The following is a 55,093-nucleotide window of genomic DNA, read 5'->3' on the forward strand; positions in this document are numbered from 1 at the left end:
AGCATGATGTCGGCGATGGACAAGCCCTGCGCGCGGCAGTGCTCCAGCAGTTCCGCCGCGGTCCGGAACGGCAGCGGCAGCTCCTTCTTCGACTCCTCAAGCTCCAGCTGCGCCGCGTCCTCCTCGCCCTCGCGGACAATGAACCCGCCACCTACGGAGAAAAAGGTCGCGCTGTGCAGGACGCCGCCGTCGGCGTCCGAGACCGTGAAGGTCATGCCGTTCGTGTGCCGCGGCAGCACGGTCAGCGGCCGCAGCACCATGTCCTCCACGCCGTAGGGCAACGCGACCGATCCGGCCAGCTGCAAGGTGCCAGTCTCCGCGATGGAGGCCAGCCGCTGCTCCACTTCATCGGGCAGGATCAGCTCCGGGTGATACCCCTCCAGGCCCAGCAGGACCGCCGTCATGGTGCCATGCCCGTGCCCGGTAGCCGCGAGCGAGCCGTACAGGTCCACCCGCAGCGACGCCACGTCCGCCAGCGTCCCGGAGGCCTTCAGCTCCTCCGCGAAAACGGCAGCGGCACGCATCGGCCCCACTGTGTGGGAACTCGAGGGGCCGATCCCAATGGAAAAGAGATCAAAGACTCCAACGGCCATAATCAATCCTAACTAGACATGTGGTCCGGCGAGGGTGGAGTTTTTGTCCAGATAATGGCTCCTAACGGGCCTCGAAGTCCCGGTATCTGGACAAAAACTCCACCCCTGAGGGGTGCCGGTCGCCCGGAGGGATTAACCCAGCGGGGCGACTGACGGGTAGAGCGGGTGCGCGGCGGCCAGTGCCTCCACGCGGTTTCGCAGTCCGGACAGGTCCGCGCCGGCGTCAGCGGTCAGTGCCTCGGCGATGATGTCCGCAACCTCGGCGAAGGCTGCTTCGCCGAAGCCGCGGGTGGCCAGGGCCGGGGTGCCGATGCGCAGCCCGGAGGTGACCATCGGCGGGCGCGGGTCGAACGGCACCGCGTTGCGGTTCACAGTGATGTCGATCGCGGCGAGGCGGTCCTCGGCCTGCTGCCCGTCGAGCTCGCAGTTGCGAAGGTCCACCAGCACGAGGTGCACGTCGGTGCCGCCGGACACCACGGAGATGCCCTTGGCCGTGACGTCCGGCTGGACCAGGCGGTCGGCCAGGATCCGGGCGCCGGCCAGAACGCGCTCCTGGCGCTCCTTGAACTCGGCGGAAGCGGCGATCTTGAACGCCACGGCCTTGCCCGCGATGACGTGCTCCAGCGGCCCGCCCTGCTGGCCGGGGAACACCGCCGAGTTGATCTTCTTGGCGATGTCGGCGTCGTTGGAGAGGATGATGCCGCCGCGCGGACCGGCGAGGGTCTTGTGCGTGGTGGACGTGGTGACGTGCGCGTGCGGCACCGGGGAGGGGTGCAGCCCGGCGGCGACGAGCCCGGCGAAGTGCGCCATGTCCACCATGAGGTAAGCCCCCACGGAGTCGGCGATCCGGCGGAACTCGGCGAAGTCCAGCTGGCGGGCGTAGGCGGACCAGCCGGCGACGATCAGCTGCGGCTTGTGCTCCTGGGCCAGGCGCTCCACCTCCGCCATGTCGATCCGGTGGTCCTCTTCACGGACCTGGTACGGGATCACGTTGTAAAGGCGGCCGGAGAAGTTGATTCGCATGCCGTGGGTCAGGTGCCCGCCGTGCGCCAGGTTCAGGCCCATGATGGTGTCGCCCGGCTTGATCAGTGCGTGCATCACGGACGCGTTGGCCTGCGCGCCGGAGTGCGGCTGCACGTTGGCGTACTCGGCGCCGAACAGGGCCTTGACCCGGTCGATGGCCAGCTGTTCGATCACGTCAACGTGCTCGCAGCCGCCGTAGTAGCGCTTGCCCGGGTAGCCTTCGGCGTACTTGTTGGTCAGGACCGAGCCCTGGGCCTGCATCACTGCCGCGGCGGTGTGGTTCTCCGACGCGATCATTTCCAGACCCTCGCGCTGCCGGCCGAGCTCGTCGTCGATCTTCGCCGCGATCTCCGGGTCCAGCTCCGCGAGGTCCGCGTTCAGGCTCGGCGACACAACCTGCTCGAAAGCTACTGTCTCTGCGCCTGCGGCACGGGCGGCGCTCACAGCTCGCCGCCGTTCTTGGCTGCGTACTCTTCGGCCGACAGCAGCGGGCCCTCGGACTCGGCGGCCACCTTGAACAGCCAGCCTGCACCGTACGGGTCGCTGTTGATCAGCGCGGGATCCTCGACGACGACCGGGTTGATCTCCGTAACCTCACCCGTGACCGGGGCATACAGGTCCGAGACCGACTTGGTGGACTCCACCTCGCCGCAGGTCTCCCCCGCGGTCACGGCCGAGCCGACCTCGGGCAGGTCCACGTAGACAATGTCGCCGAGGGCATCAGTGGCCACGGCGGAAATGCCAATGGACACCACATTCCCATCCTCGCGGGAGACCCACTCGTGCTCGTCGGAATACTGCAGTTCAGCGGCAACTTTTGCCATTGTGTTCCTTAATCTCGTTACTTCTGTGGTCGGGTTGGGAGGCAGGTGACTGAATTCCTCCGCGTGCTGCTCGTTCCTCGCTTTGACGCACGCTTCCGGAATCCACTCACCTGCCGTTCCCGGCCGTCAGTTCCGGGAAGGAACCAACGGCAGTGAAAGATAAAGCGGGGGTCCTGGCTACTTCTGGGCTTCGAGGGTTCGGCAAGCTCGACCCCCAATGATCGAGCTTGCGAGGTCAAAGACCCCGGCCTGGGTTTCGACAGGCTCAACCAGCAGTCGGCGGCACTCCCCCAGCACCTTTGGCTTTCGAAGGCGCGAGCCCGGTCCGGCTCTCACTTGCTGTCTTCCAAAGGTGAGCAGACAGCGGCCCCTTCGGGGCTGGCATCCGGAAGCGTGCGTCTAAGGGAGCGTCACGTCCGCTCAGCGGGCGTCTACGCGACCGAGCACGCGGAGGATGTCAGCCCCGACGGGCCGACGGCGACGGCAAGGTTGGGCAGGACAGGACCGCCGGGCTACTTGGAGCGCTTGTAGAAAGGCAGTGCGACGACTTCGAAGGGCTCCGCCTTGCCCCGCAGGTCGATGTCCAGTGCCGTGCCGGGTTCGGCGTAGGCGACGTCGACGTAGGCCATGGCAACCGGGTAGCCGAGGGTGGGGCTGGGCTGGCCGGAGGTGACTTCGCCGACGACGTTGCCGTCCTTGAGTACCGGGTAGTGACCTCGGCCGGCACGGCGGCCCAGTCCTTTGAGGCCAACCAGCTTGCGGCCCGTGGTGGAGCCGGCGCCGGCTTCCTTCTTGGCAGCCAGCGCCGCCTTGCCCACGAAGTCGCCTTCCTTGGACAGCGCGACGACGGGGCCCAGGCCGGCGGCGAACGGGTCGCCCTCGAGGGAGAGCTCGTTGCCGTACAGCGGCATGCCGGCCTCAAGGCGGAGCGAATCGCGGGAGGCGAGGCCGGACGGCGTCAGCTCCCCCTCGTCCGCGATGGCGACGATGGACTGCCAAAGGGCGGCGGCGCCGTCGTTCTCCACGAATATTTCGAAACCGTCCTCGCCGGTGTACCCGGTGCGGGCCAGCAGCAGGTCCCGGCTGGCGCCGCTGACCAGGAAGGAAACCTCGACTGCGGCGTAGTACTTCAGTCCAGTCACCAGCCCGTGCTGGGCTGCCGGGACCAGGCGCAGAAGGATCTCCTCGGCCTTGGGACCCTGCACGGCGATCAGCGACGTCTCCGCGGAGGCGTCCTCGACGGCGACGTCAAAGTTCGCTGCCCGCTGCACCAGCGCGTCGGCCACTACCTTGGCGTTGCCGGCGTTCGGGACCACCAGGAACTTCTCGTCGCCACGGCGGTAGACGATGAGGTCGTCGATGATGCCGCCGTCCTCGTTGCAGATCAGGGAGTACTTGGCCTTGCCGACGGCCATGGCGGAGATCTTTCCGGCCAGTGCGTAGTCCAGGAACGCGGCGGCGTCCGGGCCGGTGACCCAGACTTCGCCCATGTGGGAGAGATCGAAGATGCCGGCCGAGTTGCGGACGGCGTGGTGCTCGGCCAGTTCGGAGCCGTATTTCAGGGGCATCTGCCAGCCGCCGAAGTCGGTGAACGAGGCGCCCAGCTTTTTGTGCTCCTCGTAGAGGGCAGTGTAGTTCTCAGTCATTGAGGAATCCTTTGGGTGGGGCGGTGGCTGAGCCTGTGGAGACCCGGGTTTGCCCAGGCTCAACCGCCGGATGGATCTAGTTCTCGAACGCTTCGATCGGAGGGCAGGAGCAGACCAGGTTGCGGTCACCGGCTGCGCCGTCGATGCGGCCCACCGGCGGGAAGTACTTGTCCTGCTTGTGGGTGTGCCCGGGGAAGACGGCCTGCTCGCGCGGGTATGCGCGGTCCCAATCGGAGCTGATCGCGGCCGCCGCGGTGTGCGGGGCGTTGCGCAGCGGGCTGCCCTCCACCGTGAAGTGGCCGTTTGCCACCTGGTCGATCTCGCCGCGGATGCTGATCATGGCCTTGATAAAGCGGTCGATCTCACCTAGGTCCTCGGACTCGGTGGGCTCCACCATCAGGGTGCCGGCCACCGGGAACGCCAGCGTGGGGGCGTGGAAACCGTAGTCGATCAGGCGCTTGGCCACGTCCTCGGCGGTCACGCCGGTTTTGGCCGTGAGTTCGCGCAGGTCCAGGATGCACTCGTGCGCCACGAGGCCGCCTTCGCCTGTGTAGAGCACGGGGAAGAAGTCGTTGAGGCTGGCCGCCACGTAGTTCGCGGCGAGCAGCGCGGACTTGGTGGCCTCGGTCAGTCCGCTGCCGCCCATGAGCTTCACGTACGCCCAGGAGATGGGCAGCACGCCGGCGGATCCGAAGCGCGAGGCGGAGATCGGAACGTCCTTGCCTTCGGTCCAGGTTGCCGCGTCGCCCGGCATGAACGGAGCCAGGTGCGCCTTCGCCGCGACCGGGCCGACGCCGGGTCCGCCGCCGCCGTGCGGGATGCAGAACGTCTTGTGCAGGTTCAGGTGCGAGACGTCGCCGCCGAACTTGCCCGGCTGCGCCAGGCCGACCAGGGCGTTGAGGTTGGCACCATCGATGTAGACCTGGCCGCCGGCCGCGTGCACGGCGTCGCAGACCTCGCGGACGTCGGCGTCGTAGACACCGTGAGTCGACGGATAGGTGATCATGATGCAGGACAGGGCGTCCTTGTTTGCCTCGATCTTCGCGTACAGGTCGGTATGGTCGATCGTGCCGTCGGCGGCGGTGGCCACCACGACCACCTTCATGCCGGCCAGCACGGCCGAAGCCGCGTTGGTGCCGTGCGCCGAGGCCGGGATCAGGCAGATGTTGCGCTGCTCATCGCCGCGGGACCGGTGGTAGCCGCGGATGGCCAGCAGCCCCGCGAGCTCACCCTGCGAGCCGGCGTTGGGCTGGATGGACACCTGGTCGTAGCCGGTGATCTCGGTCAGCTGCGCCTCAAGGTCGGCGATCAGTTCGCGCCAGCCAGCAGTCTGGGAATCCGGGGCGAACGGGTGGATCGAGGCGAACTCCGGCCAGGAAATGGCTTCCATCTCGGCCGTAGCATTCAGCTTCATGGTGCACGAGCCCAGCGGGATCATGGTCCTGTCCAGCGCCAGGTCGCGGTCGGAGAGCCTGCGGATGTAGCGCAGCAACTGGGTTTCCGAGCGGTGCGTGTTGAACACCGGGTGCTGCAGGTATGCGGAGGAACGCTCGACGGCGGCGTCCAGGGCGAACCCGTCGGTCGCCTCCACTGCCTCGGCACCGAAGGCTGCGAGAAGGTCGGCCACGATGGCCGGCGTCGTGGTTTCATCGGCGGAGATGCCGACGGTGTCCGCGTCGATGCTGCGGAGGTTGATGCCCTTCTGCTCGGCGGCGGCGATGATGCCGGCGGCCTTGCCCGGGACGGAAACCGTCACGGTGTCGAAGAAGCTGGTGTGCAGGACGTCCAGGCCGGCGGCCTTGAGGGAGGCGGCCAGGGTCCTGGCGTGGCCGTGGGCGGTCTCGGCGATCGCTTTCAGGCCCTCCGGTCCGTGGTAGACGGCGTAGAAGGACGACACGATGGCGAGCAGCGCCTGCGCGGTGCAGATGTTGGACGTCGCCTTCTCGCGGCGGATGTGCTGCTCGCGGGTCTGCAGCGCCAGGCGGTAGGCGGGAACACCGGCGGAGTCCTTGGAGACGCCTACGAGACGGCCCGGCAGGGAGCGTTCAAGACCCTTCTGCACGGCCATGTAGGCAGCGTGCGGGCCGCCGAAGAACAGCGGCACGCCCAGGCGCTGGGCGGAGCCGACGGCGATATCCGCGCCCTGTTCGCCCGGCGGCGTGATGAGGGTGAGGGCCAGCAGGTCGGCGGCCACCGTCACCAGGGCGCCGCGTTCCTTGGCGGCGGCGATGACCTCACTGTGGTCGAAGACCCGGCCGGAGACACCGGGCTGCTGGAGGACGACGCCGTTGATGTCGCCGTCGGGCAGTCCCTGGGACAGGTCCGCCACCTCCACCTCGAAACCGAGGGCCTCGGCGCGGCCCTTGACGATGGCAATGGTCTGCGGCAGACAGTCCGCATCCAGGACCGTCTTGCCGTCATGCGCGGCCTTGTTCTTGTTGGCCCGGCGCATCAGCAGCACGGCCTCGGCCACGGCGGTTGCTTCATCCAGCAGCGAGGCATTGGCGATGGGCAGGCCCACGAGGTCCTGGACCATGGTCTGGAAGTTCAGCAGCGCCTCGAGACGGCCCTGGGAGATTTCCGGCTGGTAAGGGGTGTAGGCCGTGTACCAGGCGGGTGCTTCAAGAATGTTTCGGCGGATCACCGGGGGCGTCACGGTGTCGTAGTAGCCCTGGCCGATCATCTGGACGGCGGTCTTGTTCTCGGCAGCCAGTTTCCGGAGTTCTGCGAGTGCTTCAACCTCGCTCAGGGCCGGGGCGAGCTCCAGCGGTGAGTCCTGCCGGATGTCATTGGGCACTGCCGTATCAACCAGCGCGTCGACAGAGTCGTAGCCGACGGCCTTGAGCATGGCTTCGACGTCGGCCTGGCGGCGTGCGCCGATATGCCGGTCGACGAAGGACGAGGAGGCTGAATTAACGGTCAAAAGGAACTCCATAACTAAGGCGACGCAGGGTACGCCACATTGATTCGGGTTCCTCCCCGCTCTGTATTGGACCTGAGAGTTTCCGCGTTTGCTGCGCCTTCGCACAGCACCGCTTGCACCGTCGGTGAGCACAGCACGCCCTGAACCGTCCGCGCGGAGGCGGAAAATTTCAAGCGGGCAGCCTGCTGCTTTCCAGAGTTGCCTTGCCGCGGCGGTACATGGGCCTGAGAGATTCCTGGGGAGGTTTTGCTCCTACGGCGCCTGCTTGTACCTACTTGCAGGACTCTCCCGCCGCAGATCAAAGGCTTATTCAATTGTGCGGTGACAGCTGTCACAGAGGCTATTGTCCTACGCCGGGATCGCGTCTGCAAACTGTGGCGGCGTGGGCTGGCACACCCCCGGAGACGCGCGTGCGAAATCGCCGGAAAGCTGCCAGTTCGCCGGAGTTTCCGGCGACTACGCAGGTTTCCGGCGATTTCGACGGCGCCGGCCTACGCCCTCAGCCGGTCAAGCGCGGCGAGGAGGCTTTCGACGTCTGCCGCGGCCTCGGACGGCGTCGCCGCCGGGCCGACGGACAGCATGGCGTTGAAGTAGAGCCCGTCACCCATGTACAGCACCGCTTTGGCCAGGCCCGGCCCTACGTCGCGGGCGATCTCGCCGAGCCACCGCTGCTGGATGTGGGCGAACCGGCGCCGGGTCTCCTCGTGCGCCACCTCGGCAAGCCGGGTCGCGGCAACGATGGCGCGGTCCAGCGGGGTGTCCGCCCAGACCGACGACTTGATGAAGTATGCGGCCGCACCCTCGGGAGCCGCGGCCATGGCCTGCGCGTCCGCTTCCGCGAACTCATCGAGCCGGTCCAGCAGGACGCCGATCAACGCTTCCTTGTTCGGGAAGTGGTACAGCAACCCGCCCTTGGACACGCCGGCACGGGCAGCAACGGCATCGAGGGTGGCAGCGCGCTCCCCCACCTCAATCAGCAGGGATTCAAACGCATCGAGCACTGCGCCGCGGGCGACCGGTTTTCTGGGCATGGCTTCCATCATGCCCGGTCCCACCCGGGGTTTATAACTGTACCGTCTGGACGGTATAGTTATTTCATGACCATCTACCCAGCCCTTTCCCCGGAGCGCACTCCCGCAACCCAGGCCGGCGGCGGCGTGCGCGACTGGTTCGCCCTGGCCCTGCTCATGTTCCCTGTCCTCCTGGTCGCCGTGGACAACACTGCGCTGACGTTCGCCCTTCCCGCGATCGCCCGCAGCCTCGACCCTTCGGGCGTGCAGCTTTTGTGGGTGGTGGATGCCTATGCCCTGGTCCTCGCCGGGCTCCTGGTGGCGATGGGCAGCCTCGGCGACAGGATCGGCCGCCGCCGGTTGCTGCTGGTCGGCATTTCGGGCTTCGCGGCAGTCTCCGCGGCGTCGGCATTCGCGCCGAGCGCAGAATGGCTCATCGCCGGCCGCGCCGCCCTCGGATTCTTCGGCGCCATGCTCATGCCGTCCACGCTGTCGCTGATCCGCAACATCTTTCGGGAGCCGGGCAGGCGGCGGCTGGCCGTGGCCATCTGGGCGGCGGGCTTTTCCGGCGGCGCAGCACTGGGGCCGATCTTTGGCGGCTGGCTGGTGGAGCATTTCTGGTGGGGCGCTGTCCTGCTCGTGGCCGTCCCCATCATGCTGCCGCCCCTGATCCTGGGCCGCTTCCTCATTCCGGAATCCAGGGATCCGAACCCCGGCCGCGTGGACCTGGCCAGCGTGGCGCTGTCGATGCTGGCCATGGCGCCGGTGGTCTACGGCATCAAGGAACTGGCCACCCACGGACCCGGCGTGACGTCATTCGGAGTTCTGGCGTTTGGCCTGGCCATGGGCCTCGTGTTTGTCCGCCGCCAGCAGGCCCTCGCGTCCCCGCTGCTGAACGCGTCCCCGCTGCTGGATATGTCGCTGTTCAGGAACCGCGTGTTCAGCACGGCGATCACGGCCAACATCCTGGCGCTGTTCTCCTACAACGGCTTCATCCTGTTCCTGGCACAGCACCTGCAGCTGCTCGAAGGCATGTCGCCGTCGGAGTCGGGCACCGCCATGCTGCCGGCCCTGACGGCCACCGTGGTGGCGGGCCTCCTCGTGGTTCCGCTGGTCCGGAAGGTGCGGCCGGGATTTGTGGTGGCCGCGGGGTTGGCGCTGAGCGCCGCCGGCTACGGCGTGGTTGCGTTCGGGAATCACGACGCCGGGCCCACGGCGCTGCTGGCAGCGCTCCTCGTCCTGGCGCTGGGTGTGGGGTCGGCAGAGACCATCTCGAACGACCTGATCCTGGGAGCCGTGCCGGTGGAGAAATCGGGAGCGGCTGCGGCGATTTCGGAGACGGGGTATGAAGTGGGCTCACTCCTCGGCACAGCCATCCTGGGATCCATCCTGACGGCGTCGTACCAGCAGCACCTCGCCCTGCCCGACGGTGTTGGCCAGACGGTCCCGGCAGCGTCGGCGGACCAGGCCCGGGAAACGCTGGCCGGCGCCATGGAGCTCGCCGGCTCACTTCCGGCCCCGCTGGCCGAGGCGCTCACTGGGGCCGCCCGGGCCGCGTTCGATTCGGGCGTCCACATCACCGCGGCGATTGCGCTGGCACTGATGGCAGCAGCGTCGGTGCTGGCCGCCGTCGTGCTTCGCCGCATCCCGCGTGCGAAGTAGCCGGCACAGAAACGGGCAGCCCCGGAGAATCTCTCCGGGGCTGCCCGTTACCGTAGGCGCGAGCGTGTCCCGCTGGCCGGCTACTTGCTGTCGGGATGCGTGACGCTGGCCGACGCCTTCATGTTCTCGGCACCGACCATCCACGCGTACTGTTCGAGCTTTTCGATGAAGGTGTGCAGCAGGTCCGCGGTGGTGGGGTCTTCCTCATCCACCTCGTCATGGACCTTGCGCATGGTGCCTACGGCCGCCTCGAGTGCCGCCACAATGCGGTCGATCGCATCCTTGGTGTTGATGAGCCCGTCGGGGAACTGCGGAAGGTGGGTCGACTTCGCCACGGTGGCGGTGCGGCCGTCCGGCAGGGCGTGCAGGGCGCGCATGCGTTCCGCGACGTCGTCGGCAAAGGCACGGGCGGCATCCACGATCTCGTCGAGCTGAAGGTGCAGATCCCTGAAGTTGGTTCCAACGATGTTCCAGTGCGCCTGCTTGCCCTGGATGTGCAGTTCGATCAGGTCCGTCAGGACGGCCTGCATGTTGTTGGTCAGTGTCGGTGAAGCCTTCATGAATCCTCCTCGATTGGTCCAGTGGTTTTGACGCTACCGCAGCCGCCCCGGCACGGGGAGCCCGGGCGCCCCAATTTCACGATCAGCTTACTTACTACTTCGCGGGTCATAAATGATCGGCATTCAAATACCCCTTGCCACACCCCCGCCGCACATGCATACTAAATGAACGTCATTCATTTAGTGACGGTCGTCTCACTGGAGTAATCATCATCATGATCGAAATAACTTGCCTGAACGCGCCCGCTTCGCTCGCCCGGACAGCGCCGTCCGGCCGTCCCGCCCTGAGGGTCGGCGTCGTGCAGCACCGCTGGCACAGCAGCGCCGCCGCAGTCCGCGCCGAACTCAACGACGGCATTGACCGGGCTGCACGGCTGGGCGCCACCGTGGTGTTCCTGCCCGAGCTCACCCTCTCCCGCTACCCCGCGGACCAGGTTCCGGAGAATGACCTGGCGCGGCAGGGCCAGGACCGGCCGCGCCCCGCCGACGGCGCCGAGGACCTGCTGACCGGCCCCACCTTCCGCTTCGCGGCCGAGGCCGCCCGCAGGAACGGCATCACCGTCCACGCCTCGCTGTATCAGCGCGCAGGCAACCCGGACGGCTCGGATGACGGCCTCGGGCTGAACACCTCCATCCTCGTATCCCCGGCCGGCGAACTCCTGGCCCGCACGCACAAGCTGCACATTCCGGTGACCGCCGGATACTACGAGGACAAGTTCTTCCGCCAGGGTCCCGCCGCGGAGGACGCCTACCAGGTCCACGTCCCGGCCGAACTCGGCGGCGCCCGGCTGGGCATGCCCACCTGCTGGGACGAATGGTTCCCCGAACTGGCCCGCATGTACTCCCTCGGGGGCGCCGAGCTGCTGGTGTACCCGACGGCGATCGGTTCCGAGCCGCTGTTCCCGGACTTTGACACCCAGCCGCTCTGGCAGCAGGTCATCGTGGGCAACGGCATCGCCAACGGCCTGTTCATGGTGGTCCCGAACCGCTGGGGCCAGGAGGGCAGCCTGAACTTCTACGGCTCCTCCTTCATTTCGGACCCCTACGGCCGCATCCTGGTCCAGGCGCCGCGCGACGAGTCGGCTGTGCTCGTGGCCGACCTCGACCTGGACCAGCGCAAGGACTGGCTGACGCTGTTCCCGTTCCTGACCACCCGCCGCCCGGACACCTACGCCCGGCTCACCGAGCCGGTCCGCCCGGAGGAGCCTTTCGGCAGCGACGATTCGCTGGTTTCTACAGGCTCAACCAGCGGGGTACACGCATGAGCACGTGGCGCATGCCGGCCGAGACGGCCCGCCAGGAGCGGCTCTGGATGGCCTTCCCCACGGGCGGGTACACCCTCGGCGACACGGCGGAAGCGGCGCACGCCGCCCGCTCCGTCTGGGCCGCCGTCGCGAACGCCGCCGTCGAATTTGAACCGGTCACCATGGTGGTGGACCCGTCCGAGGTCGGAACCGCCGCCCGCTACCTGTCACCCGCCGTCGACGTGCTGGCGGCGGAACTCAACGACGCCTGGATGCGCGACATCGGCCCGACGTTTGTCCTGGACGGAAACGGCGCCCTGGGCGCCGTCGACTGGGTCTTCAACGGCTGGGGTGCCCAGGACTGGGCCAGCTGGGACAGGGACTCCCTGGTCGCCGCCGAGGTGGCCGGCAGGTCCGGCGCCCGGCACCTCGTGTCAGAGCTGATCAACGAGGGCGGCGGAATCCAGGTGGACGGCGAAGGCACAGTGCTGGTCACCGAAACGGTGCAGCTGGATCCGGGCCGCAATCCCGGACTCAGCAAGGCCGACGTCGAGGCCGAACTGGCCAGGACCATCGGCGCCACGAAGGTGGTCTGGCTGCCGCGCGGGCTCACCCGTGACTCGCAGCGGTTCGGAACGCGCGGGCACGTCGATATTGTTGCCGCCATCCCGTCCCCCGGCACCCTGCTGGTGCATTCCCAGCAGAACCCCGCCCACCCGGACTATGAGGTGAGCCGCGACATCATCAGTTTCCTGTCCTCCACCACGGACGCTGCCGGCAGGGATTGGAACATCATCGAAGTCCCGGCACCCGTGGCCCTGACGGACCCGGAGGGCTTCGTGGACTACAGCTACATCAACCATGTGGTGGTCAACGGCGGGGTCATCGCCTGCACGTTCTCCGACCCCAACGACGAGAAGGCACTCCGCATCCTCGCCGATGCGTATCCCGGGCGCAAGGTGGTGGGCATCGATGCCCGCGAACTCTTCGCCCGCGGCGGGGGCATCCACTGCATTACCCAGCAGCAGCCCGCTGCAATCTAGAAAGGGCCAGTCATGAGCCAAACCACGAGCGTCCAGCCCGGAGGGAAGAGCACTTCCCCGGATGGCGAAGCAACGCACGGCATTACCGGGAAGGGCCTGAAGGGCGGGCAGCTGGGCCTCCTGGCCGTCGTCGTCCTGGGTATTTCGACCATCGCGCCGGCCTACACGCTGACCAGCGCGCTGGGTCCCACCGTGAATGAGGCGGGGCTGCAGCTGCCGGTGATCTTCCTCATCGGCTTCATCCCCATGATCCTGGTGTCGCTGGCCTACCGTGAGCTGAATGCGGACTCCCCGGACAGCGGCACCACGTTTACCTGGGTGACCAAGGCGTTCGGACCGTGGGTTGGCTGGATGGGCGGCTGGGGCCTGCTGGCCGCGAACATCATCGTGCTGTCCAACCTGGCCGGGGTGGCGGTGGACTTCTTCTACCTCTTCCTGGCGCAGCTGACCGGGTCGCCGGAACTGGCGGACCTGGCCGCCAACAAGCCGCTGAACGTGCTGACGTGCTTCGTCTTCGTGGCGCTGGCCGTGTGGGTCAGCTACCGCGGCCTGCACACCACCAAGGTGGTCCAGTACGGGCTGGTGGGATTCCAGCTGGTGGTTCTGGGCCTCTTCGTGGCCATGGCGTTCGCCAACTGGTCCACATCCGGCACCGCCATCCCGTTCAGCTGGGACTGGTTCGACGTGACGAAGATCGAGACGTTCGGCCAGGTCGCCGCGGGAATCTCGCTGTCCATCTTCGTGTACTGGGGCTGGGACGTGTGCCTGACCGTCAACGAGGAAACGGCCAACGGCAAGAAGACCGCCGGCCTCGCCGGCACCCTGACCGCCGTCGTCGTCCTGGGCATCTACCTGCTGGTGACCATCGCCACCATGATGTTCGCCGGCGTCGGAGACACCGGGATCGGCCTTAACAACGCGGAAAACCACGCGAACGTCTTTACCGCACTGGCCTCACCCGTCATGGGCCCGTTCGCCATCCTGATGTCCCTGGCGGTCCTGTCCAGTTCGGCGGCGTCGCTGCAGTCGACGTTCACGTCACCGTCGCGCAGCCTGCTCGCCATGGCGCACTACGGCGCCCTGCCACGGCAGTTCAGCCACATGAGCAAGAAATTTTCGACGCCGGGCTTCGCCACCGTCGCGGCCGGCGTGCTGTCCGCCGGGTTCTACGCCGTGATGCATGTGGTGAGCGAGAACGTCCTGAACGACACCATCCTGGCCCTGGGCCTGATGATCTGCTTCTACTACGGGCTGACGGCGTTTGCGTGCACCTGGTACTTCCGCGGGAGCGTCTTCAGCAGCGCCCGCAACTTCGTGATGCGGCTGCTGTGCCCGCTGCTGGGCGGTATCGGGCTGGCTGTGGTCTTCCTGCAGACCGCCATCGACAGCTGGGCGCCGGAGTTCGGCAGCGGCTCGGAGATCTTCGGTGTGGGGCTGGTGTTCGTGCTCGGCGTGGGGATCCTGGCGCTCGGGATCGTTTTCATGCTGGTGATGGCGCGGCTGCGGCCCGGCTACTTCCGCGGCGACACCATCCGCAAGGACACCCCCGCGCTGGTGGTTCCCGAATAGCACCAGCGGAAGCAGCGATGCCCCGCCTCCCGGCCTGAACTGGCCCGGGAGGCGGGGCATCACTGCTCTTAACTAGCTGTCAGGAAACTGAACGTGCCGGGACCCCTTGTTTCCTGGCTGCGCTGTCCCCTGGCTGCGCTGGTCCGCTGGTGCTGTGCTCCCCTGCGGCGGGCATCTCACCAGTAGTGGGCGACGTCGACGACGAGCCGGGAGCCGGCGCCGGGACCGTCCAGCGTGTACACCTTGAACGGCAACCGGGCACGGACGCCAAGCCCAAGGGTGGTGTAGCCCTCGAAGCTGCCGGCCCACGCCACCTGCCGGAACGTGTGGTAACCGGATACGTTGGTTACCTCGGACCGGTTGGCCGGGGTAAAGGTGGGCTTGCCGGTGGCGTTGTCATAGGCCGGGGAGTTGATGGTGAGCTGCAGGAATGCCCCGCCACGGAGTTTGAGCGGCAGGCCGGAGCCCTCCTGGGCCACCTCGGAAACGTAGCGGACGTTATAGCCCTTGGCTTTGCCCTTGAGGTCGAACACGAGGCGGTCGAAGCAGTAGTGCTGCCCAGTGCGGACATTGGTGATGGCTGCGGTGCTCAGGTTTTTGTCAGCCTTCGCCAGCGAGCCCCACACCTGCCCGCAGTAGGAGGCTGCCGAGGCGGAGCCCGGAGCCAGCAGGCCCAGTCCAACAGCCAGAAGGATGACTGTGAGCCAGGCGGGTATTTTTTTCATTTGGCCACCCCTTTCGAGTGAGTGATTGGATAGCTCCAGAGTAGGAGCGCCAAAAGCCCTAAACGAGGGATGTGGCCGGTTCGGGGCGCAACCGTTAATCTCGCAAAATGCGGGTCACGGGGCCGTAATTCCGGGGGCGCTTTTAAGCGTATCGAGAGGCGTTCGTGGCCCTTTCTCCACGCTTCCGTTACCGCAGATAACGGCGTTGGCGCAGGCCCTTGAAGCTGGGCGCGGGCGCGGCCGAACGCCTGTGGAAATGCTGGCGCAACAAAGCGAGGCGCCGGCCTCCCGTTGGGGAGCCGGCGCCTCGCGTGGCTTTGCTCTGGCGGCTGCCTGGCTATGAAGGCTGCCTGGCTGCAAAGCAGGACTTGCGTGGTGGGCTGTCTCTTAGCCTTCGCAGTCGTGGCAGTACTTCATGCCGTTCTTTTCCTTGGCTACCTGGGACCGGTGACGGACCAGGAAGCAGGAGCCGCAGGTGAACTCGTCGGACTGCTCGGGAACGACGATGACCGTCAGTTCCTCGTTGGAAAGATCGGCGCCCGGAAGGTCGATGCCCTCGGCGGTGTCGTTCTCGTCGACGTCGATAACGGCGGTCTGGGCACCGCCGCCGCGGGACGCCTGGAGTGCCTCCAGCGATTCGGAGGGAGACTCTTCTTCTGTTTTGCGTGGGGCGTCGTAATCGGTAGCCATAGCGTTGTTCACTTTCGTTGCTGCACAGCGCCATTCAGGCACCTCAGTGAAGCAGTTTAGGTCATAAAGCTGCAACGTCAAGAATAGTGTGGCCAACGCGACACTAATTGGTCTTTTCCGCCTGTTCGGCGGCGTTGCCGGCGGCATTTACGTGCGCCGTGAGCGCGTGGTCTCCCGCGACGGCGACGCCGCTGAGGGGAGGCAGCCACGCCCACCGGGTGACCTCCTGGAGGGCGTCATTGGCCTGCTCGGCAGTGGCAGGAACCGGCGGCAGGAGCAGGGCGTCCGCGAGCGCCGCACGCGCCCGGCTGAGTAACTCGGTGATGGTCATGGCGCCAAGGTATGCGGACTGTGTTGTGGACACGTTTCCGCCGCGTCTCCGGGCAGTTAACCCACGTGCCCGGACGGCCCGGCTGGGCCCGCCTGGGCAGGCGGTCTGCCGGGCCCGGCTGGGCCGGACTGTCCGGGCCCAACGGGAACCGGGCCCAACCGCCGGACTGGCGGGCCGCCGTCGTCGGTCTTAGCCTTGAGCTGTTCGTGGATCTGACAACCCGGCAGGCGGAGGTATCTCATGGCTACGAAACTGAACCGCAAGGCTTTGGAGCACGCACGCAGCCTCGTCAAGAAGGGGAAGGTGGAGCGGGACGTCCGTGATGACTGGAGCGAACACGCACCCTCAGCGGATGACGAGAACTCCTTCATCGACAAGCACGGCTTCGAGGAGTTCTCGAAGTGGCATCTCGGCATTGACAGCGAGAAATCCGAGGGCACGAAGGGGAGCGTGAGTTTTCCTTTCGGGGATTTCAAGAAAGTCCACCGCTGCGCCATCATTTCGCTGGAGAGCAGGGCCGCGCAGCACGACCACGATGACATCCGCAAGGCCGCGAAGGATCTGCTGGAGGAGATCGACGCCGACTGACTGCGTCGCTGCCGAACGCCAGGCAACTGCCGGCTGCCTGGCGGAGTACTCGCGGGGTACACGAAGGAAACCCCTCCGTCCCGGCGAAGTGCCGGAACGGAGGGGATTGCGACCCTAAGGCTCAGCAGGCCAGTGCTTCACTGGCCAAGGCTTCACCCGCCCGGCGGTCCGGTCTGAAATAGACGTTGCCGGTGACGGCGAAGTCGTATTCGTCCTGGGAATGGACCAGCCGGCGGGTGCCAACCTCGTCAGTCACCCAAATGATGTGGCCGTCTTCAGTGCGGTCATCGATGACACCGCCCCACAGAGTCCGTCCCTGGCGGCTGAACGTTATGACGTCCCCCTGGGCGAGCGACAACCACTTCGCCGTGCGACTGCTATTCAACCTGCATCTTCCCTTCCGGTTGTGCCCGAGACTGGTCTCAGCCGCGGTTGTACATGACGTGCTTGGTGCGGGAGAAGTCCTCCAGGGCGTAAATGGAGAGGTCGCGGCCGTAGCCGGAGCCCTTGAAGCCGCCCCAGGGCATTTCGTTGGCGATGACCAGGTGGGAGTTGACCCAGACGGTGCCGAAGTCGAGCCGGCGCGGAACGGACAGCGAGCGGGCGGAGTTCGTGGTCCACACGGAGGCGGCCAGTCCGTACACGGTTTCGTTGGACCGCGTGATGGCCTCCTCATCGGTGCTGAAGGTCTCCACCGACACCACCGGGCCGAAAATCTCCGTGCTGGTGATCGGGGCGCCGGCCGGCGCGTTGGTCACGACTGTGGGTTCGATGAAGTAGCCCGGACCGTCCAGGGCGTTGCCGCCGACGGCGATCGTCAGGCCGTCCTTGCGGATGTCCTCCAGTGCCGCCAGGACCCTCTCGTAGTGGGCCTTGGAGATCATGGAACCGATCTCGACGTCGTCGCCCGCGCCCGGGGCGCCGACCGAAATCTCGCTCACCTCACGCACCAGCAGTTCAGTAAACTTCTCGGCGACGGACTCATGGACCAGGACGCGGCAGGCGGAACCGCATTCCTGCCCGCCGTTCCAGAACCCGGCCTCGCGTACTCCCTTGGCGGCAGCTTCCAGGTCGGCGTCCTCGAACACGACGACGGGCGCCTTGCCGCCCAGTTCCAGGTGGACGCGCTTGACGGAGGCGGCTGCGCTTTCGGCGACCTTCTGGCCGCTGCCGACGCTTCCGGTGATGGCGACCAGGTCCACGTCCGGGTGCTCCGAAATCCGGTTGCCCACCACCCGGCCGGAGCCGGTGACGATGTTCAGGACACCGGCGGGAACCTCGTCGGCGACGAGTTCGGCCAGCTTGAGCGTGGTCAAAGGTGTCTGCTCCGATGGCTTGAGCACCAGGGTGTTGCCGGCGGCCAGGATCGGGGCGATCTTCCAGGCAGCCATCAACAGCGGGTAGTTCCACGGAGTGATGACGCCGACGACGCCCACAGGTTCCCGGAAGATCACCGAGGTGTGGTTCTCTGCATAGTCGTCCGCGCCGAGCGTGGTGAACGCCCGGGCGGCGCCAGCCGAGAACCGGAAGGTATCAACCGCGCTCGAGATGTCGTCCTCGGCCACGGCAGCGGGCTTGCCGGTGTTGGCAGCTTCGAGGGTTTCGAGCAGTTCGCGGTTGTCCTCAATGATGGCCGCGATGCGTAGCAGGACCGCGGACCGGTCCTTGGGAGTCTTCGCGGCCCAGCCGGCCTTGGCCGCCACTGCAGCGGCGACGGCGGCGTCGGCGTCCTCAACGGAGCCGGAGGGAACCTGCATGATGGTTTCCTCGGTGGCCGGATTCACCACGTCGGCGGTGGCATCCGAAACCGGGGCGACGAACGCCCCGCCGATGAACTGGCCGAAAGGCGGCAGGGACGGCGTGGGGACGTCTCCCGCCCTGCGGACGGTGAACAATGCTGTTTCTGTGGTGGTCATGGTTTTTCCTTCAGTCCTGTTGTGGCTTACGGGATGTGCCTGCCTGACGTGCCTAATTGACGACGGCGGCGGGCGACTTTTCGGTCTTGTGTTCCCAGAACTCGGCTCCTTCTATGCCCAAGGCCCTGGGATCGAAGGTGGGATCCAGGCCCAGTTTCCGCTGGCGTTCGTAGTCGCGGTAGATCTTGCGGACGAGCGGGAAGAGGAAGGCCAGGCAGATGAGGTTGACCCAGGCGATCAGGCCGAGCCCGATGTCACCCGCGGCCCAGACCAGTTGGGCGTTCACCACGGATCCAAAGAACACGATGGCCATGGTTCCGACCTTGAGCGTGGTCTTCCACCCGTGCCCGTTCTTCCCGTCGAGCAGGTAGAGCAGGTTGGAGTTGGCGACGTAGAAGTAGGCCAGCAGGCAGGTGAAGCCGAAGAGCAGCACGGCGACTGAAACGAAGCCGGCTCCCCAGCCTGGAAGCAGCGTGTCGATGGCTTCCTGGACCCAGTTGGCGCCGACCGGCACGCCAGGCATGTTGTTGACGATGTAGCCGCCGGAACCGTCCGAGACGTTGTACTTGCCGGAAACGACCATCATGAGGCCGGTGGCCATGCAGATCAGCAGCACATCGATGTAGATGCTGAACGTCTGGACCAGCCCCTGCTTGCCCGGGTGTGAGGTGCGGGCCGCAGCGGCCGCGAACGTTGCTTCCCCCAGACCGTTCGACGAGGCGAACACCGCCCGGCGTACGCCCCACGCCACAGCAGCACCGGCGATGCCGCCAAGTACAGGGTGGATACCCAAGGCCGACTGGAAGATCAGGGCCACTGCGGCCGGAACACTGCCGATATTGATGCCGATGACAGCCAGTGCCAGGACCAGGTAGCCGATGGCGAGCACCGGAACCAGGGCCTGGGTGACCTTCACCAGGCGGGTGGTGCCGCCGAAGATGACCAGGGCGATCAGCACTGTGACGAGCAGGGCGGGGACCCAGCTGTCCAGGCCGAAAGCAAGTTTGGCACTGGCGGCAATGGTGTTGACCTGGAGGCCAGGGAAGACGAACCCGTAGCCGATGACGCCAAGCACCGCGACGAGTGCCCCCACCTTGGGGAGCTTCAGGCCGTACCTGATGTAGTACGGCATGCCGCCGATGTCCTCGTTGGCATTGCGGCGGTCCTCGTCCTTGACCTGGCGCTTGAACGTCTGGGACAGGGCTGCCTCCGCGTAGCCGACCGTGCATCCGACCAGTCCGGTGACGGCCATCCAGACGAGGGCCCCCGGGCCGCCGGCGCCGACGGCGGTTGCCACACCGGCGATGCTGCCGACGCCGACCCGGCTGGCCAGGGCCAGCACGAGGGCCTGGAAGGAGGACAGGCCACCTTCGCCGCCTTCACTGTCCCTCAGCTGCCGCAGCATGTCGGGGATCCTCCGGAACTGCACGCCCTTGGTGGCCACCGAGTAGGCGATGCCGAGCCCAAGCACGACGTAGGCCATGGGTGCCCAGATCGCGTCGGAAACAGCGGACAGGAGCTCCGCGAAGTCACCCATCGCTTATCCCACCGTCTGCTTGAGGGCAGAGAGCGCCTGTTCAACCCGTGCGAGGTCCTCGGCGTTGAGGTCGGCAGTGGGCTGCCGGGGGGAACCGGCGGGAAGACCCTGCAGGGCAAGGCCGGCCTTGACGGCCGGGATGAAGGGCACGGAGAGCAGGGCGTCGATGACCGGGTACAGGTCGTTCCACAGTTCACGGGCGCCCGTGAGGTCGCCGTCGGCGATGAGCCGGCTGACGGCCACGATTTCGTTGGGGACGACGTTGGCCGTGCCGGCCATGACGCCCGCTGCGCCCTCGGCCAAGGCGCTGTACAGGTAGACGTCCCAGCCGATGAAGGTGCCGATGACGTCCGAGTGGTGGTGGATCAGCTGCAGTGCCTGTTCCCAGTTGGCGCTGGAGTCCTTGATGTACTTGATGTTCTCCACCTCTTCGGCCAGCGCACGGACTGTTGCCGGGTCGAGGTTGACGCCGGTGACAGCCGGGATGTTGTAGAGCATGACCGGAATGGTGACGGACCGGGCGACGTCCTTGATGTACGTGACCGTTTCCGCCAGGGTGAGCGGCTCGTAGTACGGCGTGATCAGCATGAGTACGTCCGCGCCGGCCTTCTCGGCTGCCTGCGACAGACGGATGGCTTCGGCGGTGGAGGTGGCGCCGGTCTGGGCGATGACCGGGACGCGTCCATTGGCCTGGTCGATGACGGTGTTGATGAGCAGCAGCCGCTCCTCGGAGGACAGGGCACCGACCTCGCCGGTTGAACCGGCCGCGACGACGCCGTCGACGCCGGCGTCGATGGAGCGGTCGACGATGAGCCGCAGGGTATCGACGTCGATGGCGCCATCCTGGCCGAAGGGGGTGGACAGTGCGGTCAGGACACCGCGGAGGTCGTTGGACATTGAATGATTCCTCTTCTTAAGTACGGGGTTTAGGTACGTGGGTGGAAAACGGTGATTGATGCAGGAGACGGTCGCTGTTACGCGACGATCGAGAGGCCGGAATGCGGCGGGGCCTGGCGGTGCGTGGCCAGCAGGCTGGCGGCCTCCTGCGCTGCCGAGAACCCGGTAGTGATGGAGCTTTCGGTGTAGAGGGTTCCGAGGTAGTCACCGGCCAGGAACACGCGGTCGGTCCCGCGCATGAGCGTGGACTGGATCTTGGCCCGGCCGGGGAAGCAGTACGGGGAAGCAACCTTCCAGCGGTCGGTCTTGGCTTCAACGACGCTGTCGGCGAAACCGTGGCCGAGGACCTGGTCGAGGTCGGTGAGGTGGGTCTTGATGACTTCCTCGTCGCTCTTCTCCAACAGGGCCTTACCGAGGCTGGCCGGCGAGAACGTCATGAAGCTGCCGCCCGGCTTCCGCACGGACTCGGTACCGCGAACGATGCTCGCCTGGTTCAGCGCGATCGCGAACGAGCGCTTCGGCGCCGCGATGGCGTAGATGTCGTCCCAGGGCCGTGCCGAGGTCTCGTTGGTCAGGAACGCCGTGCTGACGTGCGGGCCGTACTTGATCTGGCTGAGCGCACCGCGCAGCTCCTCCGGGAGGTCCACGCCGATCCGGTGCGACACGTCAGCGGTGGTCGCGAGGACGACGGTGCGGGCCTCCACCTCATGCTCGACACCGCCCTGGGTGTACCGGACGACGACGGATTCCTTCTTGTGCACGACCTCCTGCACGGCGGCACCGAGCTGGATACGGTCACCCAGCGAGGCCGCGACTGATTCGGTCAGGGTGGACGGGCCACCCACGATGCCCTGGCTCAGTCCCTGGCCGATACCCAGCACCAGGCTGAAGTATCCGATGCCGGCGCCGGCGGAGATCTCGTTCATGTCACCGGCCGAGCGGGTGACAGTGGTCTTGAAGAGTGCGGCTGCGTCCTCTGACAGGTTTCCAATGAAGTCCTGGAACGAGGCGTTGTTCTCGAAGTCGTAGATGCGCTGCTGGCGCATCGCACCGGACTCCCCTGAACGCTTCCGAACAACGCCGGTGTACTTGGCGACGCCGCTGACAACCTTCATGCCGGCCCGCAGCGTGTCGATGCGCGATGTCAGGGACATTGGAATGCGGAAGGGGTACGTGGCGATGTGCCCCTTGCGGATGAACTTCCCGTTCATCGACAGGGCCTGGAGTGAACCCGGGATGCTGACGGCGGTCACGCCGACCTCGTTGAGCAGTGCATCGGTGGAGGATCCTGCGCCGGCGAAGACGTGCCCGCCCCAGTTCAGCCAGTAGGCACCGCGGCGCTCCGAGCGGATCCGGCCGCCGACGCGGTTCTCCGACTCCAGAACAACAGTGTCCCAGTGCCGCAGCCGCCATGCTGCTGACAGGCCGGCGAGTCCAGCGCCGACAATGACTACATCTTTCATGATTTTGAACTTTCTGACTCAGGGATCCAGGTGCCGGGACTGCCGGCCAAGAAGGCAGCTGCCGGTGGGGAAGATTTGTGGTGACAAGTGCGTCCTTGGAGCGGGATGTGCCCCTAGTCACACATTAAAGATACATCATTGTATGATTAATGCAATAGCTTTTTTGCGAATGCGCGGAACTGCTACGGAAGACCAGGAGAGATGACCGCCACCGCGGCATGTCCGGCCGGCCTCACCACAACGACGCCGGCCGGCCACCTCACAAGGTGACCGGCCGGCGTCGTTCTTGATTCACATAGGGGACGGACGCCGCCGCTAGTGTGCGTACCCGGCAGCTGCTTCGGTGAGCGACTTGCCCTTGGTCTCCGGAGCGAGCCACTGGGAAAGCGCAGCGCCGGCCAGGGCGACAAAGGCGGCGATCAGCATGGTTGGGCCGGGCCCGAGGTTCTCCATCGACAGAGGCATGAGGAACGTGCCGATGCCCGCCCCGACCCGGCTGACAGCGGCAGCGAAACCGGTCCCGATCCCGCGGATCTCGGTGGGGAGCACTTCCCCCGGGTAGACATTCGTCAACGTGTTGTACCCGGCATTGAAGAAGGAGAAGACCAGGAAGAGGACGAGCACGGCGGGTGCCGGCGCTCCGGCCCACAGGCCGATGACCGCGAGGACGACGGCGCACAGCCACTGCGTGGGAACGGTCAATACCCGGCGCCCGGCCTTGTCGATCAGCAGGAACGTGATGACCACCCCGGCCAGGGCGACGGCGGAGAGCCCGACGCCGCCGGCCAGGCCGCCGGCGAGGCCATACTGGTCCAGGACACTGTCGGCGAAAGTGGCGATCGCAAAGTACGGTGTCACAGCGCAGAACCAGAAGCCCGAGATGAACAGCGTGGAGCGCCAGTACTCCCTGGAGAACAGCATCCCGAAACTGCCCTTGCGGACGTCCTCATGCTGGACGTCGTCGAGAGCGTCCTCCGGCATGTACCTGTAGGCGAGGGCACGGGCTTCGTCCTTGCGGCCCACACTCCAGAGCCAGCGTGGTGACTCCGGCATGCCGAGCCGGGCCAGGAACAGGGCCACTGCAATGAACGTGCTCGTTCCGAGGATGAAGTGCCAGCTGAGGTCGGTGAATTCAGTGAGCAGATGGCCGATCAGGAACGCGATCATGAACCCGGCATACCAGGCGATGCCCATGGCACCCATCAGCCGGCCGCGCAAATGCGTAGGCGAGAACTCGGCCATCAGCGGCCAGCCGACGGCGTACTCGGTACCGATCGCAATGCCCATCAGCAGCCGCACCACGAGCAGCCATGCCGGCGAGTCGATGAAGAATTGCATGCCTGACGCCACCGCGAACAGTGCGATATCGAACATGAAGATTGGCTTTCGGCCCCACTTATCGGATATCCAGCCGCCCACGGGTGAACCGACCAGGATACCGATCAGGGCGGCTGCGGCGATGAGGCCCTGCCACAGCGCCGTGAGCTGCAGGTCCTTGGCCATCGTCCCGCTTACCGGGCCGATGATGCCAAGGACGTACCCGTCCAGAAACATCCCCCCGATCAGGACCGTGACCATCCTGATGAGGAAGCGTCGCTTGCTGGCTGATGAGGCCAGGCCCTGTTGGGCTGTTGGATTCTTCATGGATGACATCGTCGTCACTCCTGCGGGTTGGGGATGAAAGTGTGGTTTTGGTCTTATTCTCAGGCGGGTTTGCCGGTTGGTGAAGCTGTGGGGCGGTGCACCAGGGGAGCCGTGTGTGGCTCAAGTCACACACTAAAGATACATCATTGTATGATTAATGCAATAACTTTATTCGCGCCGGGCTGACCACAACGACGCCGGCCGGCCACCCCGCAAGGTGACCGGCCGACGTCGTGCTTCTCTTAGCTCCTGGAGCCCCCGAGTTTTTGTCCAGATATGGGGCCCTATGGCCCTCGAAAGTCGCGACAAATGGACAAAAACTCCGCGCGAGTTGCATGGGTGCGGGCACCCGCGCCGACCCCCGCACCGACACCTGCGCGACTCAGCCGCCGTCCGGACGCCAATACCGCAGCCCGCCGCTGGTGGCCCCGTCGCGGGCGACGTCGACCATGACGTACGGGAACGCCCGACGGTCCGACTGGTCAGGTCCGCGACCGCGGACATCCGAAGACCATGTGCCGGTGTTGGCGTACCGGGTGGGGCACGCCTCAAGTGCCGCCTCGAGGGCACGATGGGTGTGGCCCGAGACGTACCAGGCCACCCCGGAATCGTGCGCCTCCAGGGTGCGCGCGACCCGGCCCGCTGCAGCAGGAGGCTCCTCGCGGGCGATTCTCCGCCCGGCTGCCGCGAGCAGCATGCGGGTTGCGGCGACCGGGAGCGCCGACACCGTCCGGAACCGGGAGAGGTGCGCCAGGTCGCGAACGGCCACCTCGTCGAGCGCGAGCCGCAGTGACTCGGCCTGCAACAGCTGGAAGTACGCGAGCTTCCGGACGCGGCGTTCCGCCCGTTCGGACGCCAGACAGGCCCGGGCAAGGTCCCCGACACGGCTCAGGCGCGACCTGGACGGATCGGCGTTCCAGGCGGCGAGCGGTGGCAGGTCCAACCCGTCGGTGCCGTTGACGGCCACCCGGAGCACCTCGGGTATCCGATGCAGCGCGTGGTGCTGGTGCCCGTGCTCGGCCACGAGCACGTGGGGCACGTGGAGGAACCACGGATACACCCGGACCCGCGCCGGCTCGACGGGTGACAACAGCGCCGACAGGCGGGCGGCAACCGACGGCCGGGCCAGCTCCGCGTCGTGGTTGCCGCACACGAAGTGCAGCTGCACGCCACGCGCCGCACACGCCTGGAGCGCCCAGAACGTGTCAGGGTGGCGGGTCAGGATGGACTCGAGCCGGGCCAGGCTTTCGTCCTCGGCGAACCCGACCAGCTCAAACGTGTCACCGACGAAGGCGACGTGCTGCTGCGGACCGGAGGCGGCGAGCACCTCGCGGCACAGGAACTGGGGCAGCACGCTGCCGGGGCACCTGGGGTCGTCGTCCGACATGCCCAGGTGGAGGTCGCTGACGAGCCACCACTGCCCTGCGCGTTCCACGCCAGCAGTCCCGGAACGCGTGGAAGGAAGAGTCGCAGCTACACCGTCCACGAGCCAGGGAGCCTCTGTAATGTGGGCTATCCGGTGACTGGTGCGGCTCATCGGACCTCGGAGGGCGAGGAAACCTGGCCAGCTAAAGTGCCCCTCGATGTCGGGGCCGATCCCCTGGGTGCGCGAGAGCGCGTCGATGCCCAGATCACGGAACGCGAGCTGATCCCGCGGTACGTCCGTCGCGAAGGCTCCGGCCCCGAAGAGCACGAGCACAAGTACGACGGCGAGCCACATCGCGACCGGCCACACGTAACGGGGGTTCCAGCGCCCCTCGCTGCGGCCGGTTCCATCAAGCGTGCTGGTCATCGCGTGTCCTAGGTGAGGCGCCGGAGGACGGCGACCAGCCGGAGCCCGACTATCGCGGCCCCGATGGAGAGCACCACCAACCACGCAAGGGCCATGGCGCTTGCGCCCCTGTCGGTGGCGGACAGAGCTGAGGCGCAGAGGGCGGTACCGAGCGTCACGCCGAACACGATCGCCTCCGTGTAGCGGCCGCGGGCACGGCAGACGGCGTTGTAGGCCTGCAGCACCGCGTACGGCACCAGTCCGGCCGCCAACCAACGCAGGGCGCCGGCGGATGAGTCGGCGTACCGTTCCCCCAGCAGACTGAGCAGCGGGTGAGCGAAGATGACGAGTACGGCGGCAGCCAGGCCTCCTACGGTGAGGGACCAACGGAGACTCGACCAGGTGGTCGACACCAGGCGGTCCGCGTCGCGGACACCCTCGGAGAACTGGACGATGCCCATCAGCACCGGAGCCGTGTAGGCTGCCCAAGCCATCATCCATGCGGGATACCAGTAGGCAGCGGCCTCCGGCGCCACCGTGTGCGCGAGCAGGAGCGGCAGCACCAACCCGGGGGCGCGCTCGGTGAGGGTGAGGAGTTGGTGCGGAATGCCCAGCGCCAGCAGTGGACGGCCACGCATCGAGCGCAAGGATGGTCGCGGCCGGTAGCCGACCAGTCTTCGCAGCTGGACCGCGCCGACGACGCATGCCACGGCGGTCCCGAGGGTCCAGCAGGCCATCAGAATGTCGGCGGAGGCGCCGTGCGCCTGCCAGGCCACGAGCGCTGCCGCTGCGAGAGAGACCCCGCCGCCCAGCGCGTACCTCAAGGTTGCGCTGGAACCGCGTCCCAGCGCCACGAGGGCCTGGTCCAGCACAATCACCAGGGTGCCGGCCACGGCAGCCACCAGGAACGTGAGCCAGAAGAGAACCGATGCCGAGGCCGTGTCCGGCGCCACGGCAGACTGCAGCACGAGGTAGCCGAGGGCCAGCCCTGTTGCTGCTACCCCCACGATGGCGAACGCCGCGTCCAGCACCCGCGCGGGCGGCTCCCCCCGCCCCACCGACACGATCACGGCAGACCCGGCGCCCAGCACCGCGAGCTGCGTGCAGATCATTACCGCCGAGACCGCAGCCGTGGTGAGCCCGACCTCACGGTCGGACGTCGCGCGCGCGGCCACGATCCAGAAGGCGAAACCAGCGCCCGTCTGAGCAGCCTTGGCCACAACCAGGCCGAGCGAGCTGCGCAGGGCGGAGTGCCGGACAATCGAGGCGTCCGTGACAGCGGTCCCCCGCCTAACCCTCACGCCCCTGGCCATCACGACGCGAGGCCCCTTGTCAGGCCCACGTAGTTGTACCAGCAGAAGGCGACGTAGTAGCGCAGCCACCGGGGCTGGCCCGCGGCGAGGCTCAAGGCGCTGCCCCGGACCGCCGCAGCGGCGGGCAGCAGCGCCAACCTCGCACCGCGCCAGCCGTGCTTGCGGACCATCCGCCCCAGTCCCGTTCCGTCCATGAGAAACTGGTCCAGCGCGAAGTCGAAGCCGTCTGCGGCGAAACGATGTTCGACGACGACACGGCGTGACACTCCTGTTCGCAGCCCGGACTCCCGCATCCGCCAACGCAACTCGATGTCCTCCCCCGATTTGAACGAGTCGTCGAAACCCACGCCCAGCATCAGGTCCCGGTCGACGACAGTCGCCACGAGCCCGAACCAGTTGCGGCTGCGGCCGGTCCGATGGTGATGTGCCAGCGCCTGCCCCCAGTATCCCGGTCCACCGACACTTTCCAGCCCGGCCTGCAGGGCGTCATAGCCGCCTTCGACCAGCTCCGTGAGCAAATCGGCGACCCCCGTGGGCCCGAACACGACGTCGGTGTCGACGAGCAGGACCCAGCGGGTACTGCTGTTCCGCACACCGAGCGTTCGGGCCCATGGCAGGCCGCGGCCCTCGTCACTTACGACCCGGGCACCGGCCGCGAGGGCGAGGTCGACGGTGCGGTCGGTGGAGCACCCGTCCACCAGGATGATCTCGGCGACACCCGACTGACGCAGGGCCTCCAGACAGCGCGGGAGCATGCGCTCCGCGTTGCGTGCCGGAACGACGGCGGTGACATCGGCAGTGCTGTGACCCACTGTGTCCTCCTCACGCCTGCTCGTCGAGGAAGGACGGCAACAGCTGCTCGAGATGTTGGACAATGTCGTCCGACGCCTCGTCCGCCGAGTATGCAGAAGGCACCTGCAGCAGGTGGCAGGGCCGTCCGTCGAGCGCCTTGTTCAGCACGACCCCCTTCGCATCGAAGTGCTCGCGCCACGGGACGACGGACGTGGCAGCCAGGCCGGTCACCACCTGCTGCGAGAAGCCCGCCATCTCGATGTGGAAGTTGCCGAGCATGCGGTCGACCATCCACTCGCTCGTCCGCTCGACGATCCGGGACCGGGCGCCCTCGAAGCGCTCGATGTAGACGGCGGCCGCGAGCGGGGCCGAAGTCGTCACTTCCCGGCCCGGGAACGCGGTCCCCGGCCTGACCATGCGGTGCTCCGGCGACCATCGCCGGGCGATGTCCGCGAGGCGCGGATAACGGATGACGTACGGGTGCACCACCGTGGTAAGACGACCGACGCTCTGCGAGAGCCGGGACGGGACGAGGGGCTTCCGGACACCTTCGAACAGGTGCGGGTAGATGGCCCGGTGGTGCGGCTTGATGAACATCGGCTTCGCGTAGCCGAGCAGCGTGGCGTCCTCGGCGAGGAAGGCCCAGTCGTCGCCCATGAACGACCACCCCTCGCGCCGCATCAGCTTGGCGACGGTGCTCGTCTTGCCGGTCCCCCCGGCGGCGGGAAGCGCGATCGCGTGACCCCGGTACGCCATCGTTGCCGCGTGAATCATGGCGGCTCCGCGACCCACCATGGCGGAATCGAGAACAGGGACCACGGTGGTCAACAGCTCGCCAGGCCCATGAATGCGCCACTGCTCTGCGTCCCTCACTACCTGGACCCGATCGGCTTGGAAACGCACGCTGTTGCCCGTGTACGCGAGCTCGTGCTCGAGCAGACCCGCATCCGGCATCGGCTCCGGCCGGTCATCGACGACGATATCGGCCGGCCGTTCAGTGTCGCTGGCGAAGCACGCCAACATAGTCTGCAGCTGGGTCGCTGCCGGCGCCTTTGCGTCAACGCGGATCGTGACGCGGCCATGGATGTCGAAGTGCAGTGCATTGGTCTGCCTGGTGCGCATGGTCGTCCCCTGTCTGGGTGGTGTCGGGCTGATGGTGTTGCCGGTGTGGACGGTGCCGGCCGAGCCGACACCGTCCGCCTACTAGTTCAGGGTGAGCACGAGCTTGGGTGCGGCAGTGCTGCCGACCTCCCTTGAGCTGAGGTCCAGGCCGTCGCTGCTGCTGGAGTCCATACCAAGGGAAAGCTGTTGTCCGAGCTCACCGGTCAGGCCGGTGACTGTCAGCGGCACGCTGTAGTTGGTATTGGTCGTTGTCGGACCGAGCGTGCCAATGGTGGTGGTGCCGAGTGCCGGTCGGTTGCTGAAGGTGATCCCACCTTCGGTCCAGGTGTCGCTAGCGACCACTTTGACCCTCTGCGTACCCGTCGATCCGCTCCCGGCGCTACGCAGCTGCAACGTCGCACTCTCCAGTGTCCTGCCCGCGTACGCCGACAGGTCGAACTTCAGGTAGGTGACCTCCACCGGGCTGTTGTCCACGCCAAGCAGTGTGCTCGCACCAAAGTTCGTTGCCGCCGCCCCGTTCGACACATAACTGTCGGCGGTGGCCGTGAGCGTGACGGTCTGCGAGGTGCCTCCGCCTGCGGCAGCCGTGGTGAAGGTCCACGTCCTGTTCGACGCCAATGCGTTGCCGGCAACATCCTTTACCCCAGTGGAGCCGCCCCTGATCGTAGCCGTGTACGTCCTGCCAGCTGCCAGATCCGCGCCGGGGTTCACCGTCGCAGTCCTGTCCGTGCTGTTGTACGTCACAACGGCCGGCACCGTCGCCGCTCCGTCAGTCAACGTGAACGTGCTCGACGTGACCGTCGACGCATTCATCGCCTCCGAGAACGTCCCGGTCACATCCGCCGTCACCGACACACCAGGTGCACCAGCGGCCGGAGACGTGCCCGTCACCGTCGGAGCCGTCGTATCACCACCGGGACCGCTGCTGGGGTCGTAGGAGTGCCAGTACCGGCTCGTGGCGTTCACATCGGCGAGCAGCAGCAGACCGCTGTTGGCCGTGCCCCGCGCCGCACTGTTGAGGTTCTGCTTCGTCGACGTCACGTTGTGCACGTACTGGTCGGCATCCACGATGCGGGCGGTCTTCGCGGTGGTGAAGTTGATGCTGTTCAGCGGCGTGGACTTCTCGTAGATCGCGCCTCCCGAGCTTGTGCAGACACCAGCGTTCGTCGTGCCGCTCGGCTTCGGATAGGTAGCGAAGGTACGCAGCCTTTGCGTGCTCTCATCAATCAGGACGATCACCCGGTTCGGGCACTCCGACACAGTCGCGATCGTGTGCGACGACCACGTCGTACCGTCGAATGCCAACAGCTGGATCAGCGGCTCAGAGGCCGACGTGAATGACGTCTTAGTAGCGGCGAAAACCCGGGAATTCGAGGAGTCCAGCCACTTCAGGTTCATATGGTCATCACCGGTGCGCGGCCCCTTCACCACCGCCACAGGAGTGGTCCAGGCGGTGTTCGCCGCTCCATCGACGCGGGAGCTCCAGTACATGCCGTCGGTGGCATCACCGACCTGCCGGCTCCACATCAGACCGATCTTGCCGGGCCCGAACGCGATCAGAGCCGAATTGTCGTCTACAGACACGCTGCCCAACGACGAAGGATGCGGGAACGGGGTACCCCATGTCGTGCCGTCCGTGCCAGTGACGTTCAGATAGATCCGGTTGTCCTGCTGCCAGGTGGCCCACACCCGGCCACTGGAGTCCTTGTCGATGGACATGGTCTCAACTTTGTGGTTGTGGATGTTTCTGGAACTTAGCAGCGAGTAGGTCTTCGTATTCGAGTTGTAGCTGTAACGCCGCATCGTCGTCGGGAAGTTCGGCTCTGCCGGCAAGCCGTCGTTGACGAACCGATAGCTCGCCACATACAACGTTGTCCCGTCCCACAGCACGTCATGATGGGTGTTCGCCCGTGTCTCCGTCGCTACACCCGTATTAGCCCACGAATTCGTCGCCGCATTGAACCGGAAGATGTGAAAATCCGAGCTACCGGTGTCCCACAGGTTCCCCCACCAGATCCCGTCGTTGAACCACAGCGCATTTGTCTGCCGCTTCGTTCCCGTCGGCGTCCCTGTCCCCACGTGTGATGCAGCGTCAACACCAACATCACCCGGAGCCGCCGTCGCCGTCACCGGCACCACCAGGACACCCAGCGCAAGCAACAGCGCTGCCAGCAACGCAGGGAGCCCCGGATTCCGTGACGCGCGCAGGCGAAGACCAGCTGAGCGATCACCCCCCTGCCTTAGGCCGGGCCAGGATGTCCTGCGACCTCTACCACTCCCGCCCGTGGGAGGGAATGCAGGGTCCAGTAACATTGCTCCCGGGAGTTGAACGTCGGCCTGTATAGGGATGCTCACTAGCCTCACCACTTTTTGGAGTTGTCTGCCTATGCCAGACCAGAGCAACCCTCCAAGTCGGCTTCGAATAATCGAAGCGCCTGCCGCCGTGGTCCTGGCAACTTGCGTGCACTCCCCCTCGGAACATGTTCTGGTGAACAACTTGTAAAAAGCTTGGCGTTTCCTGAACGAGCCCCAGTTTTGGGGGTCCAGCATCCTTGGGGTGAGAGCTAGGACGGCTGGTACTCCCGGTGCAGCATGCGCATGTGTTCCTCGGCCAGCTTGATCATGGCCTGCGTCGCCGGGGAAAGACTGGCCGGGTCCCGGCTGATGATCGCAAAGGTTTCGATCAGGGGCGGGTCGAGGCTGACCCAATTGAGTTTCTTGGTGTAGCCGAGGGCTTCGGCAACCGGAACGGAAACCACTGCTCCGGCTGTCCCTGCCGCAGCCACTGACAGTGCGGCGGAGCCAGTTTCCACTTCGATATCCGGCGTGAAGGGCATCCCCAGGGTCTGGGCCCGCTCGCTGAGTTGGCGCCGGGTGGGGTCGTTTTGCGCCCACCCGGAATCGGGGAGGACCAGCGGCCGCTGCAGCAGCCCCTCGATGGTGACCGGTTCGGTCAGTGCGGGTTTGGTATGGAAATAGGCCGCTTCGCAGGACCAGAGGACGTCACCGATGGTAAGGCCGCGGGCATCGATCGGCAGTGCCACCACCCCGGCTTCAAGGCGCCCGGATCTGACCTGATCGGCCACCTGCGCTGAGTTCCACCCGACTACCCGCACATGGATGTTCGGATGCTGGGCGCGGAAGGCCGGGACAAGCCCGGACAGGACGTACTGACCGCTATTGAACATCCCGAATGCAACGGTGCCCTCTTCACGGTCGCGAATCCCGGAGACCGAGTGCATCGCCGTTTCGTAGTCGCGTGCCACTTTTCGGGCATGGGGCAGGAAACGCTGGCCGGCTTCCGTCAGCGTGAGCCCCTGCTTGGCACGCGTGAAGAGCGCGACGCCGAGGCCCTGTTCCAATTTTCGGATCTGCTCTGACAGCGTGGGCTGGGAAATACCCAGCTCTTCGGCGGCCTGCGTCAACGATCCGGCAGCTGTCGCCGCCAGGAAGTAGTTGACCTGAAGGATGGTCACGGCGACTCCTTTCCTCGAGTGCTGCCAGTCTATAGGCGGCTTCTTGAAATCGCATAGATAGAGCCTATGGATAGACCTACCGGCTCATGTTTCCCGCTTGTTTAACATCCGGAAATTCTTCGGATGACTCTTGTAATCCAAAGGTGATCCTGATTACATCTTTCTTATCCCAAGATAAAACCTATGGATAGCCGGGAGGCTCATGTCATGGAAACTGCAACAGTGCCCGCCACGTCACCACCCACTTTGGGTGCGGTGCACGTGGCGGGCCTCCACAAGTCCTACGGCAAGCACACCGTCCTTACCGACATAAACCTGCAGATGACCGAAGGAGAGGTCGTCTCAATCATCGGCCCCTCCGGAGCCGGAAAGAGCACCTTCCTTCGGTGCCTGAACTACCTGGAAGTCCCGACGGCGGGAACCATCACCATCGATGGAACAACGGTGGACGCCCACGCGAAACGTCCGGACCGAAGGAGCCTGGACAGGCTACGACGGGTCACAGGAATGGTCTTCCAGGGGTTCAACCTCTTCCCCCACCTGACCGTGATGGAGAACATCACCCTTCCCCAGGTAAAGGTCCTGGGCCGCAGCCGTGAAGAAGCCCGCGCCGTCTCCGAATCCCTGCTTGCCAGGGTGGGCCTGGCAGCCAAGAGCGACCAGCACCCTTCCCGCCTCTCCGGAGGCCAGCAGCAGCGCATCGCCATTGCCCGCGCTCTGGCCCTGACGCCGAAGGTGATGCTGTTTGACGAACCCACTTCTGCCCTGGACCCGGAACTCGGCCTCGAAGTCCTCGCCGTCATGCGCGACCTCGCCGATGAGGGCATGACCATGATCGTTGTTACCCACGAAATGCAGTTCGCCCGCGACGTCTCGGACCGGGTCATGGTCATGGCCGACGGGCAAGTGCTCGAAGTCGGTCCGAGCCAGCAGGTCATGACGGCCCCCGCGCACGAACGGACAAAGAAGTTCCTTCGCGCCGTATTGGACCGGTGACCCCAATGCTCACGCAGATCGCTTCCGGTATCGGCCTGACCGCCTACATCACCCTGGTGTCCCTGGGCATCGGTGGTGTGCTCGCCCTGCCACTGGTCGCCGCCCGCCGCTCCACATGGACACCCCTCCGGGTCGCCGCAACGCTGTACATCGACGTCGTCCGGGCCATTCCGCCCATCACCTGGCTGTTCCTCATGTACTTCGGACTCCCCCAGTACGCCCTCCGGCTGGACTCCGTGTCCGCATCCGTCCTGGGCTTCTCCGTCATCGCTTCGGCCTACATGGCAGAAACCTACCGCTCGGGCCTGCTCGGCATTTCCCGCGGCCAATGGGAAGCGGCCACAGCACTGGGTATGGGCTTCTTCGCCACCACACGCAGCATCATCACCCCGCAGGCCTTCCGGGTGACCCTCCCGGCAGTCGCCGCCTACGCGATCGCGCTGCTCAAGGATTCGGCCCTGGCTTCCACCATCGGAGTCCACGAAATCACCTACCAGGCCAGTGCCGTTTCCCGCGCCACCCACCAGGGCCTCCTTGCCTTTTGCATTGCCGGAGCCCTCTACATCGCCATGAGTGTGCCGCTGGCCTTCGCCGCCCGGCGGGTTGACCGCAGCCTCCGCCAGAAACTCGAGGTGGCCTGATGAGCATTTTTGACCAATGGATCGATTGGCTCCCCGCGCTGACCCCCGGGCTCGGCATCAGCCTCACGCTGACAGGCCTGTGCCTTTTGTTCGGCATGCCCTTTGGCCTGCTGCTGGCACTGGCGATCGAAAGCAGCACCGCTCCCCTGCGCATCGTGGCTCTCGTGCTGGTGGAAATTGGCCGGGGCGCCCCCGCGCTGGTGCTGCTGTACCTGCTGTACTTCGGTCTGCCCGAAAGCGGTGTCACCCTTCCGGCCTTCGCCACAGCCGTGATTTCCCTGTCCTGGACCACCGGCGCCTACTCCAGTGAGCTGTTCCGTTCCGGGATCGCCTCAGTGCCCAGGGGCCAGCGCGAAGCTGCACTGACGTCAGGCCTGCGCGGCTGGACCGGGTTCCGGTACATCATCCTGCCCCAGGCCATCAGGATCTCCACCCCGCCGCTGGCCAGCCTGGCAGTGACGATCTTCCAGACCAGTTCACTCGCCTTCGTCATCGCAGTCCCCGAACTCATGTCCAAGGCCTACGCGCTGGGATCCATCACTTTCCAATACCTCAGCATCTTCTGCCTCACCTCAGTCCTCTATGGCTCCATCACGTTGCTCGCCCTCGCGTTCGTCCGGCTCGGCGAACGCCGCCTCAACCGGTACCTCTAAGCACATCCCCAACCATTTCAGCCCTCCCGACAAGGAAGACCCACAGTGAAAACAACCCCCGCCTGGATCCGCAAAACCGCTCCCCTCAGCCTCAGCGCGGCCGCCGGCCTGCTCGCCCTCGCCCTCTCGGGCTGCAGTCCCACCGCAGGTGCCGCCGTCGACCCCTCCTGTACCCCAAAACACCAGTTCAGCACCATCACCAAAGGCACGCTGACCGTCGCGGCCTATGACTTCGCCCCCCACCTGAAGCTCGAGGGCAACCAGATCACCGGAGTGGAAGGCGATCTCCTCAACGAGATCGCCAAACGGGAATGCCTCACCGTCAGCGTCGAAGCCTCCGGAGGCGCCGGCGCCGCCATCCCCGCAGTCCAGGCGGGGCGCGCCGACCTGGCAGCAAGCGACTGGTGGCGCACCAAGGCAAGGGCAAAGCTCGTGGCCCTCAGCAACCCCGTCTACCTCGACCAGGGCGCCCTGGTATCGGTCGCCGGCTACAAGACGGTCGCAGAGCTCGACGGCAAGAAGATCGGTTCCGTGTCCGGCAACCTCTGGAACGACGAATTTGCGCAGGTCTTTGGCGACAAGTTCGCCGTCTACCAGGATCCGGAAGCCGTCTTCAACGACCTCGCCGCCGGCCGCATCGACGCCGTCATCGACAGCGTCGGAGCCACCACGGCACGCTTCGAATCCAACCCCATCAAGGATGCCAAGATCATCCCGCTTCAGCCCGATCCCCGCATCCCCGTCACGGCTCACCCCGGCCAGCTGAACTGGCCCACCAAGCTGGACAGCCCCGAACTCACCAAAGCCATCAACGAGAACATCGAGGAACTGCGCAAGGACGGAACCATCGCCGGGCTGCTGAAGAAATATGGCATGGATCCCAGCGCCGCTGAAGTCGGCGAACCGAACATGCTCTAAGCCGTTACGCCACTAATCACAAAGGAACAGCCACAATGACTGAGCACAACGAGCGGGTCGCACTTGTCACCGGAGGCGCCCGGGGTCAGGGCGCAGCACACGCAGAAGCCCTCGCCTCATCAGGGCGGCGGGTCGTGATCGCCGACGTCCTGGACGAGGTGGGTGAAAAGACGGCGGCGGCCCTGGCCGAGAAGGGCCACGCCGTTCGTTACATCCACCTTGACGTCACCGATGAAGCGGCCTGGGCGGCCGCCGTCGAAAATATCGAAAAGCACGACGGCGGACTGGACACCTTGGTCAATAACGCCGGCATCATCCGCGTCACCCCGCTGAACGAACTGAACGTTGCCGAGTGGGATCTGATCCACAAGGTGAACACCACCTCGGTGCTGCTCGGAATGAAGGCCGCCTTCCCGGCCATGGCGCGGCGTGGCGGGGGCACCATCATCAACGTCGCCTCCACCGCAGCCCACCGAGGTGCCGAAGCCTACGGCGCATACTCCGCGTCAAAAGCGGCCGTCCTGGCCCTCACCCGCGCCGCCGCCCTGGAATACGCACCCCACAACATCCGGGTAAATTCCATCAGCCCGGGAGGCGTCGAAACGCCCATGAACGGTGACGAGCCCGCCGGCGGCACATCCTCCAGCGCACCGCTGGGCCGCCGCGCCCGGCCCGAGGAAATCTCCCCGCTGGTGGTGTACCTCGCCTCCGAGGCATCATCTTTTGCCACCGGCGCGGACTTCCTCATTGACGGCGGGGTGACGCTGCGATGACCAGGTACTGCGTGATTGGCGCCGGAGCCGCGGGGATTTCGGCCCTCCAGCAGCTGCGCGAGGCAGGCTACGACGTCGACTGTTTCGAAAAGACCGACAGGGTCGGAGGCCACTGGCACACCGACTATGACGCCCTCCACCTGATCACGTCCCGGGACATGACCCATTTCGAGGACTTCCCGATGCCGGCGCACTATCCGCATTTCCCGCGCCGGGACCAGGTCCGGGAGTATTTGGAGTCCTATGCCCGGCACCACGGCCACTACGACATCATCCGGTTCAACACCGCCGTCAACTCGGTGGTGCCGATCCCGGCAGACGGCCCCGCCGGGTCCGCGGGCTGGACGGTGACCCTCGCAACCGGTGAGAGCATCGACTACGACGGTGTCCTCGTGGCCAACGGCCACCTCTGGGACCAGAAAATCCCTGCCTTCCCCGGAACCTTCACCGGACAACAGATCCACTCCGGCTCCTACCGCAACGTCGAGGACATCGAGGGAACCCGGGTGCTGGTGGTCGGCGCCGGGAACTCGGGCTGCGACCTGGCCGTCGACGTTGCCCAGCACAGGCTCGAAGCGGACATCGTCATCCGCGAAGGCACCTACTTCCAGCCGAAGACCTACTTCGGCAAGCCCCGCCAGGAAGTTGCATTCCTGGCCCAGTTCGCCCCGGACGAGCAGGATCTGATCAACCGGCTCCTGGCCCGTGTCTCCATAGGCGAATGGCAGAATTACCCCGGCATGCCCGAACCCAAGCATCGCACCCTCGCGGAGGGCAGCACGGTGGTGAACGACCTGCTGCTGTACTGGATCCACCATGGCCGCGTCGGCATCATGCCCGGCATCGAGGGCTTCGACGGCACAACCGTGCGCTTCACCAACGGCACGTCCAAGAAATACGACACCATACTCTGGGCAACGGGCTTTCACGCCAGCCTGCCGTTCATCGACGAGACCCTCCTGAGCCGCCGCGGCGGGGTCCCGTTGCGGTATGCCGGCGGCATTGTCCCAGCGACCCTGGAAAAGCTGTATCTCATCGGAATGAGCGCCCCGCGCGGTCCGCAAATTCCGGTCTACGGGGTGCAGGCAAAGGCTGCCCTGCAGATGATCGAACTGCACGAAACGGCCGGCAAGGGCGGAGCAGGAATTGCGGCTTACCTCTCGGCCCTGCAGGCCGCCGACGACAGAATCGACATAGTCCGCGCGGTCTGGGAAGAGCAAATGGCAGACACCCGCCGGCTGCTTGCGGCCTACCCGAAAGCGCGGATGGTTCCGGCCCGGGAAAACGTCAACGCGGCATAGGTGAACCCGCAGGCGCCGGCCTGGCCGTCCAGGCCGGGCCGGGCCGGTGCCTCACTGCGCCCAGGGTGAACCGGCTACGAGCCCTTGCGTTCCCGCGGCCTGGTGTTCTGCAGGAGTGAGATGTGCCGATGGGCATGCTTGATAAATTCTCGGGTCGCCGGTGAAATCGAGCCGTTGATCCGTGTGATGAAGGCGAAGTGCTCGTGGAAGGCCGGCTCGAGCGGGACATGCCCGAGTCCGTGCTGCTGAAGCATCGACTTGGCCACATGGTACGAAACCAGGGAATCTCCGACGCCCTGCGCAGCCAACTCCACGGCGTGCGTTTGGAACTCCACCTCGGCGATGGGGTCCAGGGTGACTCCTGCGTGCTGGGCACGCTCGGTCAAGGAAAGCCGAAGCGGGTCCGAATCGGACCACCGCGCCTCGGACAGGATCAGCGGGGCTGTCGCCAGCTTTTCGATCGACATGGGGCCCTGCAGGCGTCCCGGATCGGCGCTGACATAGACCACCTCGTCGCGAAGGACTGGAGGCCCAACCGAGAGGCCCCGGTCATCCACCGGAAGCTGCACGAGTCCGGCTTCCAGTTCACCTGAGCGCACGGCGTCCGCAACCTCCGAAGAGTTCAGGCCCACCACGCGGATTTTGACCAGCGGATACTGTTCGTGGAAGTCACGGATGAGGCCGGTCAGCAGGTACAGGTGCGCGCTGTTGAACGTGCCGAACGACACCGTGCCGCCCTGCAGGGTGCGCACTTCCCGAACCAGGTCAGTCAGGCCATCCACCTCCGCCAGCGCACGCTGCGCGCTGGGCAGCAGCAGCCGCGCTGCTTCCGTGAGCTGCAGCTCCCGGTTGGTGCGGGTGAACAGCTTCACCCCGAGGCTCTGTTCCAGCCGGCGGATCTGCTCGGACAGGCTCGGCTGCGCGATGTGCTCCGCCTCAGCGGCCGCGGACAGGGTCTTGTGCTTCGCGGCGGAGAGAAAGTAGCGGAGCTGCTGGAGCGTGAGATTAGACATAGGCGTTTCCTTGAGGAAGGGTCGTGAATTGAGTCTACACCTCGAGCAAAACTCTCCGTACTGTTGATTTCACTCGCCGGTGACGGCAATCACACCCAGCCGAATCCGGCCTATTTCCACCTGACTTAGGACTACGCCATGACTGCGACAACTGCTGCTCCGTCCGCGCATCTCATAGACGACGGACCACTCACCAGGTATCACCGCCGGCTCATTGCTGCCTGCTCAGGCGGTCCATTCCTGGACGGCTACCTGCTCAGCATCGTGGGCGTGGCCCTGACCGGCGCCAGCGCAGAGCTGGGGCTTGGTTCGGTGGAGCTGGGCCTCGCAGGAGCCGCATCCCTGGTGGGCCTGTTCCTTGGAAGCCTGGTCCTGGGCCCCATCACCGACCGCATCGGCCGGAAGATGATGTACACCGTGGACCTGCTGGCCATGGTGATCGCCTCCGCCGCCTGCCTGTTCATCGATGACGGCTTCCAGCTGATCCTCCTCCGCCTGATTGTGGGCCTGGCCGTCGGCGCCGACTACCCGATTGCCACAGCGCTCCTGACCGAATGGATGCCCAAGAGCCGCCGCGGTGCAATCATCGGCTGGCTCTCCACCATCTGGCTGGTGGGGGCCATCGTCGCCTACCTGGTGGGCTTCCTGCTCTCGAGTGCCTTTGGGCCGGAGGCCTGGCGGTGGATGCTGGCAAGCGGCGCGGTGTTCGGCATCCTTGTGATGCTTCTGCGCTTCGGCGCCCATGAGTCGCCGCGCTGGCTGGTAGCCAAGGGCCGGTTCGAAGAAGCCCGCGAAGCTCTCTCCAAGGCACTCGAACGCGACGTCACCACCGAGGAAGTACGCGCGCTCATCGCCACGGACGAACCCGGGACCACGTCCGGCTTCGGCACGCTGCTCAAGGCCCCCTTCCTGAAGCGGACCCTGTTCTGCGGCCTGACCTGGATGTGCATCGCCCTGCCGCAGTTCGCGCTCTTCACCTACGGACCCATCATCCTGTCCCAATTCGGTCTGGCCCACGGCGGTGCCGAGGAAACCCTCGGCCAGATCGTCCTGAACCTGGGCTTCCTGATCGGCACCCTCCCGGCCCTCCGCTGGGTTGAAACCCTGGGCCGGCGCCCGCTCATGATCTGGACGTTCGTGGCAGCGGCGGTGTTCCTCCTCCCGCTGGGACTCTGGCCGGAAGGCCCCGCCTGGCTCGTCATGGTGTTCTTCTTCCTCTTCACCCTGGCCAGCGGCGCTGGAACCATCCTCGTGTTCATCTACCCCAACGAGCTGTTCCCCACCAGCGTCCGGGCCTCCGCCGTCGGACTCGCAACGGCCATCAGCCGCATCGGTGCCGCCATCGGCACGTACATGGTGCCGCTCTCGCTCAGCGGCCTCGGCACCGGCCCCACCATGATGATCGGCGTCGGCCTGACGATCCTCGGCCTGCTGATCACCATCGCCTGGGCCGAAGAGACCCGCAACAAATCCCTCAGTTCACTCACCACCCAGATCCTGACCACGGTCAAGGGCTAAGAGATCCAAGGAAAGCCACCATGAACAACACATCCCCTCGCGTCGCCCTCGTCACAGGCGCCGGCAGCGGCATGGGCCGGAGCACCGCCGAAGTCTTCCTCAGCGAAGGCTGGCACGTGATCGCCGTCGACGTCACCGCACCCGAATTCAACGGTCATTCCACACGGGTGACCCCGCTGGTGGCCGACGTCCGGGACCGCGCCTCCCTGCAAGCAAAGCTCGACGACGTTCTGCCGGAGTTGGGCGGCTCCATCCACGCCGTCGCCAACATCGCAGGTGTCTACCCGCCGTCGAGCCTGGACACGTACACCGAGGAGCTTTACCGCCTGGTCTTCGACGTCAACGTTCTGGGCGTTCTCAATGTCATGGCAGCCGCAGCGAGGTCCATGCCTGAAGGATCGGCGATGGTGAACTTCGCGTCAGTGGACGGCTACCACGTATCTCCTGGCCAGCTGGTCTATGGAGCGTCCAAGGCCGCCGTCATCATGATCACCAAGGCCACGGCGCTGGAACTGGCCGACCGGAAAATCCGCGTCAACGCGATCGCGCCGGGCTGGGTGGACACCCCCGGAAACCGGGCCACCGGCCGCATGGAAGCCGCCGCGGCTGCGATCCCGGTGGGCCGGGTGGCCCAGCCGGAGGAAATCGCCCGCTGGGCCTGGCTCCTCACCGGCAGTGACGCGGCCGGCTTCATGACCGGCGAAACCGTCACCCTCTCCGGCGGCGACGTCATCCGCTAACTGGTTCCAACCCCTCCTACCTGAACGGACAACACCATGACCCGCTACTGCGTCATCGGTGCCGGCGCCGCCGGCATCTCAGCCCTCCAGCAACTGCGCCAGGCAGGCTACGACGTCGACTGCTTCGAAAAGAGCAGCCGCGTCGGCGGCCACTGGCACACCGACTACGAGGCGCTGCACCTCATCACGTCCCGCGAAATGACCCATTTCGAGGACTTCCCCATGCCGGCGCACTACCCGCACTTCCCCCGCCGGGACCAGGTCCGCGACTATATCGAGTCCTACGCCCGCAAGCACGGCCACTTCGACATCATTCAGTTCAACACCGAGGTCCTGTCCGTCACCCCTGTTCCCACCGACGGCACCACCGGCTCAGCCGGCTGGACGGTCACCACATCCAACGGCTCTGAAACGTACGACGGCGTCATCGTCGCCAATGGCCACCTCTGGGACAAGAAAGTCCCCCAGTTCCCGGGCGAATTCACCGGAAAGCAGCTCCACTCCAGCGAGTACAACAACGTCAGGGACGTCGACGGCAGCCGGGTGCTGGTGGTGGGCAACGGCAACTCCGGCTGCGACCTTGCCGTGGACGTGGCCCAGCACCGTCTGGAGGCGGACATCGTGATCCGTGACGGCGTCTACTTCCAGCCCAAAACCTACTTCGGCAAGCCGCGCCAGGAAGTCCAGTTCCTCGCCGGCTTCCGCCCCGACGAGCAGGATCTTATCAACCGGCTCCTGGCCCGTGTCTCCATCGGCGAGTGGAACAACTATCCAAGCATGCCTGAGCCCAGGCACCACACCCTGGCCGAGGGCAGCACGGTGGTCAACGATCTCCTGCTCTACTGGGTGCACCACGGCCGCGTTGGCATCGTCCCGGGCATTGAGCGCTTCGAAGGCAAGACCGTCCACTTCACCGATGGCACGGCCCGCGAGTACGACACCATCCTTTGGGCGACCGGCTTCCACTCGAGCCTGCCGTTCCTTGACAGCACCCTGGTCCCGCGCAGGAAAGGCGCTCCGGTCCGGTACGGCGCCGGAATCGTTCCCGAGGGCCTGGAGAAGCTCTACTACGTGGGCATGATCGCTCCGCGCGGCCCGCAGATTCCCATCTACGGCATGCAGGCCAAGCTCGTGGCCAGGATGATCGGCCTCCACACCCGTGCCGGCGGGAACGGGGCCAGCATCGGCACCTACATCTCCGGACTGCAGGAGCCCGAGGACCGGATCGACATCGTCCGCGACATCTGGCTCGACCAGATGAAGGACACCGAACGCCTCCTGCACGCCTTCGAGGCCGCCCAGTCCGCCCCCGTTCCGGCGACCTCGAACGCCTAAGCCGCGGACCGCCGTCGTACGTCTTCCCACCCAACCAGACACAGAAGGAGTTCCCTGATCACCATGGCAGCGCAGCTGACGAGAGCTTCCTCGATGTCCTGGACGGGCTGCACGGCTCGCCGATCCAGACCGTCGTCTGCCGCCACGAAGGCGGAGCCGCCTATATGGCAGGATTCGACGCCGATGGTGCTGTTCGTGGGCCTCCAACTCCGCAACCCGGATTTCGCCATGATGGCACGCGCCTTCGGCGGGTTCGGCATCCGCGTCCACGAGGACGTGGATGTCCCCGCAGCACTGGCAGCCGCCTTCGACGCCATCGAGCATGACAACGTTTTCGCCCTGATCCATCTCGTCGTGGAACAGCGCGTCAAGGCCTACTAACGCTTTCCAACCCAAGGAGTCACGTCATGAAATCCCGCACCGCCCTGCTGGACCGCAAGCCCGTATTGGATGCGTGTTCTCCCCCGCGAATCGGTTCCCTGCCCGCCATCAACGCATTACCGTTGGGTCCGGACTGCGACGACGATTGCCCCTTCTGCCAGGGCCCCGAAACCGACTGACCGGTTCCTTGACGATGGGTTCTCGTCCAGGAAGCGGAGCCGCAGCAATGGAATTGGCAGTCGAACGCATCGTGACGGTCTTCCGGGAAACCGGGACCGCCTACACATTTCAGCTGGCAGAGGCCATGGCAGCCGCTGGCGTCGGACTGGGGCTGGAGCCTGAAACTGCCGTGCTTGTGGCCAGGGAAACTGTGGCCGGTGCAGGTTTCCTGCTCGCCGAGGACGGCGCAAACCCGGCCGCCCTCCGCAGCGAGATGGCCAGCCGGGGCACCATGACGGAACGCGCCATTGCAGTCTTCGACGAGCTTGGCCTTCTGTCGCTGGTGGCAGCGGGCCTACGCTCGGCCGTCGAGCAGGAAGCGACGCAGCGCGGGTAACGTTCAGACGCTGCGCCAAGCAGGCATCCGGTGAGTCGCCAGCCGGAAAGTCGAAAGGCCCTCACCTTAGGTAGTAAAACCGCAGGTCAGGGCCTTGCAAGAGCCCCCTGTCGGATTCGAACCGACGACCCCCGCTTTACAAGAGCGGTGCTCTGGCCAACTGAGCTAAGGAGGCGTGCCCGTCAGGGCTGGCGCCGCTATGGCGCTAGATAAGGTTAGCCCAAGGACCGCCCGCCCGTAAAAACGGACGCCCGGCAAGAAACGAGCCGACGGTGAAACGAACAGCGGCCCGGCCCCGGAAAAATCCGGAGACCGGGCCACTGCCCAAAAAACGCTTAGGCCTTGGCCTTGATGGCGGCGTCGACGAAGGCCGGGAATTCGGTCTGCGCGCTGTCGCCCTTGCCCCACTGCTTGCCGTCTACGAGGACCGTCGGGGTGCCGGTCACGCCAATGGCTGCGGCTTCCTGGGTGGTGTACTTGACCCACGGGCGGTATGTCTTGTTCTCGACGCAGGAGCTGATGTCCTTTGCGCCGGTGTCCGTGGCCAGCTTCTTCAGTTCGTCGTCGGAGAGCCCGGCACTGCCTTCAGCAGGCTGCTTGTCGAAAAGTGCGTTCACGAAGTCCGAGTACTTCTCCGGGGATTCGTTCACCACGCAGGCGGCGGCGTTGGCTGCGCGGGAGGAGTAATTGGTGGAGGAGCGGCTGTCCAGGAAGCCCAGGGCACGGTACTCCACGGTGATCTTGCCTTCGTCGCGGAGCTTCGTCAGGGTCTCGTTGTACGTCGCCTCAAAGTTCTTGCAGACGGGGCAGATGAAGTCGATATAAAGGACCACCTTGACGGGCTTGCCCTTTTCGGCTTCCGCGCCCGGCGCCGTGACGGTCGCAGGCGCCGAGGCTGCCGGCGACGGAATGTCCGCGACGTTCACGTTGGCGGCGGCGGACTTTGCCACCTCGGTGCCCTTGAGCAGCGTGATGCCGCCGTGGACGTTGCCGTTGGCCGGGGTGGGACCCTGGTCCGCGACCGGCGCGTTGTTCTTAAGGCTGGTGGTCACCACCAGCGCGACGACGGCGAGGATGGCCACGACGGCCACCACGATGCCCCAGCCAATGAGCAGTTTGTTCCGCTTGTCCTTTTTAAGCTTCGCCTCCCGGATTTCGCGGGCTTTCTCGCGGGCCTCGGCTGTGCGTTCTGCTTTGGACTGGCGGGGTTCGTTTGCGGGGCTCATTAGTTCCTCGTGTCGTACGGACAGGTGCGGGCCACCAGGGGCAACTCCCCCAGTTTAGGGGAGAACCCTGGAGCTTGCGCTTTCAAGTATTCGTGTCAGCCTGCCCAACGGACGAATGGCCCGTAAGATTCCGGCCCGATAGGGTTGATGGAAGTCACAAGCAACCTTAGGGAGCCCCAATGTACGGAGCCGTAAGCGACAAATCCGACACAAAAACGGAAAGCTCGGCCCTGCCCGGCGGCAGCTCGGACGCCACCAAGGATGCCACCAAATACGACTTCATGGTGGTCTCCAACCGCCTGCCGGTGGACCGCTGCGCACCCGGCGAGCCCGGCGACGACGGCTCCGGCTGGCGGCGCTCGCCCGGCGGTCTGGTCACCGCCCTTGCTCCGATGATGACCCGGACGGACGGCGCCTGGGTGGGCTGGCACGGTGCCGCCGATGAGACGGTCGAGCCGTTCAGCCACGGAGGCATGGACCTTGTCCCGGTGCAGCTCAGCAGCGATGACGTTGAGCTGTATTACGAAGGCTTCTCCAACGCAACACTGTGGCCCCTGTACCACGATGTCATCGCTCCGCCCGACTTTCACCGGACCTGGTGGGACGCGTACCGCAGGGTGAACAGAAGGTTCGCCGACGCCGTCGTCCGTACTGCCGATGAGGGCGCAACCGTCTGGGTGCAGGACTACCAGCTCCAGCTGGTGCCGCGCATGCTGCGCCAGGCGCGGCCGGACCTGAAGATCGGGTTCTTCAACCACATCCCGTTCCCACCACCGGAAATCTTTGCCCAGCTTCCCTGGCGACAGGCCATCATCGACGGGCTGCTGGGGGCCGATCTGGTGGGCTTCCAGCGCAGCAGCGACGCCGGCAACTTCATGCGTTCGGCCCGGCGCTTCCTCGGCGCCAGCGTCAAGCAGCAGCAGGTCCACGTCAAGGACTCCGACGGCGAGCACACGCACATCGCGCGGGCCCAGGCCTTCCCCATTTCCATCGACGTCCAGCACATCTCTGAACTGGCCCGGAAGCCCGAGATCATCGAACGCTCCCGCCAGATCCGGCAGGACCTCGGCAATCCCAAGACCATCCTCCTGGGCGTGGACCGGCTGGACTATACGAAGGGCATCGGCCACCGCCTCAAGGCTTACGAAGAGCTCCTGAAGGAGGGAAAGCTCAAGGTGGGCGACGCGACGCTGATCCAGGTTGCCAGCCCCAGCCGCGAGCGCGTTGAGCAGTACCGGCTCCTGCGTGAAGAGGTCGAAGGCACCGTGGGCCACATCAACGGCACCTACGACACGATCGAAAACACGGCGGTCCGCTACCTGCACCACAGCTATCCCGTCGAGGAGATGGTGGCGCTGTACCTGGCAGCGGACGTCATGCTGGTCACCGCCCTGCGCGACGGCATGAACCTCGTGGCCAAGGAATACGTCACAGCCCGCACCAACAACGACGGCGCGCTGGTGCTCAGCGAATTCGCCGGCGCCGCGGACCAGCTCAAGCAGGCGCTGCTGATGAACCCGCACGATATCGACGGCCTCAAGGACGCCGTGATGCGGGCCGTCAACATGGCCCCCAAGGAGGCCGCGCGGCGCATGCGCTCCATGCGCAAGCAGATCCTGGACCACGACGTCGACCACTGGTCGGCCGACTTCCTGAACGCTCTCCACGAGAAGGTGGTCCGCGATGACTCCTGAAGCAGAGCACATCGATGAGGCCGGCAGCACCCGGCTGACGCTGCCACCCGAGCTGCTGGAGGCCGTGCGCCGCATCGCCGGCACGGAGCACCTGCTGGTGGCCATGGACTTTGACGGCACCATCTCACCCATCGTTGACCGCGCCGGGGACGCGCGCCCGCTCCCCCGCTCGGCTGCCGCCTTCGCCGAACTGACCGCACTGCCGCGTACGACGACGGCACTCATCTCCGGGCGGGCCCTGGACAGTTTGCGCGCGGTCGCCTCCCCTCCGGAGGAGACCCTGCTGATCGGAAGCCACGGCGCCGAGGCGTGGCTGGGTCCGGGCTCGGCGCCGTTGACCCTGGACCCCGAGCAGCTGTCACTCCTTGAGGAGGTCAGGGGCATCCTGACCGAGATCGCGGAACTGGCTCCCGGGACCGTGCTGGAGGAAAAGCCTGCCGGCGTTGTGCTGCACACGCGGCTGGCGGCGGACGACGTTGCAGAGGATGCCGTCGCGGCCGCCCGCGCCGCGCTTCAGAACCGGCCAGGCGTCTACCTCAAGAACGGCAAGCGCGTCCTGGAAACGTCCGTGGTGCACGCGTCCAAGGGCGAGGGCGTCGATTTCCTCCGCCAGGCCACCGGAGCCACCGGGGTGCTCTTCGCCGGCGACGACACCACCGACGAGGATGCCCTGGCCCGCCTCGCTCAGGACGACGTGGGAGTGAAGGTGGGCCTCGACTTCACCCAGGCGCAATTCCGGGTGGAGGCACCTGTCCACATCGCCGAACTCCTTGAGGCGCTGCTGCGGGAACGCCGTAAGGCCCTCGCGGCCGCCTCCTGACGCCGCACACAGGCACCCTTGTGGGGCATCTCATATGTGACGTCCGTAACATTTTGTCCGATTCGCGATAAATCTGACATACTCTTCTTTGTGATGTGGCGCACAGGAACCGTGCGGCGTCACTCGATGCTCCTCGGCCCCTGCCGGGGAGTCATCATGTAGGGCACAACTGAATTACATGAACCATTCACTACGGATCGTCCGGCACGTACCTGCCGGTGAAGGGATTGATAACTGTGGCAACAGTTACTTTTGACAACGCTACGCGTCTGTACCCGGGCACAGAAAAGCCCGCTGTTGACAAGCTCAACATCGAAATCGCCGACGGCGAATTCCTGGTCCTCGTTGGACCCTCCGGTTGCGGTAAATCCACCTCCCTGCGCATGCTCGCAGGCCTTGAGGACGTCAACGCCGGCCGGATCCTCATTGGCGACCGCGATGTCACCGACGTTCCGCCGAAGGACCGCGACATCGCGATGGTTTTCCAGAACTACGCCCTGTACCCGCACATGACTGTTGCCGACAACATGGGCTTCGCGCTCAAGATCGCCGGTGTCAGCAAGGAAGAGCGTGCCGAGCGCGTCCGTGAAGCCGCTAAACTCCTGGACCTCGAGCAGTACCTCGACCGCAAGCCGAAGGCACTCTCCGGCGGTCAGCGCCAGCGTGTTGCCATGGGTCGCGCCATCGTGCGTAACCCGCAGGTCTTCCTCATGGACGAGCCGCTCTCCAACCTCGACGCCAAGCTCCGCGTCCAGACCCGCACCCAGATCGCCTCCCTCACCCGCCGCCTGGGCGTCACCACCGTTTACGTGACGCACGACCAGGTCGAGGCCATGACCATGGGTGACCGCGTTGCGGTCCTCAAGGACGGCCTGCTGATGCAGGTGGACACCCCGCGCAACCTGTACGACCGCCCCAAGAACGTTTTCGTTGCCGGCTTCATCGGCTCCCCCGCCATGAACCTGCTGGAACTTCCCGTGGTCGACGGCGGCGTCCAGTTCGGCGGCACCGTTTACCCCGTGCCGCGCAACATCCTTGAAGAGGCCCACGGCCAGACCGTCACCCTGGGTTCCCGCCCCGAAGACCTCGAGACCGCAGCCCAGGGCGAAGGCATCCAGGTTGAGGTCGACGTCGTCGAGGAACTCGGTGCCGACGCTTACGTCTACGGCCACACCACGCTGGACGGCAAGACCCACGACATCGTGGCCCGCGTCGACGGCCGCCGCCCCCCGATGAAGGGCGAGTCCATCTGGGTCCGTCCGCAGTCAGGCCACGTGCACCTGTTCGACACCAAGACCGGCGAGCGCCTGGGCGACTAGTCCCCACCGGCACCCTAACCTCGCTCCGCTTCGGCCAGGGAACCCTGCCGGCGTGGGCCCAAGGTAGCACTGCCTGAAACCGGCGGCGGTCCTCCTCAACCGGAGGGCCGCCGTCGGGCTTTAACCGCTGCCCCTTTAGGCACCCCCTGCAAAATACGGAAGAATTGACCCATGACCGAGGAACACAACGCGCAGTGGCACGACGAACCCACCGACTACGGGCAGATCGGCAAACTGCCGAGGTTCGAAGCGGCCAGCGCCAATGACGACAAGGCAGCCTCGGTCGCAAGCAACCTCAACATCACGGCCGCTGCCGCCGACCCCGAACTCCTCGACCTGCCCTGGCACATCGCGCTTGAGGACTGGCCGGCCGAAAACCTGGCGGCGCTCCCCCGCGGTATCTCCCGGCACATCGTCCGCTTTGCGCACCTGGGCGGCTCCGTCATCGCCATCAAGGAAACGTCCGAGCACGTGGCCCGGCACGAATACCACATGCTCCGCAAGCTCGCCCGGCTGGATGTGCCCTGCGTGGAGCCGGTGGCAGTCATCACCGGCCGCACCACGCCCGACGGCCACCCCCTGAACCCGGTCCTCGTGACCCGGCACCTGAAGTTCTCCATGCCGTACCGTGCGCTCTTCTCGCAGATGCTGCGCAAGGACACGCTCACCCGGCTCATCGACGCCCAGGCGCTGCTGATGGTCCGGCTGCACCTCATCGGCTTCTACTGGGGCGACGTCTCGCTGTCCAACACCCTGTTCCGCCGCGATGCCGGTGCCTTCGCCGCCTACCTGGTGGACGCCGAGACCGGCGAACTGTACCCCGACCTCTCCACCGGACAGCGCGAGTACGACCTGGAGATCGCCCGCGTCAACATCGCCGGCGAACTCATGGACCTCCTCGACGGCGGCCTGATCGAGGAGAAGGTGGACCCCGTGGCCACCAGCGAACTCATCATGGAGAGCTACCGCCGCCTGTGGACTGAGCTGACCGCCAAGGAATCCTTCGAACTGGGCGAGCGCTGGCGCGTCGGCGCCCGCATCCGCCGGCTCAACGAACTCGGCTTCGACGTCGAAGAGTACGCGATCAAGACCACCCAGAACGGCTCCACCATCCAGCTGCAGCCGAAGGTGGTCGACGCAGGCCACCACATGCGCCGCCTGCTGCGCCTGACCGGACTCGACGCCCAGGAGAACCAGGCCCGCCGCCTGCTCAACGACATGGACTCCTTCCGGGCCGACAACAACCCGGAGATGGACGAGGAATACAGCGCGCACCTGTGGGTCAGCCAGATCTTCGAGCCGATCGTCCGGTCGATCCCCCGCGACCTCTCCGGAAAGCTCGAACCCGCCGAAGCCGTGCATGAGGTGCTGGAGCACCGCTGGTACATGTCGGAAAAGCAGGAACGGCACATCCCGCTGGCCGAGGCCGTGCAGTCCTACATCGACTCCATCCTGCGCCACCGCCGCGACGAAGCCGCCATCATGCTGAACCCGGACACGGAGATGCTGAAAATCCTCGCCGTGGAGACCGAGGAGTCGCGGTACGGGGCCGATGAGAGCGAGGACGAGTATCCCGACGCCGACGACTGAGTCTTCTGGCCGGTCCGGCGGGGCCCTGAATCTTGCGGGGCCCGGCCTTAGCCTTATAGATCGCCCCTTGCTTTAGATCGCTTTGCCGGGGTTCAGGATGCCGGCGGGATCGAAGAGGTCCTTGACCCGGCGCTGCAGTTCCCGCAGCGGCTCGGGCTGTTCCAGGCCCAGCCAGCGCAGCTTGTACTGCCCCACGCCGTGCTCGCCGGTGATGGTCCCGCCCATCTCCAGTGCCGCCACGATGGACGCGTCGAGTGCCGTGTTCAGCCGGCGCATGGCACCTGCGTCCACCTCGTCGTTGACGCGGTCGATCCAGAACGTCGGATGCAGGTTTCCGTCACCGGCGTGGGCCACCACTTTCAGCTTCACGTCGTGGGCCTCGGCCAGCGCCTCGAGCGCCGCCACGTAGTCCACCAGCCTGGAGCGCGGCACGGCAATGTCCTCGCCGACCCGGTACTGATCGTCCACCTCGACGCCCCTGCTGTTCCGCCGCAGTTCCACCAGATGCTCCGCCTCCGCGTTGGCCTCCGTGGTCACCACGGCACCGCCGGCTGCCAGGACCTTCCGCACCACGTCGGCCTCCGCCGCCGCCCCGAAACCGTCCGTCTGGACAAGGAGCAGCGAGGCTCCCCGCGCTGCGAGGTCCGAGCCGTGCAGCTCATCCAACTGGGCCAGCGACCCGCCGTCGAGAAGTTCCATGATGGCCGGCTGGACGCGGGCCCTGCCGACGGCGAGCACACCGGCTGCCGCCTGCCGGAAATCAGGGTAGAACGCGGCGATGGTGTGCACCTCGCGGGGCAGGTACTTCAGCCGGACCGTCGCGCCGACCACGATGCCCAGCGTGCCCTCCGAACCCACGAACAGCCCGGTCAGGTCGTAGCCGGCCACGCCCTTGAAGGTCTGGTGCCCGGTATGGAGCAGCGATCCGTCCGCGAGAACCACGTCCAGCGCCAGCACGGAATCCCGGGTCACGCCGTACTTGGCACACCGCAGGCCGCCGGCGTTGGTGGCCACGTTGCCGCCGATGGTGGACATCCTGAAGCTCGCCGGGTCCGGGGCAAACATGAGCCCGTGCGCCGCGGCGGCGTCGTTCAGGTCGGCGTTGATGACGCCGGGTTCGACGACGGCGGTCTCGTCACCCGCGTTAAGCTCCAGAATGCGGTTCATCCGTTCCAGGCCGAGGACGACGCAGCCCTCGCTGGCGTGGGCGCCTCCCGAGACTCCGGTTCCGGCGCCGCGTGGCACCAGCGGCACTTTCCGGGCGGCGCAGGCTTTGACGGCGGCCTGGACGTCGTCGACCGACTCCGCCAAAACAACGGCGGCGGGCAGCCGGTAGTCCACCACGGGGGCCTGATCCACCGCGTAGGCGGCTAGTGCGGCCCGGTCCCGGAGCACTTTCCCCGGCCCCAGGATTGATGTCAGTTCGTCGGCGATGCTGCCCATGGGTCTCCCGTTCGATCACTTTGCTTCAGTCTAGATGTCACCCGGGCCACACTCTGCCCTGCCGGGTCCCTCGCCGGTGGGCCTGCACTGCGCTCATGGAAGCGTTTCCAACTTTGTGATGGTGCTGACGCCGCCACCCGCAAGGTTGACCTGAACTGTCAACCCTCGTGATGGTGTAAGCGCTTTCATTTATGTGCATCCCGCCTTTAGGATTGCCCAATGTCTGTTGACTCGTTTCTGCACCCGGCGTCGCCGCTGGCCGGCGCCCTGACGCCCATCCACGCCCCCGACAACGCACACGGCTGGTGGCGGTCTGCCGTCATTTACCAGGTGTACCCGCGTTCATTCCGGGACATGAACGGCGACGGCATCGGTGACCTGGCAGGGATCACCGCCGAGATGCCGCAGCTTGCCGAGCTCAACGTGGACGCCGTCTGGCTGTCGCCCTTCTACCGTTCTCCGCAGCGCGACGCCGGATATGACGTCAGCGACTATTGCGACGTCGACCCGATTTTCGGCACGCTCGGCGACTTCGACGGCATGGTGGCCGAGGCTAACCGTCTGGGCCTGCGCGTCATCGTGGATCTGGTCCCGAATCACTGCTCGGACCAGCACCGCGATTTCCGGGCGGCACTGGCTGCCGGGCCGGGCAGCCCCGAACGGGACATGTTCATCTTCCGCGACGGCCAGGGCGCCGAGGGTAATGAACCACCCAACAACTGGCAGTCGCACTTCGGCGGCTCAGCCTGGACCCGCACCACCGAACCCGACGGTTCTCCTGGCCAGTGGTACCTGCACCTCTTCGATTCATCGCAGCCTGACTTTAATTGGGACAACCAAGCGGTGCATGACGAGTTTGAGCGCATCCTGCGTTTCTGGCTGGGCCGGGGTGTCTCCGGCTTCCGTGTGGACGTCGCGCATGCCCTTGTCAAAGCACCGGGCCTTCCCGCCTGGGGCGGCCGCGCGGACGGCGCCAGCTCCGACGGGTTCCCCGGACACGAAGCTCCGATGTTCGGCCAGCCGGCCCTGCACGACGTCTACCGTGCGTGGCGCCGGATCCTGGAGGAGTATGGCCCCGACCGCATCCTCTGCGCGGAAGCCAGTGTTGAACTGCCGCGGCTGGCCCACTGGGTCCGTCCCGACGAAATGCACCAGGCCTTCAACTTCCCGTACCTCCACGCAGGGCTGGACCTCCCCCGGCTGCGCCACGTCGTCACCGAATCCCTCACGTGCCTTGATGCAGTGGGCGCGCCGAGCACCTGGGTGCTGTCCAACCACGACGTCGTCCGGCACGCCACCCGCTTTGGGTACGACTGGTCCGGGCCGCGGGACGGCGACGGCATCGGCCCCCTGGACCCCCAGCCGGACGAGGAGCTGGGCAGGACCCGGGCCGCGGCGGCATCCCTGTTCATGCTGGGGCTCCCCGGCGGCGCCTACCTGTACCAGGGCGAGGAGCTTGGCCTGCCCGACGGCATTGATATCCCGGACCGGCAGCGGCAGGACCCGACGTTCGCGCGGTCCGGGGGCGCCCGGCTGGGACGTGACGGCTGCCGGGTCCCCCTGCCGTGGAAGGCGTCCGAGCGCCACGGCGGCTTCGGCGACGGCGACGCGCCTTGGCTCCCCCAGCCGGAGAGCTTCGCGAAACTGGCCCGTGACGCCCAGGCCGGGGACCCGTCGTCGCACTTGAACCTGTACCGCAGAATGCTCACTGTCCGCCGCGAACTGGATCTTGGCCGCGGCTCCCTCGCGTGGGCGGAGGAATGGTGCACCGCTTCGTCCCTGGCGTTCCTCAACGGGGACATATTGGTGGCCATGAACATCGGGCCCGATCCGCTGGATCTTCCCGCCGGCGAGGTCGTGCTCCGCAGTTCGTCCTCAGGCTACTGCGAGGATGACCAGCAGTTTGCCTTGGGCTCCGGCGAGACCGTCTGGCTGCGGATGTCCGCCGAGGCCACGGAGGGCTAAGGCATGGCCGGCATCAAGGACGTCGCGGAACAGGCCGGGCTTTCCATAGCCACCGTTTCGCGCGCCTTGAGCGGCAAGGGCCATGTATCGCCGGCGAGCCGCGCGCGTGCCAAGGCGGCCGCCGTCGAGCTTGGCTTCGTGCCCTCCTATCAGGCGTCCAGCCTCGCCTCCGGCCGTACCCGCAACATCGGTGTCCTGGTCCCCACAGTCCGCCGCTGGTACTTCTCCTCGGTGGTGGAGGGAGTTTCGGCTGCCCTCCTCGACGCCGGTTACGACCTGACGCTCTACAACATCACCGAGGGGGCGGTCCGGCGGCGAAGCATCCTCCAGGACTTCCTGCTGCGGAAACGGGTGGATGCGGTCATCGCGGTGGCGCTGGCGCTGACGGAGGAGGAAATCAGCCAGATGCTGTCAATCGATCGTCCGCTCGTGGGCATCGGCGGACCGCTGCCCGGAGCTTCCACCATCCGCGTTGACGACCACGGCCTGGCGGAGGCCGCCGTCAATCACCTCATCCGGCTCGGCCACACCCGTATTGCGCACATTACGGGCGACTCGCTGAATGAGCCGGACTTCAAGATCCCGAGCACCCGGCGTGCAGGTTATGAGGAGGCCATGAAGGCGGCGGGACTTCCGCTGCGGCCTTCATGGGTGGTCCGGGCGGACTTCACCGTCGAGGGCGCCTACGCCGCGGCACGGAGCCTGCTGGGCGGGACCGCCGAACGGCCCACCGCAGTCTTCGCCGCCTCCGACGAGATGGCGATTGGCACCATCCTGGCGGCCCGGGACTTCGGGCTTAAGGTGCCAGACGACCTCTCAGTCATCGGCCTGGACGGACACGAACTGGGTGAACTGTTCGGGCTGACAACGATCGATCAGGATCCGCGCGGCCAGGGAGCCCTGGCGGTGCGGCTACTGCTCCAAGGGTTCGATGGCGGGGCGGACCGGGCGGTTGTGGGCACCGAATACCCCATCCGGTTTGTGATTCGGCGGAGCACTGCGGTTCCTCCGGCGTAGGACCGGACTGGTCCTACTCTGAAACGCCGCCCATGAACCTCACGTACCGGCCCAGGACCTCGGGCCAACCCTTCTCCCAGGCGGCACGGGTGCCGGCCGGATCCTCTGCACCTTCCCAGCCGTCATGGACTACGCGCACCTCAGTGCCTGCTTCGACGCCCCGGAGCACGACACGCAGCTCGGTGGACCACAGGGCAGTGCTGCCCGGGTACCACGATGCGTGGAAAGACAGCGGAGGCTGCCAATCGTCGATGGTTCCCCAGATGGTGCTGCGGCCGTCGTCGGCCGACTCCAGGATGAGGTTCTCCTCGAACTCCACGTAGGAGCCGGGACCGTAGACGCTGTTGGTCTCCATGGGCCACCAGAGATGCGTATGGTCGGTGAACCCCATGAAGGCCCGGGAAACAGGACCGGGAACCACCACGGTGCAGATGACGGGGTCCAGGCTCTCGATGGGCTGGGGCACGTCGCTACCGGCTGCGTGGCTGAAGAGGTTTTCCATGGCTACCAACTCTACCGGCCCCAAACCCGGATCCTCCCTCAGATCCTGCCGTTTTACCCCCAATGCTTCCGCACCCCTGACGGCGAACTGCGGAAGCGCTTGGGAATACGCTGCAGGATGTGATGGAGCGTTGAGGGAAACGCTGCAGGACGTGATGGAGCGTTTGCGGAAAACCTGCGGGAGGTGAGGGACGGTGGGTTGCCCTGGGTTTTAGCAGGAGGGCGTTAAAAGGCTCAGGCCCTGACGTTCATCGTCAGGGCCTGAGCCGTGAATAGTGTCCGGCGGTGACCTACTCTCCCACACCCTCCCGGGTGCAGTACCATCGGCGCT

Annotated in this window: 48 protein-coding genes, 1 tRNA gene, 1 pseudogene and 1 riboswitch; of the genes and pseudogenes, 23 read left to right on the plus strand and 27 right to left on the minus strand. The window is 66.1% G+C overall.

Translation table 11 applies throughout. The features are described from left to right. From ACFQ50_RS14610 to ACFQ50_RS14635, 6 genes are all read right to left on the minus strand, one after another. On the minus strand, positions 1-593 hold a 593-nt coding region (locus ACFQ50_RS14610), incomplete at its 3' end, for a serine dehydratase beta chain (protein WP_377996267.1). Positions 594-725: 132 nt separating this feature from the next. Next, positions 726-2,060, minus strand: a complete 1,335-nt coding sequence (glyA, locus tag ACFQ50_RS14615) for a serine hydroxymethyltransferase (protein WP_377996269.1) — start codon at positions 2,058-2,060, stop codon at positions 726-728. Next, entirely contained in the window at positions 2,057-2,440 is a 384-nt protein-coding gene (gcvH, locus tag ACFQ50_RS14620; protein ID WP_377996271.1) for a glycine cleavage system protein GcvH, read from the minus strand. Before gcvH ends, glyA begins: the two co-directional genes overlap by 4 nt. A 512-nt stretch (positions 2,441-2,952) precedes the next feature. Next, positions 2,953-4,086, minus strand: a complete 1,134-nt coding sequence (gene gcvT / locus ACFQ50_RS14625) for a glycine cleavage system aminomethyltransferase GcvT (RefSeq protein ID WP_377996272.1) — start codon at positions 4,084-4,086, stop codon at positions 2,953-2,955. Between the two features lie 76 nt (positions 4,087-4,162). Further along, entirely contained in the window at positions 4,163-7,021 is a 2,859-nt protein-coding gene (gcvP, locus tag ACFQ50_RS14630; RefSeq protein WP_377996273.1) for an aminomethyl-transferring glycine dehydrogenase, read from the minus strand. Between the two features lie 190 nt (positions 7,022-7,211). Beyond that, a riboswitch (glycine riboswitch) is annotated at positions 7,212-7,310 on the minus strand. A 190-nt stretch (positions 7,311-7,500) separates the two neighbouring features. Next, positions 7,501-8,040, minus strand: coding sequence for a TetR/AcrR family transcriptional regulator (locus tag ACFQ50_RS14635; protein ID WP_377996274.1), 540 nt, complete (start codon positions 8,038-8,040; stop codon positions 7,501-7,503). Between the two features lie 66 nt (positions 8,041-8,106). Here ACFQ50_RS14635 and ACFQ50_RS14640 point away from each other — a divergent pair, with 66 nt between their 5' ends. Continuing rightward, positions 8,107-9,681, plus strand: coding sequence for an MFS transporter (locus tag ACFQ50_RS14640; RefSeq protein ID WP_377996275.1), 1,575 nt, complete (start codon positions 8,107-8,109; stop codon positions 9,679-9,681). An 80-nt stretch (positions 9,682-9,761) separates the two neighbouring features. Here the strand turns inward: ACFQ50_RS14640 and ACFQ50_RS14645 are convergent, their stop codons facing one another. Then, positions 9,762-10,241 (minus strand): Dps family protein, encoded by a 480-nt coding sequence (locus tag ACFQ50_RS14645; RefSeq protein WP_377996276.1) that lies wholly within the window; start codon positions 10,239-10,241, stop codon positions 9,762-9,764. 215 nt (positions 10,242-10,456) lie between these two features. On the opposite strand from ACFQ50_RS14645, the gene ACFQ50_RS14650 reads away from it, so the two are divergent. The 3 genes from ACFQ50_RS14650 to ACFQ50_RS14660 are packed head-to-tail and all read left to right on the plus strand — an operon-like array spanning position 10,457 to position 14,097. Continuing rightward, the gene (locus tag ACFQ50_RS14650; RefSeq protein WP_377996277.1) at positions 10,457-11,506 is read left to right on the plus strand and encodes a nitrilase-related carbon-nitrogen hydrolase; all 1,050 of its coding nucleotides are present in this window, start codon (positions 10,457-10,459) and stop codon (positions 11,504-11,506) included. Beyond that, positions 11,503-12,528: an agmatine/peptidylarginine deiminase gene (locus ACFQ50_RS14655; RefSeq protein WP_377996278.1), complete on the plus strand. Its 1,026-nt coding sequence runs from the start codon at positions 11,503-11,505 to the stop codon at positions 12,526-12,528. The genes ACFQ50_RS14650 and ACFQ50_RS14655 overlap by 4 nt, the downstream gene beginning before the upstream one ends. 12 nt (positions 12,529-12,540) lie before the next feature. After that, the gene (locus tag ACFQ50_RS14660) at positions 12,541-14,097 is read left to right on the plus strand and encodes an APC family permease (RefSeq protein WP_377996279.1); all 1,557 of its coding nucleotides are present in this window, start codon (positions 12,541-12,543) and stop codon (positions 14,095-14,097) included. 176 nt (positions 14,098-14,273) lie between these two features. Here ACFQ50_RS14660 and ACFQ50_RS14665 read toward each other — a convergent pair whose 3' ends face one another. From ACFQ50_RS14665 to ACFQ50_RS14675, 3 genes are all read right to left on the minus strand, one after another. Then, a complete protein-coding gene (locus ACFQ50_RS14665) occupies positions 14,274-14,822 on the minus strand; it encodes a hypothetical protein (protein WP_377996281.1) in 549 nt (182 codons plus the stop codon). A gap of 387 nt (positions 14,823-15,209) precedes the next feature. After that, positions 15,210-15,512, minus strand: a complete 303-nt coding sequence (locus tag ACFQ50_RS14670) for a DUF4193 domain-containing protein (protein WP_076798765.1) — start codon at positions 15,510-15,512, stop codon at positions 15,210-15,212. Positions 15,513-15,615: 103 nt separating this feature from the next. Continuing rightward, the gene (locus ACFQ50_RS14675; RefSeq protein WP_377996282.1) at positions 15,616-15,843 is read right to left on the minus strand and encodes a hypothetical protein; all 228 of its coding nucleotides are present in this window, start codon (positions 15,841-15,843) and stop codon (positions 15,616-15,618) included. Positions 15,844-16,083: 240 nt separating this feature from the next. On the opposite strand from ACFQ50_RS14675, the gene ACFQ50_RS14680 reads away from it, so the two are divergent. Next, complete coding sequence (locus tag ACFQ50_RS14680; RefSeq protein ID WP_377996283.1) at positions 16,084-16,431, plus strand: hypothetical protein; 348 nt, start codon at positions 16,084-16,086, stop codon at positions 16,429-16,431. 121 nt (positions 16,432-16,552) lie between these two features. On the opposite strand, the gene ACFQ50_RS14685 is transcribed toward ACFQ50_RS14680, so the two are convergent. The 12 genes from ACFQ50_RS14685 to ACFQ50_RS14740 form a co-directional block, all read right to left on the minus strand. Next, positions 16,553-16,816, minus strand: coding sequence for a hypothetical protein (locus tag ACFQ50_RS14685; RefSeq protein ID WP_377996284.1), 264 nt, complete (start codon positions 16,814-16,816; stop codon positions 16,553-16,555). A 37-nt stretch (positions 16,817-16,853) separates the two neighbouring features. Further along, positions 16,854-18,347 (minus strand): aldehyde dehydrogenase family protein, encoded by a 1,494-nt coding sequence (locus ACFQ50_RS14690; RefSeq protein ID WP_377996285.1) that lies wholly within the window; start codon positions 18,345-18,347, stop codon positions 16,854-16,856. Positions 18,348-18,399: 52 nt separating this feature from the next. Further along, a complete protein-coding gene (locus tag ACFQ50_RS14695; protein WP_377996286.1) occupies positions 18,400-19,884 on the minus strand; it encodes an alanine/glycine:cation symporter family protein in 1,485 nt (494 codons plus the stop codon). Positions 19,885-19,887: 3 nt separating this feature from the next. Then, positions 19,888-20,781 carry a 4-hydroxy-tetrahydrodipicolinate synthase gene (gene dapA, locus ACFQ50_RS14700; protein WP_377996288.1) on the minus strand — a complete coding sequence of 298 codons (894 nt, stop codon included), beginning with the start codon at positions 20,779-20,781 and terminating at the stop codon, positions 19,888-19,890. A gap of 77 nt (positions 20,782-20,858) precedes the next feature. Next, positions 20,859-22,244, minus strand: coding sequence for a protoporphyrinogen/coproporphyrinogen oxidase (locus tag ACFQ50_RS14705; RefSeq protein ID WP_377996289.1), 1,386 nt, complete (start codon positions 22,242-22,244; stop codon positions 20,859-20,861). A 315-nt stretch (positions 22,245-22,559) separates the two neighbouring features. Then, positions 22,560-23,888, minus strand: coding sequence for an MFS transporter (locus tag ACFQ50_RS14710; RefSeq protein ID WP_377996290.1), 1,329 nt, complete (start codon positions 23,886-23,888; stop codon positions 22,560-22,562). A 382-nt stretch (positions 23,889-24,270) separates the two neighbouring features. Continuing rightward, positions 24,271-25,680 carry a hypothetical protein gene (locus tag ACFQ50_RS14715; RefSeq protein WP_377996292.1) on the minus strand — a complete coding sequence of 470 codons (1,410 nt, stop codon included), beginning with the start codon at positions 25,678-25,680 and terminating at the stop codon, positions 24,271-24,273. A gap of 8 nt (positions 25,681-25,688) precedes the next feature. Continuing rightward, positions 25,689-26,960, minus strand: coding sequence for a lipopolysaccharide biosynthesis protein (locus ACFQ50_RS14720; RefSeq protein ID WP_377996293.1), 1,272 nt, complete (start codon positions 26,958-26,960; stop codon positions 25,689-25,691). An 11-nt stretch (positions 26,961-26,971) separates the two neighbouring features. Then, positions 26,972-27,784 (minus strand): glycosyltransferase, encoded by an 813-nt coding sequence (locus ACFQ50_RS14725; protein WP_377996294.1) that lies wholly within the window; start codon positions 27,782-27,784, stop codon positions 26,972-26,974. A gap of 10 nt (positions 27,785-27,794) precedes the next feature. Next, the gene (locus tag ACFQ50_RS14730) at positions 27,795-28,886 is read right to left on the minus strand and encodes a hypothetical protein (RefSeq protein WP_377996295.1); all 1,092 of its coding nucleotides are present in this window, start codon (positions 28,884-28,886) and stop codon (positions 27,795-27,797) included. An 81-nt stretch (positions 28,887-28,967) separates the two neighbouring features. Next, complete coding sequence (locus tag ACFQ50_RS14735; RefSeq protein ID WP_377996296.1) at positions 28,968-31,061, minus strand: Ig-like domain-containing protein; 2,094 nt, start codon at positions 31,059-31,061, stop codon at positions 28,968-28,970. Positions 31,062-31,450: 389 nt separating this feature from the next. Next, on the minus strand, positions 31,451-32,362 hold the full coding sequence (locus tag ACFQ50_RS14740) for a LysR substrate-binding domain-containing protein (RefSeq protein WP_377996298.1): 912 nt from the start codon (positions 32,360-32,362) through the stop codon (positions 31,451-31,453). A gap of 207 nt (positions 32,363-32,569) precedes the next feature. Between ACFQ50_RS14740 and ACFQ50_RS14745 the strand changes: the two genes are divergently transcribed. From ACFQ50_RS14745 to ACFQ50_RS14770, 6 genes are read left to right on the plus strand one after another with little or no spacing between them, the layout of a single operon-like run. After that, positions 32,570-33,358, plus strand: coding sequence for an amino acid ABC transporter ATP-binding protein (locus ACFQ50_RS14745; protein WP_377996299.1), 789 nt, complete (start codon positions 32,570-32,572; stop codon positions 33,356-33,358). A 5-nt stretch (positions 33,359-33,363) separates the two neighbouring features. Further along, complete coding sequence (locus ACFQ50_RS14750) at positions 33,364-33,999, plus strand: amino acid ABC transporter permease (RefSeq protein ID WP_377996300.1); 636 nt, start codon at positions 33,364-33,366, stop codon at positions 33,997-33,999. Further along, entirely contained in the window at positions 33,999-34,652 is a 654-nt protein-coding gene (locus ACFQ50_RS14755) for an amino acid ABC transporter permease (protein WP_377996301.1), read from the plus strand. Before ACFQ50_RS14750 ends, ACFQ50_RS14755 begins: the two co-directional genes overlap by 1 nt. Before the next feature lie 45 nt (positions 34,653-34,697). Continuing rightward, positions 34,698-35,570, plus strand: coding sequence for a substrate-binding periplasmic protein (locus tag ACFQ50_RS14760; RefSeq protein WP_377996302.1), 873 nt, complete (start codon positions 34,698-34,700; stop codon positions 35,568-35,570). 35 nt (positions 35,571-35,605) lie between these two features. Beyond that, positions 35,606-36,343 (plus strand): SDR family NAD(P)-dependent oxidoreductase, encoded by a 738-nt coding sequence (locus ACFQ50_RS14765; protein WP_377996303.1) that lies wholly within the window; start codon positions 35,606-35,608, stop codon positions 36,341-36,343. Beyond that, complete coding sequence (locus ACFQ50_RS14770) at positions 36,340-37,644, plus strand: flavin-containing monooxygenase (protein ID WP_377996304.1); 1,305 nt, start codon at positions 36,340-36,342, stop codon at positions 37,642-37,644. Before ACFQ50_RS14765 ends, ACFQ50_RS14770 begins: the two co-directional genes overlap by 4 nt. A gap of 74 nt (positions 37,645-37,718) precedes the next feature. Here the strand turns inward: ACFQ50_RS14770 and ACFQ50_RS14775 are convergent, their stop codons facing one another. Beyond that, positions 37,719-38,657 carry a LysR family transcriptional regulator gene (locus ACFQ50_RS14775; protein WP_377996305.1) on the minus strand — a complete coding sequence of 313 codons (939 nt, stop codon included), beginning with the start codon at positions 38,655-38,657 and terminating at the stop codon, positions 37,719-37,721. A 138-nt stretch (positions 38,658-38,795) separates the two neighbouring features. Between ACFQ50_RS14775 and ACFQ50_RS14780 the strand changes: the two genes are divergently transcribed. The 6 genes and pseudogenes from ACFQ50_RS14780 to ACFQ50_RS14805 all read left to right on the plus strand — a co-directional run bounded on the left by ACFQ50_RS14780 (position 38,796) and on the right by ACFQ50_RS14805 (position 43,187). Beyond that, positions 38,796-40,175 carry an MFS transporter gene (locus tag ACFQ50_RS14780; RefSeq protein ID WP_377996306.1) on the plus strand — a complete coding sequence of 460 codons (1,380 nt, stop codon included), beginning with the start codon at positions 38,796-38,798 and terminating at the stop codon, positions 40,173-40,175. 20 nt (positions 40,176-40,195) lie between these two features. Then, positions 40,196-40,915, plus strand: coding sequence for an SDR family NAD(P)-dependent oxidoreductase (locus ACFQ50_RS14785; RefSeq protein ID WP_377996307.1), 720 nt, complete (start codon positions 40,196-40,198; stop codon positions 40,913-40,915). A gap of 36 nt (positions 40,916-40,951) precedes the next feature. Then, positions 40,952-42,250 carry a flavin-containing monooxygenase gene (locus ACFQ50_RS14790; RefSeq protein ID WP_377996308.1) on the plus strand — a complete coding sequence of 433 codons (1,299 nt, stop codon included), beginning with the start codon at positions 40,952-40,954 and terminating at the stop codon, positions 42,248-42,250. Positions 42,251-42,448: 198 nt separating this feature from the next. Continuing rightward, positions 42,449-42,631 (plus strand): annotated as a pseudogene (locus ACFQ50_RS14795) (acetolactate synthase); the annotation flags it as partial. A 26-nt stretch (positions 42,632-42,657) separates the two neighbouring features. After that, positions 42,658-42,810 (plus strand): hypothetical protein, encoded by a 153-nt coding sequence (locus tag ACFQ50_RS14800; RefSeq protein ID WP_377996309.1) that lies wholly within the window; start codon positions 42,658-42,660, stop codon positions 42,808-42,810. Positions 42,811-42,857: 47 nt separating this feature from the next. After that, the gene (locus ACFQ50_RS14805; RefSeq protein ID WP_377996311.1) at positions 42,858-43,187 is read left to right on the plus strand and encodes a pyrroline-5-carboxylate reductase family protein; all 330 of its coding nucleotides are present in this window, start codon (positions 42,858-42,860) and stop codon (positions 43,185-43,187) included. A gap of 101 nt (positions 43,188-43,288) precedes the next feature. On the opposite strand, the gene ACFQ50_RS14810 is transcribed toward ACFQ50_RS14805, so the two are convergent. Both ACFQ50_RS14810 and ACFQ50_RS14815 read right to left on the minus strand, forming a co-directional pair. Next, positions 43,289-43,362 (minus strand) — tRNA-Thr (locus tag ACFQ50_RS14810). A gap of 160 nt (positions 43,363-43,522) precedes the next feature. Then, positions 43,523-44,413: a DsbA family protein gene (locus tag ACFQ50_RS14815; RefSeq protein WP_377996312.1), complete on the minus strand. Its 891-nt coding sequence runs from the start codon at positions 44,411-44,413 to the stop codon at positions 43,523-43,525. Between the two features lie 281 nt (positions 44,414-44,694). Here ACFQ50_RS14815 and ACFQ50_RS14820 point away from each other — a divergent pair, with 281 nt between their 5' ends. The 4 genes from ACFQ50_RS14820 (at position 44,695) to ACFQ50_RS14835 (ending at position 49,836) form a co-directional block, all read left to right on the plus strand. Further along, a complete protein-coding gene (locus ACFQ50_RS14820) occupies positions 44,695-46,107 on the plus strand; it encodes a trehalose-6-phosphate synthase (protein ID WP_377996320.1) in 1,413 nt (470 codons plus the stop codon). After that, on the plus strand, positions 46,097-46,927 hold the full coding sequence (otsB, locus tag ACFQ50_RS14825) for a trehalose-phosphatase (protein WP_377996313.1): 831 nt from the start codon (positions 46,097-46,099) through the stop codon (positions 46,925-46,927). The genes ACFQ50_RS14820 and otsB overlap by 11 nt, the downstream gene beginning before the upstream one ends. A gap of 236 nt (positions 46,928-47,163) precedes the next feature. Further along, the gene (locus ACFQ50_RS14830; protein ID WP_102973130.1) at positions 47,164-48,246 is read left to right on the plus strand and encodes an ABC transporter ATP-binding protein; all 1,083 of its coding nucleotides are present in this window, start codon (positions 47,164-47,166) and stop codon (positions 48,244-48,246) included. A gap of 171 nt (positions 48,247-48,417) precedes the next feature. Continuing rightward, complete coding sequence (locus ACFQ50_RS14835) at positions 48,418-49,836, plus strand: DUF4032 domain-containing protein (RefSeq protein ID WP_377996314.1); 1,419 nt, start codon at positions 48,418-48,420, stop codon at positions 49,834-49,836. 72 nt (positions 49,837-49,908) lie between these two features. On the opposite strand, the gene ACFQ50_RS14840 is transcribed toward ACFQ50_RS14835, so the two are convergent. Further along, positions 49,909-51,279, minus strand: coding sequence for an FAD-binding oxidoreductase (locus ACFQ50_RS14840; RefSeq protein WP_377996315.1), 1,371 nt, complete (start codon positions 51,277-51,279; stop codon positions 49,909-49,911). A gap of 219 nt (positions 51,280-51,498) precedes the next feature. On the opposite strand from ACFQ50_RS14840, the gene ACFQ50_RS14845 reads away from it, so the two are divergent. Continuing rightward, positions 51,499-53,244, plus strand: a complete 1,746-nt coding sequence (locus ACFQ50_RS14845) for a glycoside hydrolase family 13 protein (RefSeq protein WP_377996317.1) — start codon at positions 51,499-51,501, stop codon at positions 53,242-53,244. A 3-nt stretch (positions 53,245-53,247) separates the two neighbouring features. Next, positions 53,248-54,261, plus strand: a complete 1,014-nt coding sequence (locus ACFQ50_RS14850) for a LacI family DNA-binding transcriptional regulator (protein WP_377996318.1) — start codon at positions 53,248-53,250, stop codon at positions 54,259-54,261. Positions 54,262-54,274: 13 nt separating this feature from the next. Here the strand turns inward: ACFQ50_RS14850 and ACFQ50_RS14855 are convergent, their stop codons facing one another. After that, entirely contained in the window at positions 54,275-54,763 is a 489-nt protein-coding gene (locus ACFQ50_RS14855; protein WP_377996319.1) for a hypothetical protein, read from the minus strand. Between the last annotated feature and the right edge of the window lie 330 nt (positions 54,764-55,093).

Source organism: Arthrobacter sp. NPDC056493, assembly GCF_042795115.1.
Classification (GTDB): Bacteria; Actinomycetota; Actinomycetes; order Actinomycetales; family Micrococcaceae; genus Arthrobacter.

Bases quoted from the DNA above. Each gene is read 5' to 3' on its own strand.
- ACFQ50_RS14655 (WP_377996278.1), top strand. From the start codon at position 11,503: ATGAGCACGTGGCGCATGCCGGCCGAGACGGCCCGCCAGGAGCGGCTC.
- ACFQ50_RS14730 (WP_377996295.1), bottom strand. From the start codon at position 28,886: ATGCGCACCAGGCAGACCAATGCACTGCACTTCGACATCCATGGCCGC.
- ACFQ50_RS14665 (WP_377996281.1), bottom strand. From the start codon at position 14,822: ATGAAAAAAATACCCGCCTGGCTCACAGTCATCCTTCTGGCTGTTGGA.
- ACFQ50_RS14835 (WP_377996314.1), top strand. From the start codon at position 48,418: ATGACCGAGGAACACAACGCGCAGTGGCACGACGAACCCACCGACTAC.
- ACFQ50_RS14855 (WP_377996319.1), bottom strand. From the start codon at position 54,763: ATGGAAAACCTCTTCAGCCACGCAGCCGGTAGCGACGTGCCCCAGCCC.
- ACFQ50_RS14705 (WP_377996289.1), bottom strand. From the start codon at position 22,244: ATGAAAGATGTAGTCATTGTCGGCGCTGGACTCGCCGGCCTGTCAGCA.
- ACFQ50_RS14820 (WP_377996320.1), top strand. From the start codon at position 44,695: ATGGTGGTCTCCAACCGCCTGCCGGTGGACCGCTGCGCACCCGGCGAG.
- ACFQ50_RS14680 (WP_377996283.1), top strand. From the start codon at position 16,084: ATGGCTACGAAACTGAACCGCAAGGCTTTGGAGCACGCACGCAGCCTC.
- ACFQ50_RS14840 (WP_377996315.1), bottom strand. From the start codon at position 51,279: ATGGGCAGCATCGCCGACGAACTGACATCAATCCTGGGGCCGGGGAAA.
- ACFQ50_RS14640 (WP_377996275.1), top strand. From the start codon at position 8,107: ATGACCATCTACCCAGCCCTTTCCCCGGAGCGCACTCCCGCAACCCAG.
- ACFQ50_RS14660 (WP_377996279.1), top strand. From the start codon at position 12,541: ATGAGCCAAACCACGAGCGTCCAGCCCGGAGGGAAGAGCACTTCCCCG.
- ACFQ50_RS14755 (WP_377996301.1), top strand. From the start codon at position 33,999: ATGAGCATTTTTGACCAATGGATCGATTGGCTCCCCGCGCTGACCCCC.
- gcvP (WP_377996273.1), bottom strand. From the start codon at position 7,021: ATGGAGTTCCTTTTGACCGTTAATTCAGCCTCCTCGTCCTTCGTCGAC.
- otsB (WP_377996313.1), top strand. From the start codon at position 46,097: ATGACTCCTGAAGCAGAGCACATCGATGAGGCCGGCAGCACCCGGCTG.
- ACFQ50_RS14635 (WP_377996274.1), bottom strand. From the start codon at position 8,040: ATGCCCAGAAAACCGGTCGCCCGCGGCGCAGTGCTCGATGCGTTTGAA.
- gcvT (WP_377996272.1), bottom strand. From the start codon at position 4,086: ATGACTGAGAACTACACTGCCCTCTACGAGGAGCACAAAAAGCTGGGC.
- ACFQ50_RS14800 (WP_377996309.1), top strand. From the start codon at position 42,658: ATGAAATCCCGCACCGCCCTGCTGGACCGCAAGCCCGTATTGGATGCG.
- ACFQ50_RS14850 (WP_377996318.1), top strand. From the start codon at position 53,248: ATGGCCGGCATCAAGGACGTCGCGGAACAGGCCGGGCTTTCCATAGCC.
- ACFQ50_RS14690 (WP_377996285.1), bottom strand. From the start codon at position 18,347: ATGACCACCACAGAAACAGCATTGTTCACCGTCCGCAGGGCGGGAGAC.
- ACFQ50_RS14805 (WP_377996311.1), top strand. From the start codon at position 42,858: ATGGAATTGGCAGTCGAACGCATCGTGACGGTCTTCCGGGAAACCGGG.
- ACFQ50_RS14650 (WP_377996277.1), top strand. From the start codon at position 10,457: ATGATCGAAATAACTTGCCTGAACGCGCCCGCTTCGCTCGCCCGGACA.
- ACFQ50_RS14845 (WP_377996317.1), top strand. From the start codon at position 51,499: ATGTCTGTTGACTCGTTTCTGCACCCGGCGTCGCCGCTGGCCGGCGCC.
- ACFQ50_RS14745 (WP_377996299.1), top strand. From the start codon at position 32,570: ATGGAAACTGCAACAGTGCCCGCCACGTCACCACCCACTTTGGGTGCG.
- ACFQ50_RS14765 (WP_377996303.1), top strand. From the start codon at position 35,606: ATGACTGAGCACAACGAGCGGGTCGCACTTGTCACCGGAGGCGCCCGG.
- ACFQ50_RS14695 (WP_377996286.1), bottom strand. From the start codon at position 19,884: ATGGGTGACTTCGCGGAGCTCCTGTCCGCTGTTTCCGACGCGATCTGG.
- ACFQ50_RS14815 (WP_377996312.1), bottom strand. From the start codon at position 44,413: ATGAGCCCCGCAAACGAACCCCGCCAGTCCAAAGCAGAACGCACAGCC.
- ACFQ50_RS14670 (WP_076798765.1), bottom strand. From the start codon at position 15,512: ATGGCTACCGATTACGACGCCCCACGCAAAACAGAAGAAGAGTCTCCC.
- ACFQ50_RS14785 (WP_377996307.1), top strand. From the start codon at position 40,196: ATGAACAACACATCCCCTCGCGTCGCCCTCGTCACAGGCGCCGGCAGC.
- ACFQ50_RS14770 (WP_377996304.1), top strand. From the start codon at position 36,340: ATGACCAGGTACTGCGTGATTGGCGCCGGAGCCGCGGGGATTTCGGCC.
- ACFQ50_RS14775 (WP_377996305.1), bottom strand. From the start codon at position 38,657: ATGTCTAATCTCACGCTCCAGCAGCTCCGCTACTTTCTCTCCGCCGCG.
- ACFQ50_RS14675 (WP_377996282.1), bottom strand. From the start codon at position 15,843: ATGACCATCACCGAGTTACTCAGCCGGGCGCGTGCGGCGCTCGCGGAC.
- gcvH (WP_377996271.1), bottom strand. From the start codon at position 2,440: ATGGCAAAAGTTGCCGCTGAACTGCAGTATTCCGACGAGCACGAGTGG.
- ACFQ50_RS14710 (WP_377996290.1), bottom strand. From the start codon at position 23,888: ATGAAGAATCCAACAGCCCAACAGGGCCTGGCCTCATCAGCCAGCAAG.
- ACFQ50_RS14715 (WP_377996292.1), bottom strand. From the start codon at position 25,680: ATGACCAGCACGCTTGATGGAACCGGCCGCAGCGAGGGGCGCTGGAAC.
- ACFQ50_RS14790 (WP_377996308.1), top strand. From the start codon at position 40,952: ATGACCCGCTACTGCGTCATCGGTGCCGGCGCCGCCGGCATCTCAGCC.
- ACFQ50_RS14780 (WP_377996306.1), top strand. From the start codon at position 38,796: ATGACTGCGACAACTGCTGCTCCGTCCGCGCATCTCATAGACGACGGA.
- ACFQ50_RS14750 (WP_377996300.1), top strand. From the start codon at position 33,364: ATGCTCACGCAGATCGCTTCCGGTATCGGCCTGACCGCCTACATCACC.
- dapA (WP_377996288.1), bottom strand. From the start codon at position 20,781: ATGTCCAACGACCTCCGCGGTGTCCTGACCGCACTGTCCACCCCCTTC.
- ACFQ50_RS14645 (WP_377996276.1), bottom strand. From the start codon at position 10,241: ATGAAGGCTTCACCGACACTGACCAACAACATGCAGGCCGTCCTGACG.